Consider the following 57,671-nt stretch of genomic DNA (forward strand, 5'->3'; position numbering starts at 1 on the left):
GTAAGACCCCTTGAAGACGACGAGGTAGATAGGCTGGGGGTGGAAGTGCAGCAATGCATGGAGCTGACCAGTACTAATCGGTCGAGGGCTTATCCAAAAGATACCCAAGAAAGTGAAGCGAATGCTTCCGGAGTGAATTCCGAATACTTTCTCGGGGCCCGGAACAAAACCGGGTAAACAAAGATTCTAACATCGCACATTGTTTCGTATCTAGTTTTCAGGGAGTAAATTCCTTGAAGGTAATTACACATCTTTTGGAGAGATACCCAAGTGGCTATAAGGGGACCCTCTGCTAAGGGGTTAGACTGCGTAAGCGGTGCGAGGGTTCGAATCCCTCTCTCTCCGCCACTAATTATCTAGTTGATTTTTATAATCGGCTATGATAACATAGGACAAGTTGTGTGATGAAAATATGGCGGTGTAGCTCAGCTGGCTAGAGCGTACGGTTCATACCCGTGAGGTCGGGGGTTCGATCCCCTCCGCCGCTACCATATTATCCTGGAGACTTAGCTCAGCTGGGAGAGCATCTGCCTTACAAGCAGAGGGTCGGGGGTTCGATCCCCTCAGTCTCCACCATATACGCCGGTGTAGCTCAACTGGTAGAGCAACTGACTTGTAATCAGTAGGTTGGGGGTTCAAGTCCTCTCGCCGGCACCATTTTTCAAAAAGTTAGGAACTGTGGTGTAGAGGCCTAACATGCCTGCCTGTCACGCAGGAGATCGCGGGTTCGAATCCCGTCAGTTCCGCCATTTAACTTTTGAGAAAAGTCAATAAAGTACACGTTCCACGTATAAAGTGGGAAGGGGTTTGCCCGACACTTTATTTTTTTTGCCACAATACCTTGGCTCGGTAGCTCAGTCGGTAGAGCAGAGGACTGAAAATCCTCGTGTCGGCGGTTCGATTCCGTCCCGAGCCACTTTTTTATTCCTGGAGGATTAGCGAAGTGGCCAAACGCATCAGACTGTAAATCTGCTCCCTTACGGGTTCGGTGGTTCGAATCCATCATCCTCCACCAGTTTTTATGAGCCATTAGCTCAGTTGGTAGAGCACCTGACTTTTAATCAGGGTGTCGAAGGTTCGAGTCCTTCATGGCTCATCACTAAAGTCATCAGTTTCATACTGATGGCTTTTTTTGTTGTATAATATAGCTGTGCTTATAATTATTGAACCATTCGATGATATTAAATCACTCATGATATAATATGTAATCGTCATACTTATAATCTGACTACGCTGAGATTGTTAGATGTCTAACAGTCTCATGAATACTGGCTTACCTGCTTATTTATTGGTTTAAACATCAAGTCGCAAAGTGGTGAGAGATGGTAATGGATTATAAACTGTTAATACAGAAGCTGCAGCAAATTATGGACACCTCATTTGAGATTAATGAGCTCCAAAGTATAGATGATACTAAATCTATTGCCGAACAAAGGCTAGGAGAGGCATCGTTTGTCGTCCATGATCAGCTATACTTTCATTTGAATAATGAAAATGAGGAACTTCCGCTTGTCCTATCTGTCCCTGCTCATCGAGTCAGTGCGTCAGAAAGGGCTCTAATAGAATGGATCATTACTTCGATGCAGTCTGTCTCTCCCTTGCAAGCGGATCAAACAACAGAGCAGTCGAATATGAAGTTGCTAGGTGCCTGGATTCTTGAGCAGATGAATAGCTCCGAGCCGCTCGCTATACCTGAAGGTCTGGGAAAGCTTACGCCCGTTTTTAGCGAAGGGATCGTTCCCTTTTACATAACGTATGAGGGCGGCCATGATTCGGGTATTGCTCCAAAATCAATGTACAAGCTGCTTCAATCTTACTTTGGCGGAGAGATCATGCTTGTGCTACTGCAACAGGATAAATGGCTTGTGCTTGCAGAAGAAGCCATCGTACTCGATCGAACAGAGCTCAAAGATATGGACCAGAGCACTGATAGAACAGAATTTGCACTTGAGAGCGAGCTGATGGCATTTGCCGAAGGTCTATATGAAGTGGTAGCTAATGAATGGGTAGGGGTATTTAATCTATCGGTTCATTCTCCGCTGTATACTTTGGAAAGCCTGCCAAGTGTAACCTCATTGCTCATGGAGACAATTCAGCTGGGGAAAATTTTTAGAATGAGTGAACATGTGTACTTTCCTTGGCAGTTTACACTTGAGCGCTTGGTATCCAGAATACCTGAAGAGCAGAGATCGGGCTATTTGGATGAGGTGAAGGAGTCCTCCATACTTTTTGATGAAGAAACAATATCAACATTAGAGATCTTCTTCCAGCTCGATTGTAATGTCAGTGAAACCGCGAAACGTCTCTACATTCACAGAAATACGCTGATCTACCGGCTGGACAAGATAAAGCAGGAGACCGGTCTAGATGTTCGAAGCTTTAAAGACGCCGTTTTGGTGAAGCTGACACTGCTCTTGTACAAAGTGACGAAAAGGCTCTGATATTTTTGTATGAATTGTGCATAGTCATAAGAGACCTAACTAGGTTAATATAAGAGCAGGAAATGAATTCGATTACATTATTGATACTGCTGTGTGTATTCGTTTACATTAATTAATGAAATTATGCTGAGGAGGCAATAATCATGGCTGGTGTACGCTTAGAACATATCTACAAACAATATCCAGGTTCAGATAAGGCGACGGTAGTTGATATCAACTTAGACATTAAGGATAAAGAGTTTCTGGTACTTGTAGGTCCTTCCGGTTGCGGTAAATCCACAACACTTCGAATGATTGCCGGCCTTGAGGAAATCTCCGACGGTAAACTATATATTGGTGATCGTGTCGTTAACGACGTGGCTCCAAAAGACCGCGATATCGCGATGGTATTCCAATCCTATGCCCTGTATCCGCATATGAACGTGTATCAGAACATGGCATTCGGTTTGAAGCTTCGTAAAGTGAAAAAAGAAGAAATCGATAAGAGCGTTCGCGAAGCAGCGAGAATTCTCGATATCGAGCATTTGCTGGATCGTAAACCAAAAGCTCTGTCCGGTGGTCAGCGTCAGCGTGTTGCTTTGGGACGTGCGATCGTTCGTAATCCACAAGTGTTCTTGATGGATGAGCCGCTCTCCAACTTGGATGCTAAACTTCGTGGACAGATGCGTGCAGAGATTACTAAACTGGCTAAGCGTTTGGAAACAACCGTTATCTACGTAACGCATGACCAAATCGAAGCGATGACGATGGGTGATCGTATCGTAGTAATGAAAGACGGATATATTCAACAAGCAGCTTCTCCGGAAGAGCTGTACAATAATCCGACGAACTTGTTCGTTGCCGGCTTTATCGGATCTCCAACAATGAACTTCATCAACGGTAAGCTGTCTCAACAAGGAGACACACTTCGTTTTACAGCTACCGGTCTTGATGTAGAAATTCCACAAGGGAAAGCTCAAATTCTGAAGAGCAAAGGTTATGCTGGTAAAGATGTGATTCTGGGTGTTCGTCCAGAAGATATTCATGAAGAGCCAGTATTCCTGGAAGCTTCCCCACACACCGTGTTTACTGCAAAAGTAGACGTAAGTGAGAACCTTGGTCACGAATTGCTCTTGTACCTGAGCGGTGTAGGCAGCGATGTTACCATTGCCCGTGTTGATGGACGTTCCAATACTCGTGATGGCAGCACTGTAAAAATGGCAATCGACATGAACAAAGTTCATATCTTCGATAAAGAAACAGAAGCTAATGTACTTGTTCAAGACTAAGATCTTTGGACAGTATAAAGAGGGTTGTCTTGGCTTAGCGCCAGGGCAGCCCTTTTCATTTTTTATCGGTGCTAGATTGTCCTGCCATGGCATGAACATTGCATTCAGCACTAATTTCCTATACGATAATGACATTGAAGCTAGGTAAAGAGATGTACATAACATACGTTAACCGAATCTATCTCATAAACTAAGGTATTATGAAATGGATTCAACAGTAATATAATTCGCAGGAGTCATCCTGATTGTAATGGAAGGAAGAATCCAACATGGCTAAAAAAGTAAAGGTAACAGAGCTGGCTAACGAATTTCAGCTTGAGGTTGTATCGGGTGAAAAAGGACTTAAGCGGCCGATTACAGTAGATGATTTGAACAGACCAGGCCTTGAAATGGCAGGTTATTTTGAATACTATCCGACGGAACGGGTACAGCTGCTTGGCAAAACAGAGCTTGCTTTCTTGCGGATGCTGCCTGAAGAAGAGCGTCGTGATCGAATGAGCCGTCTATGTCATGAGGAAACACCATGTATTGTGGTGACACGTGGTCTTGATGTGCCACAGGAGCTGGTCGATATCAGTAATGAGCGTGACCTGCCTGTTCTGCGCAGCCCAATGTCTACAACGATCTTATCAAGCCGCATTACGGGGTTCTTGGAAGGTAAGCTTGCACCGACGACAACCATTCATGGGGTTTTGTGTGACGTATATGGCATCGGTCTTCTCATCACGGGAAGCAGTGGGATTGGTAAGAGTGAGGCAGCTCTTGAACTCGTAAAAAGAGGCCATCGTCTCGTCGCAGATGATGCAGTCGAAATCAGCCAAACGGCAGATAATCAATTACACGGTACTGCACCTGAGCTCATCAGACACTTGCTTGAGATTCGTGGCGTGGGGATTATCAATGTCATGACCCTTTTTGGTGTAGGTGCTATTCGGAATCACAAGAGAATTACGCTGGTTGTGCGTCTGGAGGCATGGCAGCAGGATAAGCAGTATGACCGTCTTGGGCTTGACGAGGAGACGACTCGAATCATTGATACAGATGTACCGCTCGTGACGATTCCGGTCCGTCCTGGTCGTAACCTGGGGGTTATTATTGAAGTGGCCGCAATGAACTTCCGCTTGAAACGGATGGGTGTTAATGCTGCGCTTCAGTTTACGAACAAGCTGACGGCAACGATCGCGGAAGATAATGATGATATGGACTGATATAATTAACAAAAGTGATGATAAATTTAAGGAGTGGACAAATGGGCACCTTATTACTTGATCCTATTGCTTTTTCCATTGGCTCTCTTAATGTTCATTGGTATGGGCTTATATTAGGGACCGCAGCCATTGTAGGCTTACTGCTGGCTATGCAGGAAGGCAAACGTTTCGGTATACCTTCTGATTTTTTTATGGATTTATTACTGCTGGGTGTCCCTTCGGCCATTATCGGGGCAAGAATTTATTATGTTGCCTTCCAATGGGATGACTACAAGGACAACTTCTGGGATGTATTTAAGATATGGCAGGGCGGTATTGCTATATATGGTGCGCTGATCGGGGCCATCATTTGTGCATTTTTCTATTTCAGACATAAGGGATATAACTTCTGGAGAATTGTAGACATTTGCGCGCCGGGATTACTTATTGGTCAGGCGATCGGCCGCTGGGGGAACTTCGTGAATCAAGAAGCATACGGCGGACCTGTCGAAGAATCCTTCCTGAGAGATACCCTTCATCTGCCTGACTTTATAGTTAATCAGATGAACGTACAGGGTACATATCATCATCCGGCATTTTTGTACGAATCGGTTTGGAATATCGTAGGTTTGCTGATCCTGTTCATTTTGCGTCGTCAGAAGTTCATGCGCGCTGGTGAGCTGTTCATGTCCTACTTCATCTGGTACTCTATTGGACGCTTCTTTATTGAAGGACTCCGTACGGACAGTCTGGCATTCCAAGGTCCTGAATGGCTTGCATCAATGATCCACGGTATGTGGTCACCGATGACTGCTATGGGCTTCGAAATGGGTTATTTGGACCCTGCATACGGGAATATAAGAATTTCGCAGCTACTGGCGATCGTTATTATATTGATTGCAATCGCACTGATTGTTGTCCGCCGAGTGACAGGTGCCTCTAAGGAACGTTATTCAGATCCGATTGTGTCCACGAAGACACCGGCAGTGAAGGCAGATGACGAGCTGACAAGTATGGATAAGGAAAAGGACAACAAAGACGCTTCTCACAGCAGCAAGGGGAGCTCTGATCAGAAAAAGGAGTAGTCCAGCATGATTAACACCGTTTTATTTGATTTAGATGGAACAATAATAGATACGAACGAGCTGATTATCAGCTCGTTTCTGCATGTCCTGGAGCAGCTTGGCCCAGGAGCACTCCCGCGTGAAGAGATCATTCCGCATATGGGTGGAACACTAGAGCAGCAAATGCAGGCTTTTACAGGGAAGACGGATGTAGCTGAATATGTTACAGGCTATCGTGCGTACAATGCGATCCATCATGATGCCATGGTGAATCCATTCCCAAATGTTACAGAGGTCTGTGAGGAGCTTCGTAAGCAAGGAATTCGAATGGGTGTAGTTACGACAAAGATTCGGCCAAGTACACTGAAGGTGCTGGAAATGTATGATCTTAAGAAGTATATGGAGGTCATCGTTACCGTTACAGATGTGACGCATCCTAAACCGCATCCGGAGCCGGTTCAGAAGGCAGTCGAGGAGCTTGGAGCCGATCCAGCCAGTACTTTAATGGTTGGTGACAGTCCTGTCGATATCCAGTCTGCGAAAGCAGCGGGAGTCTTAGCAGCAGGTGTTGCCTGGTCACTGAAGGGTGAGGCGAAGCTGCGGGAGTACGGACCAGATTATATTTTGCATGACATGAACGATATATTGACTATAATCCAGAAGGAGCAGTAATCGTGAGAAAGGTGGAGCGTTATCCTGTCGAGGGGCACAATGCATTGTGGCATATTTACCGTACGGTGAGTCCTCTCAAGGGGGTTCGCAATTTCATCTGGATTCAGCTTGCAAGATACTGCCCTATTCTGCCATTGAAGAATTGGATCTACCGAAGCCGGCTGCGAATGCAGGTAGGAGATTACACGGCGTTTGGACTTATGGTGATGGTGGATGTGTTTTTTCCGGAAAGGATCAAGATTGGCACCAACTCCGTTATAGGGTACAACACGACAATTCTTGCGCATGAGTATCTCATTAAGGAATATCGGCTTGGGGATGTTGTGATCGGTGATCATGTGCTGATTGGAGCAAACTCAACGATTCTGCCTGGAGTGACCATTGGAGATGGCGCGGTTGTTGCTGCCGGGTCTGTTGTTCATAAAGATGTTGCACCGGGGGCTTTTGTTGGCGGTAATCCGCTTCGAGAGCTGAAGTCCAAAGCGGATAACATCACTGATAATGAGTCGATAAGTAGTCAAAGTGAGTCGATAGAAACGTAAATAGGTTATGACTAGGATAGAAAAGAAAAAGGGCCCCAATGAGGTCCTTTTTTCTTATAAAAAGCTCCAATAATATGAGTACAGGATGCTCCCTAAAGCTCGTGATGAATTGACGTGTTATGGAAGACGTGATATTATATCGAATAATTCTTTAATTTGTTAGATTGGTAGCACTTTAACGCGATAAAGATGATGATCGGGATTACAATTCCAATATAGATAATGAGGAGAAATTCAAATGTCTAAACCAAAGGGTTTTGAAAAACCAGCTGGTGTACGCGACTATCTGCCTCATGTGGTTGATAAACTGCGCCGCATCGAGCATCGGGTATTGGAGTGCATGGGCAGCTGGGGATATCGCCAGATTATAACGCCTTCCATGGAATACTATGACACGGTGGGTGTCGCCAGCTCTACTTCGGATAAGAAACTATTCAAACTGCTCAACAATCGCGGTACTACGCTTGTCCTTCGTTCTGATATGACAGCACCGATCGCACGGGTTGTATCATCACTTCTCAAGGAGGAGAAGCTGCCACTGCGTCTGTCTTATCATGCGAATGTGTTCCGAGCCATTGAAGAGGAAGCCGGAAGGGAAGCGGAATTTTTTCAGACAGGTGTGGAGCTGGTTGGAGACGACTCGCCTGAAGCCGATGCGGAGGTGGTTGCTCTGGCGATTGCTTCATTGAAAGCGGCTGGAGTTCAGTCCTTCAAGATCGCGATGGGACATGTGGGGTTCTTGAACGGGCTCTTTGAAGAAATTGTTCCAGGCCAGAAGGAATTGCAGGAGGAGCTTAAGGAAGTTCTGTTGAAGCGCGATTATGTCGGTTATCGGGAGAAGATTGATGCGCTGCCTCTTGAGGATGATAAGAAGGAACGGATGAGCGCGATTCTGCGTCTGCGGGGAGGGAAGGAGATCTGCAGCAAGGCAGAGCAGCTGAGTGCAAGCCGTGAAGCTCGGAGCTCGATGAACCATCTCTGCAGTGTATGGGAAGTGCTTGAAGCGTACGGGGTGTCACAGCATGTGTTGATTGATCTGACGATGATCGGCGACTTCTCCTATTACACAGGTATGACCTTCGAGGGATATGCAGCCGAGCTTGGATCGCCCGTATGCAGTGGAGGCAGATATGACAAATTGCTGAAGCAGTTTGGTAAAGACGTGCCTGCTACCGGCTTTGCTCTCAAGACAAACCGAATTGTCGACGGAGTAAGAGGAATCCGTGTGGAGCAGCCGCTGCCTGTACTTATTGAATATACCAAGGAGCACCGGGCAGAGGCCTTGTCACGGGCAGGCGAGCTGAGAAGCGAAGGAAGGATTGTTGTAACCAGACTGATGGCAAGAGATGACGATCGTTATAATCAGGCCATAGAAATGGGTGAACAGGGCTCTAACTATGCGGTGTCTATGCTCCAGGGAAAGTATGAGAAGGTGTATACTTACAGTAATTCTATCTAAGTCAGCAGGAGGCTAGAAGGAGGGAGTGTCAAACATGAGCGAAATTTTGAAGGTAGCTATGCCAAAAGGAAGAATATATAAGAAAGCTTCTGAGCTGTTTCGTGCGGCAGGCATTGCGATTCCAGCCGATATCGATGAATCCCGCAAGCTGGTCATTCCACTGCCGGAGGCACAGCTCGAATTCATCATGGCCAAGCCGGTGGATGTTCCAACTTATGTAGAGTACGGAGCAGCCGATATCGGTATTGTCGGCAAGGATGTTTTGTTAGAGGAAAACAAAGACGTGTATGAGCTGCTTGATTTAGGGATCGCTCGCTGCCGGATGTCTGTCATCGGACTGCCGGACTGGGAGCCGGGCATCAGACAACGGGTGGCCACGAAATATCCGAATGTGGCTTCACAGTATTTTAGAGAGCAGGGTCAGCAAGTAGAGGTCATTAAGCTGAACGGGTCCATTGAGCTTGCTCCATTAATCGGTTTGGCTGACCGGATCGTTGATATGGTGGAGACGGGTCAGACGCTTCGCGAGAACGGGCTTATTGAATTCGAGAGCATGTTCGAGATCACCAGCCGACTGATTGCGAACCGGGTAAGCTACCGGATGAAGAATGCCCAGATTCAGAGTTTATGTGATGCCTTGCAGAAGGTAACTGCAGCACCTGCAGAATAGAGGATAAATGGTTCATGACATGAAATGCTGGAGCAGCTATATAAGTGCGACCCCTGACAATATAAGGTTTAACCTGAAAGTGCTTCATGGAATGAATAATTAAGCAGTTGAATACTTAACGAAATCAATAAAGAAGAATGCTAGCCCTGAAAGTGTGTCAATAAGGAGGATTCGAAAGATGAGAATCGTACCGGCTAAGGAGTTTCGTCTGCAGCGTGATGTGGATTATGGAACGAAGGAACAGAATGAAGCGGTTCGTCAAATCATTCAGGATGTCCGGAGCGATGGAGACGCAGCTGTGCTGAAGTATACTGCTCTCCATGACCGGACGGAATTAGTCGCAGCCGAGCTGAAGGTGACGGAGGAGGAGATGAAGGCCGCTTATGCTGTAGTGGACCCTTCATTTATTACCGCAATTCGGGCAGCTGCACACAACATACGTAAATTTCATGAAAAACAGAAACGAAGCTCCTGGATGGACTTTGATTCGGATGGTAGTCTGCTTGGACAGATTATCCGGCCGCTGGACCGTGTGGGTGTCTATGTGCCGGGTGGTAAGGCGGCATATCCATCCTCTGTGCTGATGAATGTCATTCCAGCACAGGTGGCCGGTGTGCGCGAGATTGTGATGGTGACGCCGCCGGCAACGAGCGGCGGTGAGGGCATTGACCCGTACATTCTCGTGGCTGCTGCGGAAGCAGGCGTTAACGAGATGTACCGGGTGGGCGGCGCGCAGGCAATTGCCGCCCTGGCTTACGGCACGGAGAGTATACAGAAGGTCGACAAGATCTGTGGACCGGGTAATATTTATGTGGCGCTAGCGAAGCGGGAGGTGTTCGGGGCCGTCGATATCGACAGCATTGCAGGCCCGAGTGAAATTGTGGTCCTGGCGGATGAAACCGCGAAAGCGGACTATGTTGCCGCCGACCTGTTATCTCAGGCGGAGCATGACGAAATGGCCTCCGCCATTCTTGTGACGACGTCCCAGCAGCTGGCTGAAGAGGTACAGCAGGAGATAGAGGAGCAGCTCCGGAAGCTGCCGAGAGAAGCTATCGCTAGAGCTTCGGTAGAGGCGCATGGAGCGATTATCGTTGTTGATTCCATATTGGAAGGCATTGAAGTTGTGAATACGCTGGCACCGGAACACTTGGAAGTGATGGTGCAAGAGCCAATGGCTTATGTGTCCTATATCCGTCATTCAGGGGCGATCTTTCTTGGACCGTACAGCTCGGAGCCGGTCGGGGACTATTTTGCAGGACCCAATCACATTATTCCGACCAATGGGACGGCAAGATATGCATCGCCGGTCGATGTGGACGATTTCACGAAGAAGTCGAGTCTTATCTACTACAGTAAGGAAGCGCTCCTCAAGAACGGAGAGGCCATTATGGAGCTGGCTCGTCATGAGGGATTAGAGGGGCATGCCCGAGCGATTGAAATTAGATTACAGCAGGAACGCAATTAATTGGATGGCGAATACTTCAAAATACCTATGTTTGCATTAGCAAGCGTATAAATATCAATTAACTATAACGAAATAAGAGTGAGATGTTTGGAGAGCGGAGGGGTAAAAATGGGAAATCAGGACAACAGCTTTATTGAAGAAGGCCGCGGAGCCAGTGTCAGCCGAAAAACGAATGAGACCGACATTCAGCTAGCCTTTGGTGTAGATGGAACAGGAAGATCTGAGATTGAGACGGATGTGCCTTTTCTGAATCATATGCTTGACTTGTTCACCAAGCACGGTCAATTTGATCTCCAAGTCGTCGCCAAAGGAGATATCGAAATTGACGATCATCACACTGTGGAGGATATCGGCATCTGTCTTGGCCAAACGCTGCATACTGCATTAGGTGATAAAAAAGGGATCAAGCGCTATGCAAGTGTATTTGTACCGATGGATGAGGCGCTGGCACAGGTCGTGATCGATATCAGCAATCGTCCGCACTTCGAATATCGGGCGCAGTATCCTTCCCAGCAGGTAGGAAGCTTCTCTACAGAGCTGGTTCAGGAATTCTTATGGAAGTTCGCGCTCGAAGCGCGAATTACGCTTCACGTTATTGTTCATTACGGACAAAACACCCATCATATGATCGAGGCTGTGTTCAAGGCGCTCGGCAGAGCGCTGGACGAAGCAACAGCAGTCGATCCGCGTGTTACCGGTGTCCCATCAACGAAGGGAGTGCTGTAGCCTTATGACCATAGCCATTGTTGATTATGGAATGGGGAACCTGCACAGCGTAAGCAAGGCCGTCGAAAGACTGGGTTATACAGCACTCGTAACAGGAAATGAACAGGAGATTCTAGGGGCTTCCGGCGTCATCCTGCCGGGTGTAGGGGCATTCGGAGATGCGATGCAGCATCTTCGAGAAACGAAGCTCGATACCGTCGTGAAGCAGGTAAGCGAGAACGGAACGCCGCTGCTCGGTATTTGTCTGGGGATGCAGCTGCTCTTCAGCCGAAGTGAAGAGTATGGGAGTCATGAAGGTCTCGGTATTTTGCCAGGGGATGTTGTGAGATTTGAAGAGAGAGCGGAGTATAAGGTTCCACATATGGGATGGAATGAGCTTGAATTCAAGCAGCAGGATAGCCCTCTGTTTGATGGACTGGAGGAAGGGCATGTGTACTTTGTCCATTCCTATCATGTGAAGCCGGAAGTTGAATCAAATCTGCTGGCGGTTACGGATTATGGGTATCCAGTGACAGCGATTGTCGGCCAAGGCTCTGTATATGGCATGCAGTTTCATCCCGAGAAGAGCGGAGAGCTTGGAATGCAGCTCTTAAACAATTTCCTGCGTTTAGCGGAAGCCTCTAAATGAGAGGCTGAATAAGTCTTATGGCTCTATTGAAGCGAGGAGCTTATAGCTATAGCTCTCTTGAATGATGGAGTCAAGATTGGTGTGAGAATCCAGAGAGATGATGGGGGAGGCCTGAATTAGTATGTCTTTGTTCACTATATATCCGGCGATTGATATTCGAGGCGGCAAATGTGTAAGGCTGGTGCAAGGAGACTATAACCAAGAGACGGTGTACAACGACAGCCCGGTAGAAGCTGCCAAGGAGTGGGAAGCACAAGGAGGCTCCTTCATCCATTTGGTCGATCTTGATGGGGCGAAGGAAGGCAAGCCGGTGAATGCAGATGTCATCGGAAAAATTGCTTCCGCTGTAAATGTTCCTGTGCAAGTCGGAGGCGGGCTGCGCCGGATTGAGGATGTAGAGCAGCTTCTATCTCTTGGCGTCAGCCGGGTTATTCTCGGTACTGCGGCAATCGAGGATCGACAGTTTACAGAGAAGGTGCTTGCTTCCTATGGTGATAAGGTAGCTATTGGCATTGATGCAAGAGATGGCTATGTGGCGACAAGAGGCTGGCTTGAAACTTCTCAGGTTAAAGCAGAGGTGCTTGCCAAGGAGCTTGCTGCATACGGAGCGAAGACTTTTATTTTCACGGATATTTCAAGAGACGGAATGATGCAGGGGCCAAATATAGAAGCCATCGTCTCCTTGGCTGGGGTCAGCGGACAGCAGGTGATTGCATCCGGTGGAGTCAGCACAATGGAGGACCTGGTGCGTCTGCACAGATACAGAGATCAGGGTGTCAGCGGCGCGATCGTTGGAAAGGCCTTGTACACAGGTGCGATTGATCTGAGACAGGCGATCGAAACGATGAATAACAGTGGTTTGACGTAATTGACGTAAACGAGTATAGACGAAAGAGCGAGGGAAGAGGTGAACCTATGCTGGCCAAGCGAATCATCCCATGCCTGGATGTAAAGGACGGCAGAGTAGTTAAGGGAGTCAATTTCGTCAATCTGAGAGACGCCGGTGATCCTGTAGAGCTGGCCGCCTTATATGATAAGGAGGGTGCAGACGAGATTGTCTTCTTGGATATTTCAGCTTCAGCAGAAGGACGGGAGACGATGATTGAAGTCGTCCGTCAAACGGCTGGAGAAATTGCGATTCCTTTCACAGTCGGCGGGGGAATAAAACATGTCGATGACATGAAGAGAATTTTGCGTGCGGGTGCGGACAAGATCGGGATTAATACAGCCGCTGTACTGAACCCGAATTTAATTACTCAAGGTGCACAGCGGTTCGGTTCTCAATGTATTGTGGTTGCCGTCGATGCCAAGTGGAACGAGTCCATTGGCGATTGGGAGGTATACACACACGGCGGGAGAAAGGCTGCGGGGATTCGAGCACTGGATTGGGTCAAACGAGCTGAGCAGCTTGGAGCTGGAGAATTACTCTTAACGAGCATGGATACAGACGGAACGAAGGACGGATTTGATATCGCACTGACAAAGGCTGTCAGTGAAGCCGTCGGCATTCCCGTTATTGCTTCGGGCGGTGCAGGGCAAGAAGCGCATTTCGAAGAAGTGTTCACAGAAGGCAAAGCAGATGCGGGGCTAGCTGCAACGATCTTCCACTATAAAGAGATCGCGATACCGCATCTCAAACAGCAGCTGAAATCCAAAGGGGTTGAAATTCGATGAGTACAGAACTAGCAATAGAAGCCGTCCGTTTTGATGAAAAGGGTCTTGTCCCTGCCATCGTTCAGGATGCGGATACCAAAGAAGTACTGATGATGGCGTATATGAATGAAGAGTCGCTGCTGAAGTCCATCTCAACGGGAGAGACCTGGTTCTGGTCCCGTTCGAGGAATGAGCTGTGGAATAAGGGCGCGACGTCCGGTAACGTTCAGTCGATCGTAATCATGAAATATGATTGTGATGGAGACACGCTGCTTGTGCTCGTAGAGCCAAAAGGACCGGCTTGCCATACGGGTGAGAACAGCTGTTTTTATCGTGAGATTAGTGGACTGGCTCGAACGAGTGCTTCTGTGCCTGTACCCGGTACTAGTAAGGCTGGTCCTGCCTCAGAAGGCCGGTTTGAAGTACTGGCTGAGCTGGAGCGTGTCATCTCAGAGCGTGAGAAGGAGCGTCCTGAAGGCGCATATACGACATATCTATTCGATAAAGGCGTAGATAAGATCCTCAAGAAGATCGGTGAAGAAGCGTCAGAAACGATCATTGCTGCCAAGAACAAGGATAATCAGGAGCTCAGACTTGAGGTCAGTGATCTGATCTATCATTTGCTCGTTCTTCTTGAAGAGCGGAAGCTGCCGCTGGATGAAATCATGCAGGAGCTCAGTCTTCGTCATGAACGTCCACGCCGGGATTAAGGCAGGTGAGAACACTATGCCTATGCTAATCGACTTTCACACTCATCATGCCCGCTGTGGACATGCTGTTGGAGAGCTGGAGGCCTATGTGCAGCAAGCTGTTCGGCTTGGTTACAGCCAAATTGGACTGTCCGATCATATGCCGCTGATCCACGTCGATCCGGCATCGTATTATCCTGAAATGGCCATGCCAATGGAGGAGCTTCCCCGCTACGTGGAGGAGTGCTTATCGCTGAAGGAGAAGTACAAGGGACAGATCGAGGTCCGTGTTGGTCTTGAAGGTGACTACATCGAGGGATGGGAAGAGAAGATTGAGCAGATCATTCATGCCTATCCTTTTGATTATGTCATCGGCTCCGTTCATTTCCTGAAGGAATGGGACATTTCGGATTATCGGCAGGTGCACAACTGGGAGAACAAGGATGTTCTTGAAGTGTACAAGACGTATTACGATGCGGTGAAGAAGGCGGCACGCTCAGGGCTATATGATTTTCTCGGGCATATCGATGTGATCAAGCGTTTTGGCTATACACCCAAGCCAGCGGAAGCAGAGGAATGGTTGCAGCTGGAGGCTTCCGTCCTTAAGACGATTGCAGCAAGCAGGATGGCAATAGAGCTGAACGCCTCTGGTCTATCCAAGCCTTGTGCGGAGATGTTCCCTAGCCGGCGAATACTTGAGAAAGCCTGTGAACTGAACATTCCGATCACGGTTGGATCTGATGCGCATGATCCGGCAAAAGTAGGCGAGCATGTCGATCAGGCAAGAGAACTTCTAAGGGAAATTGGCTATACAGAGCTTGCCGTATTCGAGCAGCGAAAACGCTCGTCTGTTCCATTGTAATCCGCTCGTCTAGGAGTATAATGGAAATATAAGGTTTATTACGGATCAGTCAAAAATTTAGCTCCGGGAGGCATGTATGCAGCATTCTCTCCGTATATTTTCGGGATCGTCCAACCCTCAGCTTGTACAAAATATTTGCCGCAAGCTTGGAGTCGAATCGGGTAAGATCAAGATATCCCGCTTCAAGAGTGGTGAGATTTATGTGCACTATGAGGAAACGATCCGAAATTGTGATGTGTTTCTAGTACAATCACTGTCGAGACCGATCAATGAACTGCTCGTGGAGCTTCTCGTGATGATTGATGCCGCCAAGCGGGCTTCTGCACGAACGATTAATGTCATCTTGCCCTATTATGGCTATGCAAGGCAGGAACGCAAATCTGCACCACGAGAGCCGATCTCTGCCAAGCTGCTGGCGGATGTACTGACGACAGCGGGTGCGAGCAGAGTCGTAACGATTGACCTGCATGCTGCCGCAATCCAGGGCTTCTTCAATATTCCCGTTGATCACTTGACGGCTCTTGATTTGATATGTGACTACTTGAAGAGTAAAAATATTGTGAATCCGGTTATTGTGTCACCGGATGCAGGCCGGGCCTCCATGGCGGAGAAGCTGGCCAGCAGACTAGATTCACCATTCGCCATCATGATCAAGAAGCGTCCCAATCATAATGAATCGGTTATTACTCATGTCATCGGGGATGTAGATGGCAGGACACCGATTATAATAGAAGATTTAATTGACACTGGTACGACTATTGTAAATGTGGTGGAAGGGCTTAAGGAGAGAGGGGCAGGCCCTGCTATTGTATGCGCGACACATGGTCTTTTTTCAGGGCCTGCTTTGGAAAGGCTTACGCACCCTCACATCGCTGAAATTGTAGTTACCGACTCCATAGCATTGCCCGAATCAGGTAATCCGTCCTGCTTCACGGTCTTGTCGGTTGCACCGATGCTGGCGAGAGCAATTCGTATTATTCTTGATGGCGGCTCAATTGCCACGTTGTTTAAGGATGCTGGTGTATAAAGTTCTCCCGTCTATAGGGAGAGCTTTTTTTATTACCACTCCCATGAAGATGGATAGTATAAATTTTCATTGAGTGCATAGTTTTGCATTACCGGCGAAGACTTGCTCAGATTATGTTATACTGGAGAGTATGAAATTGTATGTTATAGGGAGGTGCCTTGGCACATATGAAAAGCAAGCCACAGCGGACTGACAGCTCTTCTAATAATGTTATACAGGTTCATCTCGATGCTTCTTTCTTCTTTGAAAGAGCCGTCCGCGAGCTGGATCGCAATCATTATGACAAGGCGCTTAAATATTTTCGCAAAGCTGTTGAATATGAACCGGACAATCCGGTGAATCATTGTAATATGGCGGGTATATTATCAGAGATGGGTGATTATGCCGGCTCGAATGAAGTATTGGAGCATATCATGAAGCACGTTGATTCTGGGATGACAGAATGCTACTTCTATATGGCCAATAACTATGCCAACATGGAGCAGTTTGAATCTGCTGAGGAAGCACTGGTGACCTATTTGGAGGAGGATGAGCAAGGGCACTTTCTCGAAGAAGCAGAAGAAATGATGGAGCTTCTATCTCACGAGCTCAAACGCAAGCTTCATGTCAAAAGAATTAAAGCAAGAGAAGGCGTTGCAGAGCATGATTATGCACGCAGTTTGCTGGAGGAAGGCAAGTTTGCACAGGCAGCAGAAATGCTGGAGAGCATCGCTTCCGAGCATCCTGATTTTGTATCGGCACGCAACAATCTAGCTCTGGCTTACTACTATATGGGACGATTCCCGAAGGCCAAGCAAACGATATACGATCTGCTAGAGCAGGAGCCCGGCAATTTGCATGCACTGTGCAATCTGGCGATTTTTTATCAGAATGAAGGAGACAGAGAGCAAGTGGAAGTTCTCCTGAAGCAGCTGTTGACCTTGGTTCCTTTTGAACAAGAGCATGTATTTAAGCTGGGCACTACGATGGGGATATTAGGTCAGCACGAAGCTGCCTATATGCATTTCCGCCGGCTGATGAAGAGCGGAGAGGCTGCGAGCGATCCTTCGCTCGTGCATTATACGGCTGTCGCCGCATGCAATACCGAAAGGTATGATACGGCGAAACGACTGTGGCAAATGGTGAGTAAGCTGGATCCGGAGTCAGAGGTACCGAAGTTTTATTTGGACCAGCTCCATTCGAGAAAAGAGGATCAAAGCGTAGGTCCTGTAAGCTATCACTATCATCTACCGTTCGAAGAGCAATTTCGTCTGTGGGAGAAGTATGGAAGCCATGTGCCGGATGATATCAAAAAAGATCCGTTGATCCGTTCTTCCTTCTTCTGGGCTCTTCATCACGGCGATGACGCAACGAAGGCTAATGTAATTAGGGCGCTTCGGATTATTGGGGACTATGAGGTTCGGCAGGCCCTTACTTCTTTTTTGGAGGAGGAAGGGGAGAGTCTGGAGCTGAAGCAAATGGCGCTGTCTGTACTTCGTGAGATTGGAGATTTGAACGAACCCGATATGGATCATGGTGCTTCGGAATCTCTGGCGAATCCTTACGGTCAAGGCACACCGGTACTGACGCAATATCGTTATGGCCGGAGCGAACAGGGCCAGGAGCCATCTCCTGTACTGGATGATCGGCAGCAGGCGGTCATTGACATGGCTCTCGAGAAAATGCACAAACGATCTGAGCATTTGCGTGAAGGTGTTCAGCATTTATGGGCAGACTATCTGATGAGAGTGTCTCCTGACATGCCAGCCATTCAGCATGTAGAAGGATGGTCAGCTGCTCTGGAATATTTGACAATGAAGTATGTGTCTAAGGGAATAACGTATTCAGAACTGGCCCAAAGATACGGGATTTCTGCATCAACCGTAAGCAGATACGTGAAACAAATTGATCGCGTATGCGATATTCAGCATCGAATCGAACACATCTTTCAGGCTCTGAAGGAGAAGAAATCGTAGCATTCCACAATAAACGCTAGGGAGGTATCCATATGTCTCACTATAGATCGGTTATTATTGGAACAGGACCCGCAGGTCTGACTTCAGCCATATACTTGGCTCGAGCGAATATGAATCCACTTGTGATCGAGGGACTTGAGCCGGGTGGACAATTGACGACCACAACTGAGGTGGAGAACTTCCCGGGCTTTCCTGAAGGTATTCTAGGTCCTGAGCTGATGGACAACATGCGCAAGCAGGCTGAACGCTTTGGGGCGGAATTCAAGAGCGGTTGGGTGGATGACATCGACTTGTCTGTGAAGCCGTTCCGCATTAAAGTGGAGGGTCGGGAGGTAATAACCGCTGATGCCGTTATCATCTCGACTGGAGCTTCTGCCAAATATCTGGGTATTCCAGGGGAAAAGGAAAACGTAGGCCGCGGTGTCAGCACCTGTGCGACTTGTGACGGTTTCTTCTTCCGGGGCAAGAAAATTGTCGTCATTGGCGGAGGAGATTCAGCGATGGAGGAAGCCAACTTCCTGACTCGCTTTGCCTCCAGCGTGACCGTCGTTCACCGCCGGGAGGAGCTGCGTGCTTCTAAGATTATGCAGGACCGTGCACGTGGGAATGAAAAAGTGGAGTGGGCTCTTAACCGCACACCGCTTGAGGTCGTAGTGGAGGAGTCAGGGGTCAAAGGTCTCAAGGTTAAGAACAACGAAACGGGCGAAGAAGAGCTGATTGAAGCTTCCGGTGTGTTTGTCGCGATTGGACACCGTCCGAATACAGAGTTCCTGAAAGAACAGATTACGCTGGATGCCGGCGGTTACATTGCGGTTCATCCAGGAACAACGGAAACAAACATTCCAGGTGTGTTTGCTTGCGGTGATGTACAGGATACGAAGTATCGCCAAGCGATTACAGCGGCAGGGTCCGGCTGTATGGCGGCTATGGACTGTGAGAAGTATTTGGAAGGCAGCATGACACATGACTGGAGCGAGACACTCAATCCTTAAATGAATATAAGATTCACCTGACCAGCCGGGCACGATTGTATTGTGCCCGGCTGATTTTATGGGCGGCTGTATTCGCTGAAATTCTGCGGAGAGCATTCAAGAATTTTTTGTTACAGGTCGCTTTTTACAAGGTGTTTTAGCACTTTCTTCGTCTTGACCGACTTTGTTCCTTCAATTATAGTGATAACGTAAGAATAAATATTACAGATGATAAAGGTGGCTTGCTAGCAATGTCTGAAAATATCTACGTTGGAGTGGATTTGGGCGGAACCGCAATCAAAGTCGGAATCTGCGATGAGCAAGGAAAACTTCTACATACCTATGAAGGACCTACAGAAGTGGATAAAGGTGTAGATACTGTTATTGACAACATCGAGAAGTACGTCCGTCATATCGTAGAGGCGTCACCATACAGTTGGGATCAGCTTGCAGGAGTTGGTGCAGGAGTTGCCGGATTCACTAATGTGCGCGAAGGAATTATTATTCTGGCACCTAACGTAGGATTTCGAGATGTTCCGATTCGTTCCATTCTCGAAGAAAGACTTGGCAAGCCTGTCAAAATAGATAATGATGCGAATGTAGCAGCACTTGGTGAGGCATGGGCTGGTGCAGGAGCTGGTGTTGACAATTGTGTGTGCTATACGCTTGGAACAGGCGTTGGCGGCGGAATTATTATTAATGGCAAGATCTATCAAGGCTTCTCGGGTATGGCTGGAGAGCTCGGTCATGTCAGCGTTGTCCCGGATCTTGAGGCGATTAAGTGCGGCTGTGGCAAGATGGGCTGTCTGGAAACCGTCTCATCCGCAACCGGTATTATTCGTATGGCGAAGGACGCTGTAGAACGTGGAGATCACACGAGCCTCAGCACTGTGCCATCGATTATGGCGAAGGATGTGTTCGATGCAGCCAAAGCAGGAGATGAGGTAGCCCTTCGTATTGTGCGTCGTGCAGCCTTCTATCTCGGTAAATCACTGGCTGCAGTAGCAGCTGTGCTGAACCCTCAGGCTTATATCATCGGCGGGGGCGTATCGAAGGCAGGAGAATTTCTGTTCGATGAAGTGCGCAGCGTGTTCGCGAGCTACACCCCTGAACCACTGCAAGAAGGGGTATCTATTGTACCCGCTACGCTTGGCAATGATGCAGGAATCGTCGGAGCCGCTGGACTGTTAATTCGATCTTAAATTATACAAGAAATTATACGGGACGAACTGAAATTGATAGGGGGGATATTCATGTCAGAAGGTGAAAAATCACCAGCAGGAGGAGCAACCCTTATTATCATTACAGGGATGTCAGGAGCAGGGAAGACGATTGCAGTGCAAAGTCTTGAAGATCTGGGCTTCTTCTGTGTCGATAACCTGCCACCGGTTCTCATTCCTAAGTTTGCGGAGCTCATTGTACAGTCTAACGGGAAGATCTCGAAAGTGGCGCTCGTCATCGATTTGCGGGGACGTGAATTTTTTACGGCATTGTCGGAATCTTTAAACTACATCAAGGATCACTTCACCATCCATTGTGAAATCATGTTCCTGGATGCCCAGGATGGCGTATTGGTACAGCGTTATAAGGAGAGCAGACGCCGTCATCCACTTGCACCGGATGGTATGCCGCTCGATGGGATAAGACTGGAGCGCAAGATGCTGGAGGAGCTCAAAAATTCAGCCACACAGGTCATCGATACGAGTAATATGAAGCCTGCACAGCTGAAGGAGCGCATCATCTCCCGCTTCTCACATCTCGAGGCGAATATGCTGTCGGTCAATGTAACGTCGTTCGGATTCAAATACGGTATTCCCATTGATGCTGATCTTGTATTTGATGTACGGTTTTTGCCAAACCCTCACTACGTGGAGCATCTGCGTCCAAACACGGGACAGAACAGTGATGTCTATGAATATGTAATGAAATGGCCGGAGACACAGTCCTTCTTGACGAAGCTCCTGGATATGCTGCATTTTCTTATTCCGCAGTACCGGAAGGAAGGGAAGAGCCAAGTCATCATTGGGATTGGCTGCACTGGCGGCAAGCACCGCTCGGTTGCCATATCAGAATATCTGGGCAAGATGCTTGGAGCCAGTGAGACGGAATCTGTATCTGTAACGCATCGGGATGCGGATCGAGACCGTCATTAATGGTCAGAATCAAGAGATTTAGTATAGAAAAGTTGCAGTTAGGCATCATTTATCGTAAAGGCAGAGCATGACCAATCTAGAGGATGACTGTATAAAATTTGTGGTGAGCATACCGCATGAAAGTTCATCCTAATAATAGCCATTGCGGAGGTTATAGCATATGCTGTATAATCCGCTCTTGTCAGAATCAGTTTCATAAAGCTGTTAGGTATGGAATGAATTCGCCTAGGCGAATCCATTCAAAAAGCTGATAGGTATGAAATGAATTCGCCTAGGTGATAAATAGCTTAACTTGAGCAACTTCTTATAGAAGGTGAAGTGATGAAAGTGGCTGTTGAACAAATGAAACGTCCGCATATCGTCGTAATGGGCGGGGGTACGGGGCTGTCTGTTATGCTGCGGGGGTTAAAGAATAAGCCGCTTGATATCACGGCAATCGTTACGGTAGCTGATGACGGGGGGAGCTCAGGCATATTGCGCGATGAGCTGCAGATGCCTCCTCCCGGCGATATCCGTAATGTACTCACAGCACTTGCTGATGTGGAACCGCTGATGTCAGAATTGCTTAATTATCGTTTTAGTGGAAGTAATGGTTTGGCAGGACATAGTCTTGGCAATCTTATCTTGGCGGGTATGACCGATATAACGGGCGACTTTGTAACGGCAGTCCGGGAGATCAGCCGCGTCTTTGCAGTACGTGGACAGGTGCTTCCCGCTGCGGGTGAGGCCGTCGTCTTACACGCGGAAATGGAAGATGGCACAATCGTAACCGGTGAGTCGCAGATCCCTGAGCATGGCGGCCGGATTAAACGAGTGTTTCTTGAGCCGGACCACGTGGAGCCGTTGCCAGAGGCTGTGGCTGCTATTGAACAAGCCGATGCCATTATTATAGGTCCGGGCAGTCTGTACACCAGTATTTTGCCGAATCTGCTCGTTCCCAAACTGGCAGAAGCTGTGGTTGCATCCCCGGCAGCAAAGATTTTTATTTGTAACGTGATGACCCAGCCTGGGGAAACCGACGGATATACGGTAAGTGACCATCTCAAAGCTATTGATGCGCACATTGGGACGAGATTGTTTGACTACGTTATTGTAAATAATGGAGATATACCAGAACCGGTGCAGGAGATGTATGCGGAGCAAGGCGCTAAGCCTGTACAGATGGATCTGGAAGAAATTTTGAAGCTGTCTAACGAGTGTATTGCAGATCGGCTTGTCCTGTATAGGACCTATCTAAGACATGATGCGAATAAGCTCAGTCATCATATCTACACACTCGTTCAAAATTGGATGATTCGAAAGAGGTGAGACCCTTGTCGTTTGCGGCACAGACCAAAAAAGAACTAACCATGATCGAAAGCGAGCCTTGCTGTGAAAAAGCGGAGCTGTCAGCACTCATCCGTATGCTTGGAGCGGTTCAGCTCTCGAACAAAAAGGTTATTTTGGATGTTTCTACGGAGAATGCCGCGATAGCAAGGCGAATTTATTCTTTGCTCAAAAAACACTTTCAAGTGCACACCGAGTTGTTAGTTCGTAAGAAAATGCGGCTCAAAAAGAATAATGTATATATCGTCCGAATTCCGGCAAGAGTTCAGGAAATTTTGAAGGAGCTTCATATCGTTTCGGAAGGATTTCTGTTCACACCAGGTATAGAAAAAGCGGTTATCCGCAAAAATTGCTGTAAGCGGGCTTACCTGCGGGGGGCGTTCATGGCTGGTGGATCGGTGAACAATCCAGAAGGATCTTCCTATCATCTTGAGATTGCATCCATGTATGAAGAGCATTGCCAGGCCTTAGTTGATCTTGCAAATGAGTTTAATCTGAATGCACGCTGTATCGAAAGAAAAAAGGGCTTTATTTTTTACATCAAAGAAGGCGAGAAAATCATTGAAATGCTGAGCATTATCGGTGCACATCAGGCATTGTTCAAATTTGAGGACGTTCGAATTATGCGGGACATGCGAAATTCGGTGAACCGGATCGTGAACTGTGAGACGGCCAATTTGAATAAGACGATTGGTGCAGCTGTCCGCCAGATTGAGAACATCAAATTCCTGGATAAGGAAGTGGGACTGGATACCCTGCCTGATAAGCTTCGTGAAGTCGCTGAAGTAAGACTTGCCCATCCCGATATTAATTTGAAGGAAGTTGGGGAATTACTAAAAGGGACAGTAAGCAAATCGGGTGTGAATCATCGTCTGCGCAAAATTGATGAAATGGCTGAAAAAATTAGAACAGAGAAGGGTTTATTTACGAACTCAAACTTGTAGACAATAACTCTTTTTTTTTCTAGTTTCATTCATGCTATAATGGTATAATGTTTATAATTATGAAGTATTGATTGTTGTATAGATTTTGAAGAGGGGGTAAGTTTCCATGACAAAGCACCCGGTAGTAGTCCGTTTGAAGACGGGTCTTCATGCCAGACCAGCCGCACTATTCGTACAAGAAGCGAATAAGTATTCGTCTGAGATTTTTGTGGAAAAAGATGATAAAAAAGTAAATGCAAAGAGTATCATGGGAATTATGAGCCTTGCAATCAGCACAGGAACTGAAGTCGTCATTAGTGCAGAAGGTGCGGATTCAGAACAGGCTGTAAACGCTTTAGTAAGTCTCGTAAGCAAAGAAGAACTGGAGAACCAATAATTCCACCATCTTTTTTGTAACGCCTAAATACAGAGAGAGCCTCGAGAAATTGCAGGTGTCATTAAGCTGGATTTGATCTTAATGACACCTGCGAGAAATCGGGGCTTTTTCGTTTTTTTGGACATGCTTGTAGATATTGAAACCTTTTTCAAGAATGCTGCGTCCAATGGTATAGATTGCAAATTCAAGGAGGTTAGATGAAGTGATGAACAAGAAATGGATGAAACCTTTTGCTGCCGCAGCCCTTGCTGGCGCACTACTGGTTGGAGGATGGAGCTGGTCTGCAGGCGGAACAGCGCTGGCACAGGAGGCAGCAGCAACACAGAACTTCGTATCGGTTACAGGAAAAGGTGAAATCGCGGTTAAACCGGATATCGCTTATCTGTCTATTGGTGCATCATCGGAAGCGGATACTGCCGCTGCGGCACAAAAAGCGAATGCAGCCAAAATTCAAAAGATCACTACACTCTTGAAGAATACCTGGAAAGTGGACAGCAAGGATATTCAGACGAATCAATTCTACGTACAGCCCAATTATACTTACAGCGAGAAAGACGGACAGAAAATTAAAGGCTACACCGCTTATCACACACTTAAAGTGTCTTATCGTAACCTAGAGAAAGTCGGTGAGCTGCTGGATGCTGCGACCAATGCAGGGGCTAACCAGATCGATAATGTTGTGTTCTCCATCGAAGATACAGAAGCGTTTGAAACACAAGTGATAGACAAGGCGATGGCGAATGCGAAGCTTAAAGCGGGAGCGATCGCAAATGCCGCACAGCGTCAGCTGGGTATCGTTCTTAGTGTCAGCCAGGGAAGTATTGATGAACCGGTAGCTTATTACAAGGAATCCATGGAACTGCAGTCTGCTGCTTCGAGTCAAGACAGCGCCAATACAGCAATTGAGAGCGGAGAGATCAAGCTGTCTACACAGCTGACGGTTCGATATGAGCTGAAGTGAGATTTTTTACTCCATGGGATCTAGAAAAATAAAAAATCCTCGGTCCTGAAGTTCAGGATCGAGGATTTTTGTTGTGTTTTACAGGCCTTGAGCAGCTGTGGAAGACTCCAGAACTTGGTCAACCAAACCGTATGCCTTCGCTTCTTCAGCGGACATGAAGTTATCGCGGTCTGTGTCACGCTCAATGCGCTCCAGCGGCTGTCCTGTACGTTCAGCCAGAATGTGGTTCAGCTTATCACGCATTTTGAGAATACGGCGTGCGCGAATTTCTATATCAGAGGCTTGACCTTGTGCTCCACCAAGCGGCTGATGGATCATGACTTCACTGTTAGGGAGAGCAAAGCGCTTGCCCTTCGCACCTGCGTTAAGCAGGAAGGCACCCATTGAAGCAGCCATACCCATACAGATTGTGGAGACATCGGGCTTAATAAATTGCATCGTATCATATATCGCCATACCCGCAGTGATGGAACCGCCTGGGCTGTTAATGTATAAATGAATGTCTTTCTCTGGATCTTCCGCAGCTAGGAACAGCATTTGAGCAATGATGGAATTAGCGACGACATCGTTGACATCACTGCCAAGGAAAATAATGCGATCTTTCAGCAGTCTGGAATAAATGTCATAAGCGCGTTCACCGCGATTGCTTTGTTCTACGACCATAGGAATATAACTCATGCGAAAAACCTCCTCAAAAAAATTTAGAGTTTAAGTTCACGAGACACGAGAACAGGAACTACATCTACATATACTCACTGTTTCCGTATTAACCACATCATAAACAATTTCAAACAAAAAGTCAAAGAAAGTCAAACTATTTTGATAAAAAAAGAAACCTGCTCGGTTTCATCGGTTAATTGTATATGGAACCATTAATAATAATGGCGCGCCCGCGAGGAATCGAACCTCGATCTCAGGCTCCGGAGGCCTACGTCATATCCGTTGGACCACGGGCGCATATTGTAACTGTCCGTGACAGCAATATTGATTATATCCGAATGTAAAAAAATTTGCAAGAGAGTCTCTTGATCGAGTTTGATGTGAGCCATATATGTACAACCTATGGATGAAGGGAATAAATGAAGGCTGAGAGAATGAATGTATGGCTTTTGAATTGTGATATTTTACACAAGCGAATAAAGGGAAAAGGCTTTGTAAAATATACTTTTGGACCCCTTGCATCACACGTCAGATTTAGTTAAAATATACGTGGGACTTAAAAAGTTAACCCGGGACATTTTTAGTCCACCTCAGAGACCGGAATGAAGGAGCTTGCGGAAGTGGATAGCATGCGAACGATATTAGAAGTGCAGAAGCAGCTTCTACCTGATCTCATGGACGTAATGAAGAAGAGGTATACCATTCTACGCCAGATCATGATTTCGGAAGTGATTGGAAGGAGAACTCTTGCGAACGCTATGGATATGACAGAGCGTGTACTTAGAGCAGAGACGGATCTGCTGAAGTCGCAAGGACTCATCGAGATCGAGACGGTGGGAATGAGAATCAGCCAGGCTGGAGAAGAGCTGCTTGAAATGCTTGAACCGGTAGCCAAGGAACTGTTTGGACTATCGGAGATGGAAGAGCAGATTAGAAGAACTTATGGACTTCGTAAGGTCATTGTCGTTCCAGGCGATTCGGAGAACTCGGAGTATGCCAAGCGTGAGCTTGGACGTGCCGGTGCCAAGGCGCTTCTCAGCGTCATGAACGATGAAGACGTTGTAGCTGTAACGGGCGGTTCCACGACAGCAGCGATAGCAGAGCATCTGACCCCGTCATCTTCTAAGAGAGATGTATGGTTTGTGCCTGCACGTGGCGGACTTGGAGAAAGTCTGGAGCTTCAGGCAAATACGATTGCTTCCATGATGGCCAAGAAGCTAGGAGCGCAATATCGGCTGCTGCACGTACCTGATCTACTAAGCAATCATGCCTATGATTCACTTATACAAGACTCCAACATACAGGAAATTCTGGATATGATCCGTAAGGCACGCATCGTGATTCATGGAATAGGCGGTGCGATGGAAATGGCCAAACGGCGCAAGCTGGCGCCTCAGACGGTTACTGAAATTCGTGATGAAGGTGCGGTGGCAGAATCCTTCGGCTATTATTTCAATAATGAAGGAGAGGTCGTCCATACGATGCTGACACTAGGTATGCGTTTGGAGGACATTAGACACACTGAGCTTGTTATCGCCATTGCAGGCGGTAAGAGTAAGGCAGCTTCGATACAGGCAGTGCTGCGCTTCGGGCAGGAAGATATTCTTGTCATTGATGAAGCGGCGGCAGCTGAAATTGTTAAAGATTTATAGAATTTGATTCACTGATTCGTTGTCTTGACGGGCCCTAACAGGCTTGTCTTGAATATATAAAATAAAAGCAAAACTTGGGAGGAACTTACTCATGGTAAAAGTAGGTATTAACGGTTTTGGACGTATTGGACGTAACGTATTCCGCGCAGCGCTGAACAACAGCGATGTAGAAATCGTAGCAATCAATGATTTGACAGACGTAAGCACTTTGGCTCACTTGCTCAAATACGACACAACTCATGGTCGTCTGAATGCAACTGTAGAAGCTAAAGAAGGCGCGCTGATCGTTAACGGCAAAGAAGTTAAAGTATTTGCTGAGCGCAACCCTGAGAACCTGCCTTGGGCAGCTAACGGTGTTGAAATCGTTGTTGAGTCCACTGGTATCTTCACAGCGAAAGAAAAAGCAGAAGCTCACCTTAAAGGCGGAGCTAAAAAAGTTATCATCTCTGCTCCAGCTACTAACGAAGATATTACAATCGTTATGGGCGTAAACGAAGAGAAATACGACCCAGCTAACCATACAGTAATTTCTAACGCTTCTTGTACGACAAACTGCTTGGCACCATTTGCTAAAGTTCTTGACGAGTCCTTCGGTATCGTTAAAGGTATGATGACAACTGTTCACTCTTACACTAACGACCAGCAAGTACTTGACCTGCCGCACAAAGACCTTCGTCGTGCTCGTGCAGCAGCTGAGAACATCATTCCTTCTACAACAGGTGCAGCTAAAGCTGTTAGCCTTGTGTTGCCGCAACTGAAAGGTAAACTGAACGGTATGGCAATGCGCGTTCCTACTAAGAACGTATCCGTAACTGACCTGGTTGTAGAGCTTGGCAAAAACGTAACTGTAGACGAAGTAAACGCAGCGCTTAAAGAAGCAGCTAACGGACCGCTGAAAGGCATCCTTAACTACTCCGACGAGCCGCTTGTATCCAGCGACTACAACAGCGACCCAGCTTCTTCCACAATTGACGCTCTCTCCACAATGGTAGTAGGCGACAACATGGTTAAAGTGGTTTCTTGGTACGACAACGAGTGGGGTTACTCCAACCGTGTCGTAGACCTCGCTGCTTACATTGCAAGCAAAGGTCTGTAAGACCAACGATCGGAATTTAAAATAAGGTGAAGAGGAGAACAAGGCTTTTGGTCTCCTCTTCACCATGATTTTATCTTTAATGCCAGAGAACCGGGGATACCGGATATAGAAGATTACATTATATAGAGATTATTACTTATATCATGCTGCTGTTTAATAAAAATGGGCTGTCCACCTTAAGGCCGGACGGTAACTGCACATAAGATGCCGGTGATTGGCTTTGGTAGATAGCGCTTAGGAGGAACGTGGAGATGAACAAGAAAAGTGTACGTGATGTAGAAGTAACAGGAAAACGCGTTTTTGTTCGCGTCGATTTTAATGTACCGCTCGAAGATGGAAAGATTACGGATGATACTCGTATTCGTGAAACACTGCCAACGATCAAATATTTGATTGAGAACGGTGCAAAAGTCATTCTTGCGAGCCATATGGGTCGTCCAAAAGGTGAATTCGTTGATTCTCTTCGTCTGACACCTGCTGCAAACCGTCTGTCCGAGCTGCTTGGCAAACCGGTTGCAAAAGCGGATGAAGCTGTCGGTGAAGCAGTAAAAGCAGAAATCGAGAAATTGAACAACGGCGACGTGCTTGTGCTTGAAAACGTCCGTTTCTATCCTGGAGAAGAGAAGAACGATCCAGAACTCGCAAAACAATTTGCGGAACTGGCTGACCTTTTCGTGAATGATGCATTTGGCGCAGCACACCGTGCTCATGCTTCCACAGAAGGTATCGCACATCATCTTCCAGCTGTATCTGGCCTACTGATGGAGAAAGAATTGTCTGTACTTGGCAAAGCATTGTCCAACCCAGAGCGTCCTTTCACAGCCATTATCGGCGGATCTAAAGTAAAAGACAAAATTGATGTGATCGACAACCTGTTGAACCTTGCAGACAACGTATTGATCGGCGGAGGTCTCACTTACACATTCTTCAAAGCTCAAGGTCATGAAATTGGACTTTCCCTTCTGGATGAATCCAAAATGGACGTTGCTCTTAGCTTCATCGACAAAGCGAAAAAGCTGGGCAAAAACTTCCTTCTGCCTGAAGATATCGTAATTACGAAAGAATTCAGCGCAGATGCAGAAACGAAGATCGTCAACATCGATGAAATCCCTGCAGACTGGGAAGGCATTGACATCGGACCGAAGACACGTGCGAAATATGCTGAAGTGATCAAGAACTCTAAGCTGGTAGTCTGGAACGGACCAATGGGCGTATTTGAGATTGAGCCATTCTCTCACGGTACTCGTGAAGTTGCAGAAGCTTGTGCAGCAACGGAAGGTTACACTGTAATCGGCGGCGGCGATTCTGCAGCAGCAGCAGAGAAATTCAATCTTGCGGATAAAATGGACCACATCTCTACAGGTGGTGGTGCTTCCCTGGAGTTCATGGAAGGTAAAGCACTCCCAGGTGTTGTGGCATTGAACGATAAATAATGGATTAGATTTGAGGAGGCGATAAACGGTGAGCAGAACAAAAGTCATCGCAGGTAACTGGAAAATGTTCAAAACCGTACCGGAAGCCACTTCGTTTATCGAAGCGGTAAAAGGCAAAGTCGAAGCAGAAGGCGTGGAGAGCGTAATTTGTGCTCCTTTTACGAACCTGCCGGCTTTGGTAGAAGCGGTTAAAGGCACGAACATCAAGATTGGTGCTCAAAACCTTCATTTTGAAGACAACGGCGCATTCACAGGAGAAATCAGCGGTTCGATGCTGAAGGATCTGGGTGTGGATTACGTGGTAATCGGACATTCCGAGCGTCGTCAGTACTTCAACGAAACAGACGAGACCGTGAACAAGAAAGTTCACGCTGCATTCCGTCATGGTCTTACACCGATCGTATGTGTAGGCGAGAAATTGGAAGAGCGTGAAGCAGATCAAACGAAGGACGTTTGCAAAGTGCAAACAGAAGCGGCTTTTGCAGGACTTGCTGCTGACCAAGCAGCTCAAGTGATTGTAGCTTACGAGCCAATCTGGGCGATCGGAACAGGCAAATCTTCGACTGCACAAGATGCAAACGAAGTGATTGCTTACATCCGCAGCATCATCAAAGGTCTGTACAACGAAGATGTAGCGAATGCCGTTGTTATTCAATACGGCGGAAGCGTGAAACCAGCGAATGTAGCTGAATATCTTGGACAAAGCGATATTGACGGTGCATTGGTAGGCGGAGCAAGCCTGGAGCCTGAATCCTACATCGCGCTCGTTCAGGGGGCGAAGTAAGATGACGGCACCAAAACCTGTAGCTCTGATTATTATGGACGGCTTCGGACTGCGCAACACAGAAGTGGGTAACGCAGTAGCTCAAGCGAAGAAGCCGAATTATGATCGTTACATGGCAAAATATCCGAATACAACCCTTACTGCTTGCGGTGAAGCGGTTGGACTGCCGGAAGGGCAAATGGGGAACTCGGAAGTAGGTCACCTCAATATCGGTGCAGGTCGTATCGTATATCAGGACCTTACTCGGATCTCCAAGTCCATCCGTGAAGGCGAGTTCTTCGATAACGAAACACTCGTAGGCGCAGTTCGTGCTGCGAAGACAACGGGTAAAAAGCTTCACCTGTACGGACTATTGTCCGACGGCGGCGTTCATAGCCATATTAATCACCTGTTCGCTATGCTGGATCTTGCCAAAAAAGAAGATATGCACGATGTTTACATCCATGCATTCCTCGATGGACGCGACGTATCCCCGGACAGCGGTATCAAGTTCCTGGAGCAATTGAATGCAAAAATTGCGGAAGTGGGCATTGGTAAAATCGCAACCGTTCAAGGACGTTATTATGCGATGGACCGCGACAAACGCTGGGAACGTGTAGAGAAGTCCTATCGTGCGATCGTGTATGGAGACGGACCGGTATATACGGATCCGATGGTGGCTGTCAAGGAATCCTACGAGAAATCCGTATTCGACGAGTTCGTTGAACCAACGGTCATCGTGAAGGAAGATGGACAACCTGTGGGACTCGTGGAAAGCGGCGATTCTGTCATATTCCTGAACTTCCGTCCTGACCGTGCAATTCAGCTGTCTCAAGTGTTTACCAACCAGGATTTCCGTGGTTTCGATCGTGGAGACAAATTCCCTGAAGGACTTCACTTTGTATGTCTTACACTCTTTAGCGAAACCGTTGAAGGATATGTAGCATACTCTCCGAAGAACCTGGATAATACGCTTGGTGAAGTGCTTGTTCAGAACAACAAGAAACAACTTCGTATTGCGGAAACAGAGAAGTACCCGCATGTTACTTTCTTCTTCAGCGGCGGCCGCGATGTTGAGCTTCCTGGCGAGACTCGCATTCTTATCAATTCGCCGAAGGTGGCAACTTATGACCTGAAGCCTGAGATGAGCGCTTATGAAGTAGCGGATGCTTGTGTGAAGGAGATCGAGGCAGACAAACATGACGCGATCATTCTGAACTTTGCAAATCCGGACATGGTGGGTCACTCCGGTATGCTGGAGCCAACGATCAAAGCAGTAGAAGCAACCGATGAGTGCATGGGCCGTGTGGTAGAGGCTGTTCTTGCAAAAGGCGGCGTCGCACTGATTACAGCGGACCATGGTAATGCGGATATGGTATTTGATGAGAACGGCAGACCGTTCACAGCACATACAACCAATCCGGTTCCATTCATCGTGACATCTGAGAACGTAGAGCTCCGTGATGGCGGAATTCTGGCAGATATCGCTCCAACGATCCTTGATTTGATGGAACTTCCGCAGCCTGCGGAAATGACCGGACATTCTATTATTTCAGGACGCAAGTAAGCTGTTAAACGAACCGATTTGCAATCCTATGCGCGTATAGGGTTTAATGATAGAAGATGCTATATAGCAAAAATGAATCGAAGAAAAAAGGAGAGTAATTACTCATGACAATTATTTCTGACGTATACGCACGCGAAGTCCTTGACTCCCGCGGTAATCCTACAGTAGAAGTTGAAGTATATACAGAGTCCGGTGCAATCGGACGCGCAATCGTTCCATCCGGTGCTTCCACCGGTGCACACGAAGCGGTTGAGCTTCGTGATGGCGACAAAGACCGTTACCTTGGCAAAGGTGTTCTGAACGCAGTTAAGAACGTAAACGAAAAAATCGCTCCAGAAATTATCGGTATGGACGCTCTTGATCAATTGGGTATCGACAAACTGATGATCTCTTTGGATGGTACGCCAAACAAAGGTAAATTCGGTGCGAACGCAATCCTTGCTGTATCCATGGCAGTCGCTCGCGCAGCTGCAGACGCTCTTGATCTTCCACTGTATGTATACCTTGGCGGATTCAACGCGAAACAGCTTCCAGTTCCAATGATGAACATCGTTAACGGCGGTGAGCATGCGGACAACAACGTGGACGTACAAGAGTTCATGATCCTGCCTGTAGGCGCTCCTTCCTTCAAGGAAGCTCTTCGTACAGGTGCTGAAATCTTCCACAGCCTCAAATCCGTTCTGAAAGCAAAAGGACTGAACACAGCTGTAGGTGACGAGGGTGGTTTCGCTCCTAACTTCACTTCCAACGAAGACGCTCTTGGCGCGATCATGGAAGCTATTGAAAAAGCAGGCTACAAACCAGGTGAAGACGTTCTTCTTGGTATGGACGTTGCTTCCACTGAGTTCTACAAAGATGGTAAGTACACACTCGCGGGTGAAGGCAAATCCTTTACTTCTGCTGAGTTCGTAGACCTTCTTGCTTCTTGGGTTGATAAATACCCAATCGTTACCATTGAAGATGGCTGCTCCGAGGACGACTGGGAAGGTTGGAAGCTCCTTACTGAGAAACTGGGAGACAAAATCCAACTCGTTGGTGACGACTTGTTCGTTACAAACACAGAGCGTCTGTCCAAAGGTATCGACGAGAAGATCGGTAACTCGATCCTTATCAAAGTTAACCAAATTGGTACACTGACTGAAACATTTGATGCAATCGAAATGGCGAAACGCGCTGGTTACACAGCAGTTATCTCCCACCGTTCCGGTGAATCCGAAGACAGCACAATTGCTGACATCGCGGTTGCAACAAACGCAGGCCAAATCAAAACGGGTGCACCTTCCCGTACAGACCGTATCGCGAAATACAACCAACTTCTTCGCATCGAAGATCAATTGGGTGAACTCGCTCAATACAACGGCCTGAGCTCTTTCTACAACCTGAAAAAATAATAAGCTTTTCAGCTTATTACAGAGAGTCGCCCATCGGGGCGGCTCTTTTTTGCTTACACCCCAGTGTATGCTGCACGATTGCAGATTAATGTTCGTTCTGCCGATATAGAGGAGAGAAAGGAGGTGCGTAATGGATATCGCAGCAATGTCTACAGTTATGTCTATGACAGCCGTGAAGCAGGCAGCATCCATTCAGGTGCTGAATATGGCGAAGAGTCAAGCGGAAGTGATGGGCAATCAGATGGCGCAGATGCTCTCTCAGAGTGCGCCGCATCCGACCTCAGGTCATTCGATTGATCTGAAAGCTTAAGGACTTTCGGATTGTATATGTGCAGAGCGTATGGTACAATAAAAATATTGTTTACTGCGTGGAGTTACGCACATTTCGTATAGGAGGTGGAAGTTATGGATATCGTTTTGAAATTGCTTCTCGTTATTTTCGCCATCGGTGTAATCGTCGTCGTTCTTCTTCAACAAGGTAAAAGTGCGGGTCTTTCCGGTGCCATCTCCGGCGGTGCGGAACATCTATTTGGCAAAACCAAAGCACGCGGATTGGAACTTGTATTGCAACGGGTTACAGTTGGTCTCGCAGCAGGGTTTATGATCCTTGCGATTCTCGTAGCTGTATTTGAATAATTCAACACTTGGACGTTTAGAGCCTTCGTTCCTCAGAGGAACGAAGGTTTTTTGTAATTAGGGCTATTCGCCTGATCTAAGAGCTTTCTCGACCAAAGTGCACATTTGAGTATATGAGAAATCCATACTTGGATTAAATTCGTGTATACTAGGGTAAGATTTTACTAATGATATCAAGACTGACAAAGTACATAAAGGCCTACTCTTATGTTTCCTAGAGGTGAACTAAATGATAACTGAACAACAATTACTTGATTTTATGCTGGAGACGGCCTATAAACCGATGACGTATCAAGAACTGGAGCAGCACTTCGGCATCGAAGATGCGGCTGAGTTCAAAGCGTTCTTGAAGCTGCTGAATCAGCTGGAGGACGAGGGAAGAATTGTCTTGACCCGTACGAACCGTTACGGTGTGCCAGGACGCATGCAGATGGTGAAGGGAAGATTGCAGGCTCACGCGAAGGGCTTTGCTTTTCTCATACCCGAGGATCGTGAGCACCCGGATGTCTATATTCATGCAAATGACCTGAAGAGTGCGATGAATGGAGATACCGTGCTTGTTCGTGTAACCTCCAAGGGACCTGAAGGCGGACGGCTTGAAGGTGAAGTCGTTCGTATCGTCAAGCGCGCTGTAGTACAAGTCGTGGGTGTGTTTCAGAGCCAGGAGGTATATGGGTTTGTTATTCCAGATGACAAACGTATCAATCGTGATATTTTTATCCCGAGGACGGGCTTTAATAATGCGGTAGATGGCCAGAAGGTCGTCGTCAATATTGTAAGCTATCCAGAGGGACGTGCTGCTGCAGAAGGAGAAATCATCGAAATTCTAGGTCATAAAGATGACCCGGGCATCGATATTTTGTCCGTCATTCGCAAGCACCAGCTGCCTGAGGCATTCCCGGACGAAGTCTTAGAAGAGGCAGAACAGGCCCCAGACTCCATTACGGAAGATGAGATTATTAAGCAGGGCCGCAGAGATTTGCGTGGACTGAATATTGTGACCATTGACGGAGAAGATGCGAAGGACTTGGATGATGCGGTCAACGTAGAGCGCCTGCCAAACGGTCATTATCGTCTGGGTGTTCATATTGCGGATGTCGGCTACTACGTACGCGAGAATTCCAAGCTGGATCAGGAAGCGTATAACCGGGGCTGCAGCGTGTACTTGGTGGACCGGGTTATTCCGATGCTGCCGCACCGTTTATCCAATGGAATATGCAGCTTGAATCCCCAAGTGGATCGGCTCACCATGTCCTGTGTGATGGAATTCAATGAGCAGATGAAGGTCGTAAACCATGAGGTCTTCACCAGTGTGATCAAAACCAAAGAACGTATGACCTATAAGAATGTGTACAAAATCTTGGAGGAAGAAGATCCTGAGCTGATCGAGCGGTACAGCGAGCTGGTCGACGACTTCAAGCTGATGAAGGAAATCGCGATGAAGCTGCGTGACATGCGTATGCGCCGGGGCGCGGTAGACTTTGATTTTGAAGAAAGCAAGATTCTCGTGGATGAGGAAGGCAAGCCGGTTGATATCGTCAAGAGAGAGCGTACGGTGGCCGAGCAGATCATTGAGGAATTCATGCTGGCGGCTAACGAAACTGTAGCAGAGCATTTCCACTGGCTGAAGGTGCCGTTCATCTACCGTGTCCATGAGGACCCGGATCAAGAGAAGCTTCAGAACTTCCTGGGCTTCGCTGCGAACTTTGGATTCCACGTTAAGGGTCGTGGCAACTCCATTCATCCAAGAGCGCTTCAGTCTTTGCTTGAAGATATTCAAGGTACGAAGGAACAGACGGTTATCAGCACGATGATGCTTCGTTCCATGAAGCAGGCGAAATACGATTCGGAAATGTCCGGACACTTTGGTCTGGCTGCGGAATTCTACAGCCACTTTACGTCACCGATCCGTCGTTATCCGGATCTTGTAATTCACCGTGTCATGCGAGAAGTGTTCGAGAATGGCGGCGCGCTTCCAGAGAACCGACAGGAGTACCTGGCGAGCCGCATGCCTGACATTGCTCAGCAGTCCTCAGAGCGGGAACGTGTAGCCGTTGAGGCCGAACGTGACACCGAGAAGATGAAGAAAGCACAGTACATGCTGGATAAAGTCGGAGAAGAGTTTGACGGCATGATCAGCAGTGTGACCAGCTTCGGCATGTTCATTGAGCTTGAGAATACGGTAGAAGGCCTTATTCGACTCAGCATGCTGACCGATGACTATTATCATTTTGATGATCAGCACATGATTCTGATCGGCGAGCGGACCTCGAAGATATTCCGTATCGGGGATGAAGTGAAGATCCGTGTAGCACGGGTCAATATGGATGAGTACACCATTGATTTTGAAATGGTAGATATGAAGCCTCGGCAGGAACGCGGTCCAGGTTCGGGATTTGGCGGAGGCTCCCGTCGTGAAGGCCGTGAGGGCCGCGGAGGCAGAGACAGCCGGGGCGGTCATCAAGGCGGACGAGACAGCCGCGGCGGTAAGAGCGGCGGTGGAAACCGCGGCAAAAATGGCGGCAGAGGCGGACAGCAGGGAGCTTCCGGTACGGAATCGCGCGGAGGACAGAGCTTTGGCTTTGGCTCCGGTAAAGGCGGCTACAGCTCACCAGGCGGATCCTCTACCGGCTTCGGAGAAGGCGGACGTGGTGGACATTCAGGCCAGGGTAAAGGCCGCAAGAAAAAAACGTCGAAGAGCGGCGTGTTCATTGGTGAACAAGCTGCACAGGCGCCAAGCGGCAATCCGGCTAATGGTGGAGAAGGCTCCGGCAAGCGCAAGCGTAAGCCTAAAGGGAAAAGCGGCGGAAACGGCATGGCAGCATTTGTCCGTAAGAAAAAGAAATAGGGCATCCGATAAGCCGTATGATTAGGTCAACCAGAGATATCTGGTTGGCCTTTTTTTATAGGTTCCTGCAGGCAGGGATTATGCTAGAGCCTTCCCCTTGCGGTTATAAACTGCGGTGATGCTTCATATAATCGGCGGGGGCAATACCATAATGCCGTTTGAACGTCTTGCTGAAGTGGGGATAATCCGTATACCCCGTTCGTTCGCACGCTTCGGATGCGCTGCAGGCTTGCTGTTCAAGCAGTATTCTAGCTTCCTCCATTCGGAGCTTGATGAGATATTGTACATAGCTCAACCCCGTTTCCTCCTTAAACAGCCTGCTGAAATAGGTCACAGACATCCCCGCTATATCTGCAGCCTGCTGTACGGAGAGGTCACTTGCATGAAGGTGCTTCCGTGTATGAGCAATTGCTTTTAGAATCTGGTTACGTGAGCCGAAATTGCGATCCTGCTTAATCAGGTCTAAGAGGAGTGTGACGTATTGGAGAAAGGCGGCTTCGGGTTCGGCAGAATCTGACTGAATCGCTCCGCCTTTGTTTGAAAGAAGATAAGTTACATCAATTCCCCGTGTCTTAAGCATATCGTTCAGGTCTGATTTGATCTGATCGATGATCATGTTCGGAGGTACAGCAGGTGCATCCTGCAGCAGTCCTTGATCCAGAAGGTGGACAGCTGCTTGATGAGCGGCTGTCTCATCCAGTTTCCATATGCTGTTCTCAAGCTTCTTCAGCAGCTCCAGCTGATGAACAACCCATTGCTTCTGGTGTAGGAGCTGCTGTTTGCGGGACTCGATTTTGTGAAGGATCGATTCAAGTGCTGCTTTGAATTTGTCAGGGCTTACCGGCTTCACCAGGTAATCTTCCACACCGAGCTGCAGTGCAGTCCGGGCATACTCGAAATCACTGTAGCCGGAAATAATGAGGAACACCACATGAGGGTTCGCTGCTCTGGCCTGCTCGATGAACGTGAGTCCATCCATCGCTGGCATGCAGATGTCTGTTACAATCAGATCAGGCTGCTCGGATAACAGCAGGAGTGCTTCCTGTCCATCCTCAGCCTCACCAACAACTTGATACGGGAGTCCAGAGGACTCCACCTGCTTCGCAAGACTGGCATGAATCATGTACTCATCATCCGCAATAATGACTTTATACATTCAAGATCCCTCCTTATTTGTTATGGACGGGCCGTCTGTAGATGGAGTGGCAGTTTAATCTCAATGACGGTACCGGCAGGACCGGAGGAATGAATGGTTAACCCGTAATCACATTCAAAGGACAGCCTAAGCCGCTCATGAACACTGGTGAGCCCGATTCCGCTGGATTGCAGTGGTTCCCATTCCACCCTGGATTCCTCACCATTAAGGAAGTACTGATTCAGCATTTCCATTCGATTCTCTTCCATTCCTTTACCATGATCCGTAATTCGCAGTATATAATTCCCGTCCGTATCCACTGTTCCGGTCAGACCGATATAGGAAGGCGGCAGACGGTGGTGCTGATAGCCATGAATAAATGCATTCTCAACGAGCGGCTGCAGTGTCAGCCGAACCAGCGGAATTTGATCCATTACTGACTCTTCAATGCAGATATCGACCGTTAATTTTCGATACCTCGCCTTTTGGATATCCAAATACGCCCTTAAGTGCCCGATCTCCTCCCGAAGTGTAACGATCTGATGAGCATTCTTCAGGTTATAGCGGAACAGATCGGCGAGGGAGGTTGTCATTCGGCTGATCACCATTTGGTTGTCGAGGATGGCATGGGCATTAATGACTTCAAGTGTATTGTACAGAAAATGAGGATTAATCTGGGATTGCATCGCGTGAAGCGCCGATTCCTTCTGCTTCAGACTCAGCTCACGCTCTTTGAGCTTGGCGGATTGAACCTCGCTCACGAGTCGTTTGAGCTCCCCCACCATATGGGAATAGCTGCGGAACAGCCCGCCGATCTCATCCTTGCGTCCAGTCATACGGGTGATAGGGGTAGAAAAATCACCGGATTGTATGCGTTTCATGAAATGCTGGAGCAGTGATAAGGCGCGGCTGATCTGTAAGGAGAATCCGCCCATAACGAGAAGTGTCACCAGCATAATAACGACAAACAAATATACGGTAGTTGATCTTAGATTAAGGAGCTCAAACACGATAGCATTCTTAGGCTGTTCCAGTGCCACCGCCCATTTGGAGAGAGTGGCCTCCTCATATAATAAAATATTTTCGCTGTTGCCTTCGTATTCATGTATTAGGCCGGCAGGCTCTGCTGAGAATTTCTCCGCAAGGGATGCCGGTAAGAGATCGTTAATCCGTTCCTTGTCCGGATGGTACAGGATGCGGTTATTCTGCGTATCGGCAATCCACAGGTGAAGGTCCTCTCTGGAGACGTTGCTGCAAATACCGGCAATCTGATCGAGATTCAGATCAACCACGAGCAGTCCCTCATAGAGGTAGCTTTTACTGCTCGGTATTTTTCGGATTAATGTCAGCACGGGCTCTGAACCAATATAGCGGATCCCCGTCATATGAAAATCATCCATCTGATCCATGTCCGCTAACAGCAGCCGATTACGCTGCCTGATGCTCCGCATATCGAGCATTTCTTCTGAGCGGCTGTAATCACTGACCTGCATGCCGTTCTTGGCAAGAACGGAGAGCCCGACCAGATCATCACGTCCATATAGCATTTGGGCGAACAGTCCTTTTTCGATGGCATCAGATAGCTTCAAGTACTCATAAGGGGTCATGCTGGAACGATTGATTAGGGTTTGGATATGCGGATTCGATAGAAAGGGGTAGGTTGAAGTTTCCAGATTAGATATATATAGATTCAGATATTCGCTGGTTTGAGTCACGATTCGTTCGTTGGATGCGATGGCAGACTCTTCAATGGTGCGGGTTGATGCATTGTACCAATAGGAGCCGAGGATGATTACAGGCAGACAGACAAAGATCAGGCTGATTGCAATCAGTCTCTTATTAATAGACAGGCTGGATAAGATATGAACCACCTCTCTTTGCGATGTGAATCAGGTGAGTGCAGGAAAAGACAACTAGAGTAGGATTAACCATTCCTCCCTCACTTACAATATTTACAATATAAGATGTGGATGGAATTACTATAGCGGGGGGCGGTTAAATGGTCAAGCGTAAGAAGGTGTCCGTACTCGTATGTATGCTGCTTGTGTTCTCTGTATTCGCGGCAGCTTGCAGTGGAGGAGGCACGAATGGAGGCAGTGAAGGAGCCGGCACAGATCCAGAGACCAATGGGGAAACGGTTCAGGAAGAGGTAGCCATCACGCTGGGATATTACTCTGATGGCAAGAGCGACGCCAAGATGAAGGAACTGATCGAGAAGTTCACTGCCAAGTTTCCGAATATTAAAGTAGATACGCAGAGTGCGCCGTATGGACAGTTCTATCAGAAGCTCGACACACAGATTGCCGCAGGCAAAGCACCGGATGTCTGGCTGTCGGACGGAGCGCTCGTCATGAAGTATGCCGAGAGAGGCACGCTGAAGGACGTAACCGAGTGGATTGACCGTGATCTGAACAAGGATGACTATTACGGACTGGAGTTCAACAAGGATGCAGATGGACGATACTGGGGCATTCCGCAAGGCATTCAAATCGGGGTCCTGTATTATAACAAGGATCTGTTTGATAAAGCCGGAGTCGAATATCCGACAGAGGAGTGGAGCTGGGAAGATCTGAAGACAGCTGCGACTCAGCTGACGGTAGATGGAAGCGGAAAGGCTGCTGCAGAGGAAGGGTTCGATGCGAATACCGTTAGTCAGTTCGGACTTACATTTTTCAGCATAACCGAGGGCTGGTTCACGGTACTTAAATCGTACGGCGGCGGCATTCTCGACGAGACCGGCACACAGTCAATTGTAGACTCCGATGGCAACAAAGAGGCGATGAACTGGATCGTCGATGGTATGCAAAAAGGCATCTTCACCGATCCCGTGGATCTGAAGAGCTTCCAAAGTGCGATGGCTGTGTTCCCGAGCGGGTCAGCCGCGATGCGAATCGGCATTTATGCCCGTGTTCAGGCAGCTAATGAAGCGGGACTGAATTATGATGTCACCGTGCTGCCGACAGGTCCGGACGGCAAACGCTTTGCTCCGGTTATCGCGAACTCATGGGTCATCAGTGCGAAAGCCGATGAGGCTAAGGCTGCTGCAGCATGGGAATGGATGAAGTTCTGGGCTACGGAGGATGAGGTGCAGAAGGAATGGGCAGCGCTTGGGGAGGCCGTTCCGGTCAAGAAGTCAGTAGCTAACTCCGACGTGTTCTTAACCGCTGGGGAGAAGCCTGAGAATCGTCAGGCGTTCCTCGACAGCTTTGAATTTGCAGGGACACTGGATACCAATGCGGTATGGGAAGAGTGGGTATCCAAATTCAATGAGAATGCAGAGCGTGCTTTCCTTGGTGATGCTACGGTGGATGAGTCACTGACGAAGGCTAATGGAGAAATTCAGGATGTGCTGGATGCATTTTATGAGAAATAACGAAGCCAAAGGAGCTGCCGCGGATGACACTGAGCAAATCGACGAGAGCCGTGCCCAAGAGAGGGCATAAGCTAAAGTCCGCGGGCCGCAGCCGCTACTTGCGATCGGAAGGAAGATGGGGACTCCTGATGGTGTCCCCGTATCTTATTCATTTCGTCGTGTTCGTCGCCGGCCCGCTACTTGTCTCCCTGTATTTCAGCTTTTCCGATTATGACATGCTGACGCCGCCGCAGTGGATTGGGACAGAGAACTATAACAAGCTGTTTAACGAGCCGCTGTTCTGGAAGTCGCTGTGGAATACGATCTATTTTGCCATTTTATTTGTGCCGCTGCAGACGATTCTCGCCCTGGTTCTGGCTGTGATGCTGAATCAGAAGCTAAAAGGACTCAAATGGTTCCGAATGGCACATTTTATCCCGGTTATCTCCTCGTGGACGGTCATCCTGTATGTTGCGGATGCGATTTTTAATCCTCGGTTCGGATTTGCCAACTCCCTGCTGGTGAAGTGGGGATTTGAGCCGCAGCAATGGCTGAACAGTGAAAACTGGGTTATTCCGCTGCTCGTCATTATTGCCGTTTGGAAAGGTATAGGGTACATTATGGTGCTGTTCCTGGCAGGTCTGCAAAATGTCCCGAATGAGCTGTACGAGGCTGCTGAGATGGATGGTGCAGGTGTGCTTCGCAAGTTCAGGAGCATCACCGTGCCGCTGATCTCGCCGACGACGTTTCTAGTCATTATACTCAGTACAATCTCCACGTTTCAGGCGTTTGAGCAGATCTATGTCATGACAGGCGGCGGGGACATTGCAGCAGCAGGAGGCCCGCGTGATTCCAGTCTTGTGCTAATGCTCTACCTATACCGTGAAGGCTTCTCATTCCTGCATATGGGCTATGCCTCGGCGATCGCCTGGGTGCTGTTCATTATCTTATTCAGCCTGACGCTCGTGCAGATGAAGCTGCAGAACCGCTGGGTGCATTACAACTAGGTGCTCATTCAAGCTCCTGATCTAATCAGATTAGCAGCTAATAAGGTCTTATTTAACTGAGAAGAAGCGTCTTCCTATAGGAAGGAGGTCAATCCATGAAATCCTCTCGTAAGAAATCAGGTAAAATCATCGCTTATATCGCAATCATGATCAGCTCGCTCATTATGCTGGTGCCTTTTGTTAAGGCGATTCTGAACTCATTAAAAACATATGCAGAATACACCGCCGTACCGCCGACCTGGTTCCCAAAAGACTTTCAGTGGTCCAACTATGCGGAGGTACTGAAGCTGGGCGATTTTGGCACACAGACGATGAACAGCTTCATTGTTGCCATTCTGTCTGTGGTCGGAACCTTACTGTCCTGCTCACTGGTGGGGTATGCCTTTGCCAGGCTCCGTTTCCCCTTTAAAAACGTTCTGTTCATGTTTGTACTCGGCACGATGATGATCCCTCCAGTAGTTATCATCATTCCACATTTTATCATCTTCAACTCGATGAACATGCTGGATACACTTACACCGCTGTGGGTAATTGAATGGCTTGCCCAGCCGTTCGGCATCTTTCTGATGCGGCAGGCTTTCCTCAGCATACCGGGAGAGTATGAGGAGTCGGCCAAGATGGAAGGAGCCAACCCGCTGAGGATCTACTGGCGCATTTATATGCCGCTGAGTCTGCCGTCGCTCGCGACACTCTCCATTTTTACATTCATGACCAAATGGAATGAGATCCTGGCACCGTCCATTTATTTGAGCTCCAGCGAGAAGTTTACCCTGCCAATCGGCATCTTGGGTCTCAAAGGGCAATGGGTCGGCAATGAGCAGCTGATGGTCGCTGCGGCGCTGATGAGTTTGCTGCCGATTCTGCTCGTATTCCTGTTTGCGGAGAAGTACTTCGTGCAGAACCATACGGCTTCAGGCATTAAATAATGCGGGATTGAATGTTGCCCCGTAAGGAGGAAGAGAAAGGTTGGATCATAACGAGATTAGCCGAGACGGTCAGGACAAGACAAAATCATCTCATCATAGTCCACCACCGCGTGCTCACACGCAGCTGCGTACTGACACGCAGGAGGATGGCATTGTGTCTCACGACCGTTTATTTCCCGTCGCGGCTTTCAGTGGGACCCTGATCGAGTACAGCCTTCCGGAAGCAATGAGAATTACGGCTGAACTTGGTTTTGATGGTATTGAGATTGCCTGCAGATCACCTCATCTTCCGCTGGATATGCCGCTTCAGGAAGTCAGGAAAGTGAGAGAGCGGGCAGAGGAGCTGGGACTTGCCATTCCAGCCTTAGCAGGATATGTCGGATACTTCTCTAACTTGACGGAGGAGGAGTGTAAGTCTGCTTTAGAAGATGTTCGGCAGCTTATTCAGATCGCAAGTGTAATGGGTGTCCCTTATGTTCGTGTGTTTCCGGGTGCCCCCAATGCATTTAAGGCAGAGGAGCATCATTATGAGCAGGCAGCCCGGTATTTGCGAGCCTGCGTAGAAGAGGCGGCGGAATCTGGGGTTCAAATCCTCATTGAAATTCATAACCAAACGCTGATAGAGGACGCCGTTAGCGCCATGAAGCTGCAGGGATTAACAGGGGATGACAGGCTGGGATTCATCCATGATGCAGGCAATATGTACATCTCCGATGTTGATTATGGGGCTGAATCGGTTCAGCAGCTCGGTGCTTCTCTCTGCCATGTCCATGTAAAGGATGAGCGGAGAATGGCGGCTGCGGGTGAGGAAGGGACGTTTGTCAATCTGACTCGCCATGGGAATGAGGCATTCATGCAGTGCCGGCTGGGAGAAGGCGAGGTAGATCACGCTCCGCTGCTGGGGGCTCTGCATCAGAGCGGATATAGCGGGTGGATTACGCTGGAATGTGCAGCGCCTTATCCTGCGGTGGAGCGCCTCGCTTATGATCTGAAGGAGATTCAAAGATTGATGGCACAAGCGAAGGCACAGAATCAGGGCTGAAGAAGAAGTGCGAATATTGAGGAGAAATTACTAAAGCCGCTAGATTCAGGAGTCACTTGGGAAGTAGCACAGGTGAGATGAGGGATTCAGCAGTAGCAGCAGCATAGGGAAGTTAAAAGAGCTAAAGTGAAGCTGCAGTTTATATTGGTGAAGGCAAGTGCAACTGAGGGTAGAGGGCGAGGACGGGGAGCATTCAGTAGAGTTACGCGTATTGGAGCATGACATTTTGTAAAGATCTCTTAGCGGAAAGGAGAGGTATGATGTCATCTGTAAGAGGCTTGCCTGGATCAGGAAAGGCAGAGAAGTTTGCGGTGATCGGCTGTCAGCATCCGCATATCTCGATTTTTATCGAGGAGATGCTGGAGCTGGGTTATGCGTGTGCGGGTATATTTGAACCAGGTGATCTGGCACTGGCCACTCAGCTGGCGGCCAAGTATCAGCTGCAGCTTGTAGACAGCAGTAAGGAGCTGCTTGAGCAAGAGCAGGTTCAAATCATAGGGAGCTCTGCCGTGAATAACCTCAAATTGGAGATCGCACTCCAATGTGAGAAATACGGCAAGCATCTGATGCTGGATAAGCCAGCGGTTGTTCACTGGAAGGGGTATAACGAGCTTGAGGAGCTAATTAGTAGAGGAAATATTCAGCTAGGAATGCTGTTAACAGAGCGTTATCGCCCTTCATTATATACGCTGCGCGAAATGGTGCTGAATGGTGAGCTGGGAGAGATCATGAGTATCACCATGCGGAAGCCGCATCGGCTGCGGCCGGAGACCCGTCCTTCCTGGCACTTCAACAAGCAGGAGTCAGGAGGCATTATTGTTGACTTGCTGGTGCATGACTTTGATCTGCTGCGCTGGCTGACCGGTCAAGAGATTCACAGCATCCAGGCAGCAATGGGAAAAAGAATCCTGCCACAGTATCCAGATTTTTATGATACGGCCGCTGTTCAAATCGTACTGGATGGCGGAGTCAGCGCTCAGCTGTATGCGGATTGGCATGCCCCGGAAAAATGCTGGACTTGGGGAGATGGACGCATCTTCGTGACGGGCACCTTGGGGAGCGCCGAAATTAGGCTCGCAGGTGATCCGGCAGCGAAGCTGGATGGTGAAGAGGAGCTGCTGCTCATGATGACCCATGAGGAGCCCTTGCAGCAAGTGCCGCTGCGTATGCCTCCTGTTCGTATCGTGGAGGATTTTATAAACCGGATTGAGGGGAAGCCGCATGAATTTACGCATGAGGATCTCTTGGCAGCTACAAGAGCCACATTAATGGCAGATGAGCAGGCAGAGCGGGTCCTTGTTTACTCTAAAAAGGAACATATAAGGAAAGGGTGAGCGGTTATGTCAGCAGGAATAATACCTGTGAGATATGGGATTGTGGGCTGCGGAATTATTGCGGAGGTTCATGCCAGTGAGATCGCAAAACTACCGGAGGCAGAGCTTGTGGCCGTATGTGATGTGAACCCGGATCAAGCCGCTCGATTCGCTGCACAATATGGCGCAGCAGCATACTCGAATCTGGATGAGTTATTAGCAAGGCCCGACATCGAAGTGGTATCCATCTGCACACCCAGCGGACTGCACGAGGAGCAGGTCATTCGAGCGGCAAGAGCGGGCAAACACATCCTTGTCGAGAAGCCGATGGCGATCCAGATGGAAGGCGTAGAGCGCATGATTGAAGCCTGTGAACAGGAGGAAGTTCTGCTTGCTACCGTATTTCCCCGCCGCATGTCACCGCAAGCACAGTACGCGAAACAGCTTATTGCCTCTGGCGCGCTTGGCAAGCTGAGTCTTTGTTCCGCCTACGTGAAGATCTATCGGAGTCAGGCTTATTATGACAGTGCGGGATGGCGTGGAACATGGGCGATGGACGGAGGCGGAGCCATGATGAATCAGGGCATACATACCGTGGATATGCTCCAGTGGCTGGCAGGCCCAGTTGCTTCGCTTGAGGGAAGAGCCCGAAATGTACTGCGAGATATTGAGGTGGAGGACACGGTAACCTCACTGCTCCAATATGAAAATGGTGCGATGGGTGTACTGGAGATTACGACAACCGCTTATAAAGGGAAGGGTCAGCGTTTAGAGCTATATGGAGAAACGGGCACACTGATCATTGAAGAGGATGATATCGTGATGCTTGAACTGGATGGAGCAGAGGTTACACTGCCGGAGTTTGCCCCTTTTGCCGTCATTCCAGACGGGCATCGGGAGCAGCTTCGCGATTTGGCTTATGCAGTGCGTGAAGGACGTGCACCGGTGGTACCGGGGACAGAGGGAAGGCATTCGCTGGAGATCATTTTGGGGACGTATGCATCCTCACGTCTGAAGCAGGAGATTAAGCTCAAAGAGCATTTTTCAATGGTGTAGGGGAGCAGCAGGAATGCAAAATTGAGATGGAATCCGAAATAGGCTGTTAGGAAGAAAGGCGGGTGAGAGGGTGAGTGAGCTCATGATTACACCAGTATTTCAAACACAGGCAGATCAGCTGAAGGTCAGCGTATATGCAACACGCGAAGAGATGGGGAAGGCGGCTGCCGCAGAGGCCGTTCGTTCTTTACAGCAGCGGCTACGCACACAGGAGCGGGTGAGAGTTATTTTTGCTGCAGCTCCATCGCAAAATGAATTTTTGCAAGCGCTTATGGAAGCAGCCGATGTGGAGTGGGGCAGGGTGGAGGCTTTTCATATGGATGAGTATATCGGGTTGTCCCGGACGGCAGAACAAAGCTTTGCCAGATTTGTAGAGGAGCGGGTCATACAGGCGGCAGAACCGGGGCTAAACGCATGGCACCCACTAAATGGGAAGGCAGAACCGGCAGTGGAGTGCCGCAGGTATGAGGAGCTCTTGAGGGAGAGACCGATTGACTTTGTATTTATGGGGATTGGTGAGAACGGTCATATTGCCTTCAACGATCCTCCGGTGGCTGATTTTGCAGATCAGGCTTGGGTGAAGCCGGTGGAGCTGGATGAGGCGTGCAGGCAGCAGCAGGTGAATGATGGCTGCTTTCCGAGCTTCGACGAAGTACCCACCCATGCGCTTACATTGACGGTGCCCGCACTCATGTCCGGAACAGAGCTGTTCTGTATGGTGCCAGGACCGACAAAGAAGCAGGCGGTATATAACACGGTGAACGGTAAGATTAGCGAAGCTTGTCCGGCCAGCATTTTAAGAACCCACCCGAGGTGTACTTTGTATGTAGATTTGGCAGCTTGGGGTGAAGGAGAGGGATAGACAACAAGGTTAGAACCATTGTGTATTTAAGCATGTTATTACTTGCTATCGAGCGTCGTTAAGACGCTTTTTCTATGAGAAGGGGGCCTGTTCAGATGATTAACGTACGATATAGGGAAGCTGTGCATTATGCCACAGGGGATCCAATCAGGGTGGAGATGACAGATGATAGCTTGGCTGCTCTAGCAGGTATGAACAATGAAAAGGTCTATTTTGCGCCAGGTCTAGTTGATTTGCAGGTTAATGGATACATGGGTATTGATTTTAATAGCCCAGATCTTACGGTGGAGCAGGTTCACCAAGTAACTAGACTGTTACAAGCCGTTGGTGTCGTGAAATACTGCCCGACTGTAATTACAAACCGTGAAGAAGCAATGAGTCAGTCTTTGCGAATAATTGCGGCAGCCTGTTCAGTAAATGAGATCACAAGGAGGAGCATAGCGGGGGTGCATTTGGAAGGTCCTTTTATCTCACGGGAGGACGGCCCCAGGGGAGCACACCCAGCGGAATTTGTGATTGCACCGGATATAGATCTGTTTCAGCGCCTGCAGAGTGCTGCCACAGGGATGATCCGGATTGTGACGATGTCACCCGAGTGGGCTGGGAGCCAGCTGTTTATAGAACAGTGTGTGCAGGAAGGAATCATTGTATCCGTAGGGCATACAGCGGCGAGCAGTGAGCAGATTGTTGAGGCCGTAAGAGCCGGGGCATTCATGTCTACTCATCTTGGCAATGGCGCACATCTGATACTTCCAAGACATCCCAACTACATATGGGAGCAGCTAGCCGCTGATGAGCTATACACCTGCTTTATTGCGGATGGATTTCATTTGCCGGATGCGGTCCAGAAGGTCATTATGCGCGTAAAAAAGGAAAAGGCCATACTTGTCAGCGATGCGGCCCATTTGGCGGGTTTACCGGCAGGGGATTATAAGACGCATATTGGTGGAAGAGTAACACTGACGGAATTAGGAAAGCTTCATTTGACCGCTCAGCCGGAGCTGCTTGCCGGATCGGCTCAAATGCTGATTCAAGGAATCAGCCGATTGGTTCGCGAGGGGTTGTGCTCATTGGAGGACGCATGGAATATGGGATCTATTCATCCTTGGGGACTGATAAATAAGTATAGTGAATTTCAGCCTGAGCTTGAGCCAAGTGTTCTTTTTACAATGCGAGATGGGGAAGTGCAAGTGCTTCAAACCGCTGGCAGAGGGGTACAACGCATATAGGGGTTTGTTACCTTGATTTCTCATCATAGAATTTGATACAATGAAGTCCGGAAATGATTGTTATTTCCCGCAGTCTTATAGACGAAATGACCGTCAGTGCTTGCTACAATACGATACGAAGAGGTGAAGAGAACATGGCGAAGAAGAATGACGGCAAGGTATTAGCGCAGAATAAGAAGGCTTCCCATGACTATTTCATCGAGGATACGTATGAAGCAGGAATGGTGCTGACTGGGACAGAGATCAAGTCTCTGCGGAATGGGCGTGCGAATATTGGAGATGCGTTTGCGACCATTCGGAACGGCGAGATCCATATTCATAACATGCATATCAGCCCGTTCGAGCAAGGGAACCGCAATAACCCGGAAGATCCTACGCGTACGCGTAAGCTGCTCTTGCACAAGGCACAGATTAACAAGCTGCTGGGTCTGTCGAAGCAGGAAGGATACTCCATCGTGCCGCTCAAGATTTACGTTCGCAATGGATATGCGAAGCTGCTGCTTGGACTAGGTAAAGGTAAGAAGCAATATGATAAACGTGACACCGCCGCGAAGCGGGATGCACAGCGTGATATCCAGCGTGCACTGCGCGAGAAGCAGAAGGTTGCTCGGTAAGTTGATTTAGCGGTGCTTTTGAACGAATGAAGTGACATTTAATGTCTGAGTTAGCTCTGTTGCAGCTGGTCAGAATAGGTTAGGTATGACGCGCTTTTCCAACTCTCTCCTTGTTTACCTGCAAGTTATAGATTGGAGTAAGTCGCATTATATATATTATTGTGATATACTAAGGAAGTACGAGAGAGAACAAGTGCTCTGGTATAACCAATTGCTTCTAGTCATCCTTTCACCATGGAGGGGAAGGATGCGGAATAGATCTACTGGTGCTCTTATTGATCCGATCTATCCAGGAGGCCCTTTATAACAAGGGGGCGTTTTTGGATTCGACGGGGATAGTTCGAGCATGAGTAGCGGGTAGTGGGGACGCGTCCGCTTCATCAACGCTAAAGCCTATTAAACGGCAAACAACAAAACAACTACGCTTTCGCAGCTTAATAACCTGCGTGCGTGCTCTCGCTCTGTATCGCCCATGTACCGGGATGAGGGCCCAACTTTAGTGGGATACGCTGTCTAGTCTCCGCCTGCGGCTAGCTGAAGAAGACAAACAGGCTGACCCAACGTAGAGCCGGTTACGGGGCGCTACTCGGGTGACATCAAAACTGTGACTACACCCGTAGAAGCTTATGTGGCGTTATCTTCGGACAGGGGTTCGACTCCCCTCGCCTCCATTTCTAAGTACTCAAAGGCCATCAGCCAGATCATCTGGTTGGTGGTTTTTTAGTTTGTGATATAATCGTTGAAACTCAATCGGAACGGAGGGACTTCAGATGGTTGTTAATCGAGAACAGCTCCAAGAAGTTCTAAAAAAAGCAAACCAACATGCACGTAAGCAAGCGAAAGATTTAGGTGCTTCTATCTACTATATAAAAAATAACAAACGTATACGAGAAGACGCGCAAGGAAACAAGTTTGAAATTGTGTTTGATGAATCCGGACAACGTCAGGAATTTGAATACCATGAATGACATTAAACCGATTATGATAGTTTCGCTGGAACTAATGGTGCTAGAAGTAGCACGCTAAGAAGCTTACCTTCGGACAGGGGTTCGACTCCCCCTCGACTTCATTTAAAGTGCTTAAAGAACCACCAACCAGAAGTTCTGATTGGTGGTTTTTGGTTTTGTTGATGGAGTTTTTAATGGTAACGTTAGAAGAAAAAGAAATAGACGGTGAACATCTTCTGAATGATGTTTCATTGACAGCTCTGAAGGAAAAGAGGATATGCTGAAAAAATAATATAGTAGGAAATATCTTCTATGTTATAGAGCATATAGAAGATGAAAGTGGTATGCATAATGCTAATCAGTAAATCAAAGAAGGTGCAGTTCCAATGGATCCTTATCTATATTTGTTTTTTCATGTCTTATCACATGCACTTTTGGGGGCAATTATTGCATACTGCTTTTTGCCAAAGAACAATTGGAAAGACCGTGTTGTATGCCTCTGTTCAGGTGCCCTTTGTGGGATAATTCCTGATTTTTTGGGGGATAGAAGTACAGCTCCATGGTCCCATTCGGTACTAATTGCCCCTTTTCAAGCGTTAGGTGTGGCTTATTTAACAAAACAGTTCTATAAAAAGGCATCATTTAAATTAATTTGGGGATCTTCGATTTTGTCTGTCTTATTTGGACATTTGTTTTTAGACTACATGGGGCATGATATACCAGCATTTTATCCGGTTAGCGATAAGTCCTTTATTATGGGAGCTATTACTTTAGGTGATCCGTGGATATGGTTTCCATTGGTTATCGGCCTTGTATGGAGTTTGCTTTTAAGCAATAAATCTAAATCACCTGTAATAACTTCAATACTATTCGTACTAATATACCTAGTATTTCGAGTAACGGCAAAAGAGATCATCGAAGAAAAAGTGCGGGTTCAGTATCCTGTTTGGGAAAAGTCATATATCACAGTGGAACCTGATCATCATTATGAATTCCCGTTAAACCCCTTACATTGGTTGGATTTCAGGTTTGAAATTAGCAGCTCCCATTTTTCAAGAGGTGGGGATGCAGGTATTCTTGGGCAGAAAACAGATGAGCTGTTCTGGTACGATTTTTATCCAGTTGCACGTGACATTACATTAGTACATGGAAAGTATAGTTTTATGTATTCAGCTAAATCAAATGGTAGTCTATCCGTTATTGATGATTGGACAGAAACGGGATTCAACTTTATTATGGGAGAGCATGAGGGTAATCTTCATATCTTCAAAGAAACTTTAAATGGCGAGTGGGAAGAAATTCTGTTGAGGCAGTCTGATGACTAGTGTGAATTTGTTATTACCGATTAAGATATGCAGTGTCATTCATACGCTCTTTTCAGCACGGCTCCTATTTCTATTGTTAGGATATCATAACAGGATTAACAGGAATTAATGACGATACGAAGGAATGATTCTTTTGCATACTTTGATCGAACTTCTAAGAATATTAGGGATTATACTTCTACTGTTATCTATACTATTTCTAGTGCTGAGCAGCCTCAAGGAAACGTACAGGCATTTAGACAAGTTGTATTCAGCCTTTTTCTACACCGGTATAGTAGTAGTATTGACATGGGCTATATTAAGTTGAATTGTTGTTGTATTTACATATATAGCAGACGTACAGTGAGAGAGGAGAACGATCATTGGATTATTTTCATCGTATTCAAAAAGTTGTTGATTATATCGAGACACATATTGAAGATGATACCGATGTCGATGAGGCAATTCGCAGTTCTCACGTTTCTAAGTTTCATTTCTATCGTCTTTTCAAAGCAATTGTGGGTATGACAGTTCATGAGTATATGAAGGAGAGGAAGTTGAGCAAGGCCGCAGAGCACCTCTGTACCACAAATGATGATATATTAACCATAGCGACAAGATATGGATTTAACTCACAGGAAGTATTCACGCGTAATTTCAAAAAGTTGTTCCACTGTACCCCAGCTGCATTTCGAAAAACCAATAATGTGGATTGGGCGCTGCGCGCAACAGGCAAGATGAATGTGGATTCTCTCAGACTTGATATTAAGAGTATGAACGGAAAAATTGTTGTAAACGAGAAGGTTGAGATCATACAGGACCTCAAGCTGATAGGAATAGAACGGGAAATGACAGATGAGCAGGCGTACAGTGTCGTTGACGCAATGGAGCTTTTTTTAAAGGAAGCAGAGCGAATACCTAACATCGTAAACGAAACCATATTTCGCATCTGTTATGGAATAGATTATTCCGGAGATATTCCCAAATATAAAGAGTTAATCGCATTGGAGGTTTATGACACGGCTTATGTGCCGAATGGAATGACAGCAAAGTGTATTGAGTATGCAAAAGTAGTGACTTATACACATAAGGGCAGATTGTTCATGGGGGAAGAAGAGAAAATTATAAATACATATCATTTTTTGTATCGTTATCGCATCCCTTATCAATCATATGAATTAACAAAAGACTTTCTTCTTGAAAGGTACGGTGCAGATTTTAAAGGACCATTCCATGAAAATTCACATATGGAAATATCTTTCTCCATTCGATAACAATGTAGCAATCAGAATCAAAAACCGATAACGGCTTTCTGGTAAATTTCAAGTTAACAACCTGTTAATTTGATGATCAGGAAGCTTTTTTATTGGAGGGAATCGAGAGATGTGTACCACATTTGCGATGAAAAATGAAGAAGTGATGTTACTGGGGCACAATTACGATTTTTACTATGGACATGGCTTAATTGTTGTAAGTACGAGGGACCTCATGAAAGAGTCTTTCAAGGCTGACGGGACGAAAGGGGTTCGCTGGAAAACAAAGTATGGAAACATTACCTTTACGCAGTTTGGCCGTGAGCTGCCGATGAACGGGATGAATGAGAAGGGACTCACGATTGCGATGATGTATCATGAAGACGGGCTATATCCGCAAACGGACAGCAGACCTGCCCTGAATGAACTGCAATGGATACAATATCAGCTAGATCAATATGCTTCCGTAGAAGAAGTAATTTATCATCTAGATCACATCAGGTTAGAAAAAACCTTGTATGAACTCCACTATATGATTGCAGATGCAACGGGTCAGACAGCAATTATCGAATTTATTGAGGGAAGAGCACATGTAACTCAGGATGCACCCTATTTTTCACTTACCAATACGAGCTTCGAGAAATCATTGGCGTACGCCAATCAATTTCAAGATATTCCAATTCCGCAATTATCCCGAAAGGTCACATCTCTTGACCGTTTTACCTTAGGTTATCGCCTTGTGGAGGATAAGTGCCGATTAGATAACACGTCGCCTCTTTCGGTAGAAGAAGCATTTTGTGTGTTAGAAGATATTGCGGTGAAGCCATCCGTAGATTGGAGCTGGATCGGTGACGGAATTCCGTCCACACTCACCTATTGGAGTATTGTGTTTGACATCAAGAACTTAATAATCCACTATAACGATTATGGCAATAAGGAAATTCGCTCGATTGATTTAAAAAAAATCGATTTTTCCCATGCCGCCTCGATTCGCTGCTTATCGCTGGATAATACACTTAAAGGATCTATCGAATGTCATTTCAAACCGTATACAACATTGGATAATGAAAGGATCATTCAATTAAGTTATAAACCGATAAGCGATGTGTTTCCGATCAAAGATCAGTTAGCGTTAGCCCAATACCCGGATACATTTAAGTGAGATCTTCAGGAAAGGGCAGAGGTTAACAAAAAAGGACCCAGCGAGTATGGAGGCCCTCGCTTCCATTTCTAAGTACTCAAAGGCCATCAACCAGATTATCTGGTTGGTGGTTTTTTAGTTTGTTAACACTAATTGTTGAAACTCAATCAGAACGGCGGAACTTTAGATGGTTATTAATCGAGAACAACTCCGAGAAGTTTTAAAAAAATAGCAAACCAACATGTACGTTAAGCTAAAGATTTAGGTGCGTCTATTTACTATATAAAAAATAACAAACGTATACGAGAAGACGTGCAAGGAAACAAGTTTGATGACATTAAACCGATTATGACCGTTTTCGCTGGAACTAATGGTGCTGGAAAGAGAACACTAAGTATGCAAATGCGGGACTAGTTGGGGGAATCTTGTTGATCCAGATCAGATTGCTCGGGGACATTTGTATTGAAGCATTAGAATGAGATTCTCTTCTGTTGTTTATAATAGACTGGATCATCAGTACATGGTTACAGAGGGAGTTATTATAATGAAACGCACCCATATATTCTTCGCATTTCTGTTGTCAGCTGCTGTTGTATTAAAAGCACCTGGAACCGCTTTAGCTCAGACCAGTGACATATCATTGCAAGCTGTAGAGGAAATACAGCAAGTAGACGTTCCATTTGATATAAATACATATGATGCGACCACAGCATCTGAAGTGATAACTCTCCATGACAAGGATCGATTAAAGTTTCTCGGAATGAAGCTAAGTCCCCCTTTATTTGCTCCAAAAGTAAGCGTAGAAGAAGCGATCAACATTGCTTCAGCTAAAAGTCCCAAGTTTGCTAAGGAAGCTAGCTCAATAGAAGCGGAATATCAGCTTTTTAGTTATCCATTTATGAATGCCTTTACCGAAGAAGCGTTAATTCGTAACAGCCAATTAAAGAAGGATGGTTTTTTGTTAAATACACCTGTATACATTGTTACATTTTTCGATATAAAAGGTACAGGACACGCAATGAAAGGGAAGGAAGCCCCGACATATAGCCAGTTTAATGTAGTCATCGATGCTAATTCTGGCAAATCACTATTATCATTCACCTATAGGTAATGAAGAATCCCACCAGATATCCTGATGGGATTTGTGTTCTATGATTCTAGTAGATTAATAGAATGAGCTTCGATAATCTTAACTACTTGTTGACGGTCGATATGATGGTTTACCATGTCAACCGTAAAATCTTCGGCTTGCTTGGGATCCATTTTGAATTGCAGGTGATTATAACGCAGAAATATGACCAGTGCTGTAAAAGCGGTCCGTTTATTAGCGTTGTGAAAAGGGTGATTCTGACCCAAAGATTCAAATAAAGCCGAAGCCTTCTCCATTATAGTAGGATATGCATCTTTGCCCAAAATGGAATGCTGAGGTCGATGCACTGCTGATTCAAGCAACCCAGGTTCTTTAACTCCTATCTGTTCACCTGGGCTGTAGCGTTGAATCATAGCTACGTTAATAGCTATTACTTCTTGAACGGATAAATAACGAGTGGACGTCATCTGTCTTTCAGTCCTCGTAATGTCTGATCGTATTCTTCAATGACATCTGTCAAAGTATCCATGAAGTCTACACTAATCCCTTCAGGTAGAGAAACCTTTGTTGACTTTTTAATGAGGATTTCGCCTGTTGCAGGATTAACATCAATACTCACTGTATCGCCTTGCTCCAATCCAATTTGCTTCAAAGCATCCGTCATGGTGATACCTAAGCTGTTACCGAACTTCGTTACTTTTCGCTCCATCTCTATCATCCTATTCATTAGAATTCCTCCTTATCATCTTATTCAACTGTTATAACAATTATACAATTATAATTAAAGGGTTCAATCACTTTTAAGGTTCATTCACACGGTCTGCTTCTGTAGCTGCTTGTATGTAAAATGTTTGCTTCTAAAGCGTATTGTGTTTGACATCAAAAACCTAAAAATCCGCTAATCCATTGATTTCAAAAACTTCGATTTTTCAATGCCGCCTCGATTCGCTGCTTATCGCTGAATAATACACTTAAAGGATCTATCGAGGGTCATTTCAAACCGTACACAACATTGGATAATGAAAGGATCATTCAATTAAGTTATAAACCGATAAGCGATGTGTTTCCGATCGAAGATCAGTTAGCGTTAGCCCAATACCCGGATACATTTAAGTGAGATCTTCAGGAAAGGGCAGAGGTTAACAAAAAAAGACCCAGCGAATAATGGGTCCTTTTTTGTATCTGGAAGAAATACAGGCAGTCCTAGTCCGTTCAACAAATCAAAAAGTAATCGTTGCTCTCCAAGATCCGCCGCCTTGCGTACAGGTATAGGTTCCTGTAACGGTTCTGCCGTCTGCAGCAAGGGTGCCGGTGTAGGTACAGTTATTGCCATCGCTGCTGTTTCTTCGTAACACCTGCACGTTGTTGCCGGATATATTGATCGTCAGTACAGCTGTAATATCCTGCGCACCTTGCATCGTCCACCTTGCATCAAAAATATTGCTGTTTCCTCGGCGCGTCCATACCCCGCTCCAGCCGTCTTCTTGTTCGTACCAAACTCGTCCTAGACGGGGCCTTTCACGTCGTACAATCGTGGCAGTCCAAGTACCTCCGCCTTGATTGCATCTAAACGTTCCAGCAACCCTGCGTCCATCTGAGGAGAGAGTGCCGGTGTAGTCACAGTTATTGCCATCACTGCTGTTCCGACGCTGAACATACACAAAATTACCGAAGATATAAATTGTCAAAACTGCTGTGATTGGTGTTGCATTCGTACCAGGCATCGTCCATCTTGCATCAAAAATATTGCTGTTTCCCCGCCGGCGCCACAAGCCGCTCCAAGATCCCTCTTGCTCATGCCACTCGACTCCCAAGTCCTGCTGTCCAAATGGAAAATTTAAGGTTTGGGATGGAAGTAACTGACGATACTCATTCGGGATATAGCTAGAAGGTACACAATGATAAGGATACATTAAGGATCTTCTCCTTTGTTTGATCTGATTATGTAATATGCTATGTTGGGGGTTTGCCCATTGTACCTGAGGGCACCTATTTTGGGCTTTTTGCAGATTGACAATTACTTATGAAATTGCTTTGCTATCAATCTTAGGGCCAAGAAGTGAGATTGGACTTTGTTAAAGAGTATACACAATATGAAAATCCGAACGAAATAGAAGATCGTTTTTATTTTATTGAATTTAAAGATAATGGATCTAGTAATTAATATTGAATTTAATGAAAAATATTGTAAAATAAAGTTAGATCATATCATCTACGAATTAAATGAGTACCAATGATCAAAAAATCTTAGGAGCTGATTTTATTGATTAAAAAGTGGCAACGAAAAAGAGTCAAAGGATTTCTCTCAAGTTTAT

At 47.1% G+C, this 57,671-nt stretch carries 54 protein-coding genes, 9 tRNA genes, 1 rRNA gene and 1 other RNA gene (1 of these 65 running past the window's edge); 58 read left to right on the forward strand and 7 right to left on the reverse strand.

Annotated features, from left to right (window positions below; all coding sequences use genetic code 11):
• The 33 genes from BLW49_RS26485 to BLW49_RS26645 all read left to right on the forward strand — a co-directional run.
• Nucleotides 1-97 (forward strand): 23S ribosomal RNA (locus BLW49_RS26485); the annotation flags it as partial.
• 159 nt (nt 98-256) lie between these two features.
• Nucleotides 257-348, forward strand: a tRNA-Ser gene (locus tag BLW49_RS26490).
• Between the two features lie 66 nt (nt 349-414).
• Nucleotides 415-491, forward strand: a tRNA-Met gene (locus BLW49_RS26495).
• A gap of 9 nt (nt 492-500) precedes the next feature.
• Nucleotides 501-576: transfer RNA gene (locus BLW49_RS26500), tRNA-Val, on the forward strand.
• Nucleotides 577-581: 5 nt separating this feature from the next.
• A tRNA-Thr gene (locus BLW49_RS26505) sits at nt 582-657 on the forward strand.
• A 15-nt stretch (nt 658-672) separates the two neighbouring features.
• Nucleotides 673-749, forward strand: a tRNA-Asp gene (locus BLW49_RS26510).
• Nucleotides 750-843: 94 nt separating this feature from the next.
• A tRNA-Phe gene (locus tag BLW49_RS26515) sits at nt 844-916 on the forward strand.
• Nucleotides 917-929: 13 nt separating this feature from the next.
• Nucleotides 930-1,015, forward strand: a tRNA-Tyr gene (locus tag BLW49_RS26520).
• A gap of 8 nt (nt 1,016-1,023) precedes the next feature.
• Nucleotides 1,024-1,096, forward strand: a tRNA-Lys gene (locus tag BLW49_RS26525).
• A gap of 232 nt (nt 1,097-1,328) precedes the next feature.
• Nucleotides 1,329-2,441, forward strand: coding sequence for a PucR family transcriptional regulator (locus BLW49_RS26530; RefSeq protein ID WP_177178846.1), 1,113 nt, complete (start codon nt 1,329-1,331; stop codon nt 2,439-2,441).
• A gap of 143 nt (nt 2,442-2,584) precedes the next feature.
• Entirely contained in the window at nt 2,585-3,709 is a 1,125-nt protein-coding gene (locus BLW49_RS26535) for an ABC transporter ATP-binding protein (protein WP_076315537.1), read from the forward strand.
• Between the two features lie 269 nt (nt 3,710-3,978).
• On the forward strand, nt 3,979-4,917 hold the full coding sequence (hprK, locus tag BLW49_RS26540; protein ID WP_047913880.1) for an HPr(Ser) kinase/phosphatase: 939 nt from the start codon (nt 3,979-3,981) through the stop codon (nt 4,915-4,917).
• A 41-nt stretch (nt 4,918-4,958) separates the two neighbouring features.
• Nucleotides 4,959-5,981, forward strand: coding sequence for a prolipoprotein diacylglyceryl transferase (gene lgt, locus BLW49_RS26545; protein WP_090727895.1), 1,023 nt, complete (start codon nt 4,959-4,961; stop codon nt 5,979-5,981).
• A 6-nt stretch (nt 5,982-5,987) separates the two neighbouring features.
• Nucleotides 5,988-6,632, forward strand: coding sequence for a pyrophosphatase PpaX (gene ppaX / locus BLW49_RS26550; RefSeq protein WP_076315539.1), 645 nt, complete (start codon nt 5,988-5,990; stop codon nt 6,630-6,632).
• Between the two features lie 2 nt (nt 6,633-6,634).
• A complete protein-coding gene (locus BLW49_RS26555; RefSeq protein ID WP_177178847.1) occupies nt 6,635-7,174 on the forward strand; it encodes an acyltransferase in 540 nt (179 codons plus the stop codon).
• A 238-nt stretch (nt 7,175-7,412) separates the two neighbouring features.
• On the forward strand, nt 7,413-8,633 hold the full coding sequence (locus BLW49_RS26560; RefSeq protein ID WP_090727896.1) for an ATP phosphoribosyltransferase regulatory subunit: 1,221 nt from the start codon (nt 7,413-7,415) through the stop codon (nt 8,631-8,633).
• Between the two features lie 34 nt (nt 8,634-8,667).
• Nucleotides 8,668-9,303: an ATP phosphoribosyltransferase gene (hisG, locus tag BLW49_RS26565; protein ID WP_047913885.1), complete on the forward strand. Its 636-nt coding sequence runs from the start codon at nt 8,668-8,670 to the stop codon at nt 9,301-9,303.
• Nucleotides 9,304-9,481: 178 nt separating this feature from the next.
• The gene (hisD, locus tag BLW49_RS26570) at nt 9,482-10,768 is read left to right on the forward strand and encodes a histidinol dehydrogenase (RefSeq protein WP_090727899.1); all 1,287 of its coding nucleotides are present in this window, start codon (nt 9,482-9,484) and stop codon (nt 10,766-10,768) included.
• A gap of 108 nt (nt 10,769-10,876) precedes the next feature.
• Entirely contained in the window at nt 10,877-11,494 is a 618-nt protein-coding gene (gene hisB, locus BLW49_RS26575) for an imidazoleglycerol-phosphate dehydratase HisB (protein WP_047913887.1), read from the forward strand.
• Nucleotides 11,495-11,498: 4 nt separating this feature from the next.
• The gene (gene hisH, locus BLW49_RS26580; RefSeq protein WP_090727900.1) at nt 11,499-12,122 is read left to right on the forward strand and encodes an imidazole glycerol phosphate synthase subunit HisH; all 624 of its coding nucleotides are present in this window, start codon (nt 11,499-11,501) and stop codon (nt 12,120-12,122) included.
• A gap of 121 nt (nt 12,123-12,243) precedes the next feature.
• The gene (gene hisA / locus BLW49_RS26585; RefSeq protein WP_177178848.1) at nt 12,244-12,990 is read left to right on the forward strand and encodes a 1-(5-phosphoribosyl)-5-[(5-phosphoribosylamino)methylideneamino]imidazole-4-carboxamide isomerase; all 747 of its coding nucleotides are present in this window, start codon (nt 12,244-12,246) and stop codon (nt 12,988-12,990) included.
• Nucleotides 12,991-13,037: 47 nt separating this feature from the next.
• Nucleotides 13,038-13,796 (forward strand): imidazole glycerol phosphate synthase subunit HisF, encoded by a 759-nt coding sequence (gene hisF / locus BLW49_RS26590; protein WP_076315545.1) that lies wholly within the window; start codon nt 13,038-13,040, stop codon nt 13,794-13,796.
• Nucleotides 13,793-14,485 carry a bifunctional phosphoribosyl-AMP cyclohydrolase/phosphoribosyl-ATP diphosphatase HisIE gene (hisIE, locus tag BLW49_RS26595; RefSeq protein WP_090727903.1) on the forward strand — a complete coding sequence of 231 codons (693 nt, stop codon included), beginning with the start codon at nt 13,793-13,795 and terminating at the stop codon, nt 14,483-14,485. Before hisF ends, hisIE begins: the two co-directional genes overlap by 4 nt.
• Nucleotides 14,486-14,507: 22 nt before the next feature.
• Complete coding sequence (gene hisJ / locus BLW49_RS26600) at nt 14,508-15,326, forward strand: histidinol-phosphatase HisJ (RefSeq protein ID WP_090727936.1); 819 nt, start codon at nt 14,508-14,510, stop codon at nt 15,324-15,326.
• Nucleotides 15,327-15,402: 76 nt separating this feature from the next.
• Nucleotides 15,403-16,353 carry a ribose-phosphate diphosphokinase gene (locus tag BLW49_RS26605; protein WP_076315547.1) on the forward strand — a complete coding sequence of 317 codons (951 nt, stop codon included), beginning with the start codon at nt 15,403-15,405 and terminating at the stop codon, nt 16,351-16,353.
• 167 nt (nt 16,354-16,520) lie between these two features.
• Nucleotides 16,521-18,308, forward strand: coding sequence for a tetratricopeptide repeat protein (locus BLW49_RS26610; protein WP_090727905.1), 1,788 nt, complete (start codon nt 16,521-16,523; stop codon nt 18,306-18,308).
• Between the two features lie 32 nt (nt 18,309-18,340).
• Nucleotides 18,341-19,300, forward strand: coding sequence for a thioredoxin-disulfide reductase (gene trxB, locus BLW49_RS26615; RefSeq protein WP_076315549.1), 960 nt, complete (start codon nt 18,341-18,343; stop codon nt 19,298-19,300).
• Nucleotides 19,301-19,530: 230 nt separating this feature from the next.
• Nucleotides 19,531-20,481 carry an ROK family glucokinase gene (locus tag BLW49_RS26620; RefSeq protein WP_076315550.1) on the forward strand — a complete coding sequence of 317 codons (951 nt, stop codon included), beginning with the start codon at nt 19,531-19,533 and terminating at the stop codon, nt 20,479-20,481.
• A 51-nt stretch (nt 20,482-20,532) separates the two neighbouring features.
• Nucleotides 20,533-21,432: an RNase adapter RapZ gene (rapZ, locus tag BLW49_RS26625; protein ID WP_047913895.1), complete on the forward strand. Its 900-nt coding sequence runs from the start codon at nt 20,533-20,535 to the stop codon at nt 21,430-21,432.
• Nucleotides 21,433-21,753: 321 nt separating this feature from the next.
• Nucleotides 21,754-22,740 (forward strand): gluconeogenesis factor YvcK family protein, encoded by a 987-nt coding sequence (gene yvcK / locus BLW49_RS26630; protein WP_076315551.1) that lies wholly within the window; start codon nt 21,754-21,756, stop codon nt 22,738-22,740.
• Between the two features lie 5 nt (nt 22,741-22,745).
• Nucleotides 22,746-23,702 carry a DNA-binding protein WhiA gene (gene whiA, locus BLW49_RS26635; RefSeq protein WP_076315552.1) on the forward strand — a complete coding sequence of 319 codons (957 nt, stop codon included), beginning with the start codon at nt 22,746-22,748 and terminating at the stop codon, nt 23,700-23,702.
• A 106-nt stretch (nt 23,703-23,808) separates the two neighbouring features.
• Complete coding sequence (locus tag BLW49_RS26640) at nt 23,809-24,078, forward strand: HPr family phosphocarrier protein (RefSeq protein ID WP_047913898.1); 270 nt, start codon at nt 23,809-23,811, stop codon at nt 24,076-24,078.
• Between the two features lie 205 nt (nt 24,079-24,283).
• Complete coding sequence (locus BLW49_RS26645) at nt 24,284-25,039, forward strand: SIMPL domain-containing protein (protein ID WP_076315553.1); 756 nt, start codon at nt 24,284-24,286, stop codon at nt 25,037-25,039.
• Between the two features lie 78 nt (nt 25,040-25,117).
• Here the strand turns inward: BLW49_RS26645 and clpP are convergent, their stop codons facing one another.
• Nucleotides 25,118-25,717 (reverse strand): ATP-dependent Clp endopeptidase proteolytic subunit ClpP, encoded by a 600-nt coding sequence (gene clpP / locus BLW49_RS26650; RefSeq protein WP_090727906.1) that lies wholly within the window; start codon nt 25,715-25,717, stop codon nt 25,118-25,120.
• Between the two features lie 204 nt (nt 25,718-25,921).
• Nucleotides 25,922-25,996, reverse strand: a tRNA-Arg gene (locus BLW49_RS26655).
• A gap of 332 nt (nt 25,997-26,328) precedes the next feature.
• Between BLW49_RS26655 and BLW49_RS26660 the strand changes: the two genes are divergently transcribed.
• The 9 genes from BLW49_RS26660 (at nt 26,329) to rnr (ending at nt 37,085) form a co-directional block, all read left to right on the forward strand.
• Nucleotides 26,329-27,351, forward strand: a complete 1,023-nt coding sequence (locus tag BLW49_RS26660; protein WP_047913959.1) for a sugar-binding transcriptional regulator — start codon at nt 26,329-26,331, stop codon at nt 27,349-27,351.
• 91 nt (nt 27,352-27,442) lie between these two features.
• A complete protein-coding gene (gene gap, locus BLW49_RS26665; RefSeq protein WP_047913901.1) occupies nt 27,443-28,447 on the forward strand; it encodes a type I glyceraldehyde-3-phosphate dehydrogenase in 1,005 nt (334 codons plus the stop codon).
• A 251-nt stretch (nt 28,448-28,698) separates the two neighbouring features.
• A complete protein-coding gene (pgk, locus tag BLW49_RS26670; RefSeq protein WP_076315555.1) occupies nt 28,699-29,880 on the forward strand; it encodes a phosphoglycerate kinase in 1,182 nt (393 codons plus the stop codon).
• A gap of 28 nt (nt 29,881-29,908) precedes the next feature.
• Entirely contained in the window at nt 29,909-30,664 is a 756-nt protein-coding gene (gene tpiA / locus BLW49_RS26675) for a triose-phosphate isomerase (protein ID WP_076315556.1), read from the forward strand.
• Between the two features lies 1 nt (nt 30,665).
• A complete protein-coding gene (gene gpmI, locus BLW49_RS26680; RefSeq protein WP_090727908.1) occupies nt 30,666-32,210 on the forward strand; it encodes a 2,3-bisphosphoglycerate-independent phosphoglycerate mutase in 1,545 nt (514 codons plus the stop codon).
• Nucleotides 32,211-32,314: 104 nt separating this feature from the next.
• On the forward strand, nt 32,315-33,601 hold the full coding sequence (gene eno, locus BLW49_RS26685) for a phosphopyruvate hydratase (protein WP_076315558.1): 1,287 nt from the start codon (nt 32,315-32,317) through the stop codon (nt 33,599-33,601).
• 130 nt (nt 33,602-33,731) lie between these two features.
• Nucleotides 33,732-33,911 (forward strand): YjfB family protein, encoded by a 180-nt coding sequence (locus tag BLW49_RS26690; protein WP_047913905.1) that lies wholly within the window; start codon nt 33,732-33,734, stop codon nt 33,909-33,911.
• A gap of 95 nt (nt 33,912-34,006) precedes the next feature.
• On the forward strand, nt 34,007-34,237 hold the full coding sequence (gene secG, locus BLW49_RS26695) for a preprotein translocase subunit SecG (RefSeq protein ID WP_047913906.1): 231 nt from the start codon (nt 34,007-34,009) through the stop codon (nt 34,235-34,237).
• Nucleotides 34,238-34,466: 229 nt separating this feature from the next.
• Entirely contained in the window at nt 34,467-37,085 is a 2,619-nt protein-coding gene (gene rnr / locus BLW49_RS26700) for a ribonuclease R (protein ID WP_090727909.1), read from the forward strand.
• 103 nt (nt 37,086-37,188) lie between these two features.
• On the opposite strand, the gene BLW49_RS26705 is transcribed toward rnr, so the two are convergent.
• A complete protein-coding gene (locus tag BLW49_RS26705) occupies nt 37,189-38,241 on the reverse strand; it encodes a response regulator transcription factor (RefSeq protein WP_090727911.1) in 1,053 nt (350 codons plus the stop codon).
• Between the two features lie 20 nt (nt 38,242-38,261).
• Complete coding sequence (locus BLW49_RS26710; RefSeq protein WP_090727912.1) at nt 38,262-40,091, reverse strand: cache domain-containing sensor histidine kinase; 1,830 nt, start codon at nt 40,089-40,091, stop codon at nt 38,262-38,264.
• A gap of 128 nt (nt 40,092-40,219) precedes the next feature.
• On the opposite strand from BLW49_RS26710, the gene BLW49_RS26715 reads away from it, so the two are divergent.
• From BLW49_RS26715 to BLW49_RS26785, 15 genes are all read left to right on the forward strand, one after another.
• The gene (locus BLW49_RS26715) at nt 40,220-41,593 is read left to right on the forward strand and encodes an ABC transporter substrate-binding protein (RefSeq protein WP_256209944.1); all 1,374 of its coding nucleotides are present in this window, start codon (nt 40,220-40,222) and stop codon (nt 41,591-41,593) included.
• A 23-nt stretch (nt 41,594-41,616) separates the two neighbouring features.
• Complete coding sequence (locus tag BLW49_RS26720) at nt 41,617-42,579, forward strand: carbohydrate ABC transporter permease (RefSeq protein ID WP_090727914.1); 963 nt, start codon at nt 41,617-41,619, stop codon at nt 42,577-42,579.
• Nucleotides 42,580-42,674: 95 nt separating this feature from the next.
• On the forward strand, nt 42,675-43,505 hold the full coding sequence (locus BLW49_RS26725) for a carbohydrate ABC transporter permease (protein WP_090727915.1): 831 nt from the start codon (nt 42,675-42,677) through the stop codon (nt 43,503-43,505).
• Nucleotides 43,506-43,545: 40 nt separating this feature from the next.
• Nucleotides 43,546-44,547: a sugar phosphate isomerase/epimerase family protein gene (locus tag BLW49_RS26730; RefSeq protein WP_256209946.1), complete on the forward strand. Its 1,002-nt coding sequence runs from the start codon at nt 43,546-43,548 to the stop codon at nt 44,545-44,547.
• Nucleotides 44,548-44,804: 257 nt separating this feature from the next.
• Nucleotides 44,805-45,881, forward strand: coding sequence for a Gfo/Idh/MocA family protein (locus BLW49_RS26735; protein ID WP_256209947.1), 1,077 nt, complete (start codon nt 44,805-44,807; stop codon nt 45,879-45,881).
• Between the two features lie 6 nt (nt 45,882-45,887).
• Nucleotides 45,888-46,916 carry a Gfo/Idh/MocA family protein gene (locus BLW49_RS26740; protein WP_076315567.1) on the forward strand — a complete coding sequence of 343 codons (1,029 nt, stop codon included), beginning with the start codon at nt 45,888-45,890 and terminating at the stop codon, nt 46,914-46,916.
• Nucleotides 46,917-46,998: 82 nt separating this feature from the next.
• On the forward strand, nt 46,999-47,778 hold the full coding sequence (locus BLW49_RS26745) for a glucosamine-6-phosphate deaminase (RefSeq protein WP_090727941.1): 780 nt from the start codon (nt 46,999-47,001) through the stop codon (nt 47,776-47,778).
• A gap of 95 nt (nt 47,779-47,873) precedes the next feature.
• Nucleotides 47,874-49,007 carry an N-acetylglucosamine-6-phosphate deacetylase gene (locus tag BLW49_RS26750; protein ID WP_090727918.1) on the forward strand — a complete coding sequence of 378 codons (1,134 nt, stop codon included), beginning with the start codon at nt 47,874-47,876 and terminating at the stop codon, nt 49,005-49,007.
• A 134-nt stretch (nt 49,008-49,141) separates the two neighbouring features.
• Nucleotides 49,142-49,621 (forward strand): SsrA-binding protein SmpB, encoded by a 480-nt coding sequence (smpB, locus tag BLW49_RS26755; RefSeq protein WP_090727920.1) that lies wholly within the window; start codon nt 49,142-49,144, stop codon nt 49,619-49,621.
• 310 nt (nt 49,622-49,931) lie between these two features.
• Nucleotides 49,932-50,295: a transfer-messenger RNA gene (ssrA, locus tag BLW49_RS26760) on the forward strand.
• Between the two features lie 96 nt (nt 50,296-50,391).
• Entirely contained in the window at nt 50,392-50,589 is a 198-nt protein-coding gene (locus tag BLW49_RS26765; protein WP_090727921.1) for a hypothetical protein, read from the forward strand.
• A 365-nt stretch (nt 50,590-50,954) separates the two neighbouring features.
• The gene (locus BLW49_RS26770; RefSeq protein WP_090727923.1) at nt 50,955-51,893 is read left to right on the forward strand and encodes a metal-dependent hydrolase; all 939 of its coding nucleotides are present in this window, start codon (nt 50,955-50,957) and stop codon (nt 51,891-51,893) included.
• Nucleotides 51,894-52,255: 362 nt separating this feature from the next.
• The gene (locus BLW49_RS26775; RefSeq protein ID WP_090727924.1) at nt 52,256-53,146 is read left to right on the forward strand and encodes an AraC family transcriptional regulator; all 891 of its coding nucleotides are present in this window, start codon (nt 52,256-52,258) and stop codon (nt 53,144-53,146) included.
• A 109-nt stretch (nt 53,147-53,255) separates the two neighbouring features.
• Nucleotides 53,256-54,287, forward strand: coding sequence for a linear amide C-N hydrolase (locus BLW49_RS26780; RefSeq protein ID WP_090727926.1), 1,032 nt, complete (start codon nt 53,256-53,258; stop codon nt 54,285-54,287).
• 523 nt (nt 54,288-54,810) lie between these two features.
• On the forward strand, nt 54,811-55,377 hold the full coding sequence (locus tag BLW49_RS26785) for a PepSY domain-containing protein (RefSeq protein WP_090727928.1): 567 nt from the start codon (nt 54,811-54,813) through the stop codon (nt 55,375-55,377).
• Between the two features lie 38 nt (nt 55,378-55,415).
• On the opposite strand, the gene BLW49_RS26790 is transcribed toward BLW49_RS26785, so the two are convergent.
• The 3 genes from BLW49_RS26790 to BLW49_RS26800 form a co-directional block, all read right to left on the reverse strand.
• Nucleotides 55,416-55,823 (reverse strand): type II toxin-antitoxin system death-on-curing family toxin, encoded by a 408-nt coding sequence (locus BLW49_RS26790; RefSeq protein WP_090727929.1) that lies wholly within the window; start codon nt 55,821-55,823, stop codon nt 55,416-55,418.
• Nucleotides 55,820-56,083 (reverse strand): AbrB/MazE/SpoVT family DNA-binding domain-containing protein, encoded by a 264-nt coding sequence (locus BLW49_RS26795; protein WP_090727931.1) that lies wholly within the window; start codon nt 56,081-56,083, stop codon nt 55,820-55,822. The genes BLW49_RS26790 and BLW49_RS26795 overlap by 4 nt, the downstream gene beginning before the upstream one ends.
• 493 nt (nt 56,084-56,576) lie before the next feature.
• Nucleotides 56,577-57,269, reverse strand: a complete 693-nt coding sequence (locus BLW49_RS26800; protein WP_218145905.1) for a hypothetical protein — start codon at nt 57,267-57,269, stop codon at nt 56,577-56,579.
• 350 nt (nt 57,270-57,619) lie between these two features.
• On the opposite strand from BLW49_RS26800, the gene BLW49_RS26805 reads away from it, so the two are divergent.
• Nucleotides 57,620-57,671, forward strand: the beginning of a protein-coding gene (locus BLW49_RS26805; RefSeq protein ID WP_090727933.1) for a hypothetical protein. It continues 980 nt past the right edge of the window; 52 of the gene's 1,032 nt are visible here — the first part of the coding sequence; it begins with the start codon at nt 57,620-57,622; its stop codon lies beyond the right edge, outside the window.

It is taken from the genome of Paenibacillus sp. PDC88 (assembly GCF_900106725.1).
In the GTDB taxonomy this organism is placed as follows: Bacteria; Bacillota; Bacilli; order Paenibacillales; family Paenibacillaceae; genus Paenibacillus; species Paenibacillus shunpengii.

Bases quoted from the DNA above. Each gene is read 5' to 3' on its own strand.
- BLW49_RS26530 (WP_177178846.1), top strand. From the start codon at position 1,329: ATGGATTATAAACTGTTAATACAGAAGCTGCAGCAAATTATGGACACC.
- BLW49_RS26535 (WP_076315537.1), top strand. From the start codon at position 2,585: ATGGCTGGTGTACGCTTAGAACATATCTACAAACAATATCCAGGTTCA.
- hprK (WP_047913880.1), top strand. From the start codon at position 3,979: ATGGCTAAAAAAGTAAAGGTAACAGAGCTGGCTAACGAATTTCAGCTT.
- lgt (WP_090727895.1), top strand. From the start codon at position 4,959: ATGGGCACCTTATTACTTGATCCTATTGCTTTTTCCATTGGCTCTCTT.
- ppaX (WP_076315539.1), top strand. From the start codon at position 5,988: ATGATTAACACCGTTTTATTTGATTTAGATGGAACAATAATAGATACG.
- BLW49_RS26560 (WP_090727896.1), top strand. From the start codon at position 7,413: ATGTCTAAACCAAAGGGTTTTGAAAAACCAGCTGGTGTACGCGACTAT.
- hisG (WP_047913885.1), top strand. From the start codon at position 8,668: ATGAGCGAAATTTTGAAGGTAGCTATGCCAAAAGGAAGAATATATAAG.
- hisD (WP_090727899.1), top strand. From the start codon at position 9,482: ATGAGAATCGTACCGGCTAAGGAGTTTCGTCTGCAGCGTGATGTGGAT.
- hisB (WP_047913887.1), top strand. From the start codon at position 10,877: ATGGGAAATCAGGACAACAGCTTTATTGAAGAAGGCCGCGGAGCCAGT.
- hisH (WP_090727900.1), top strand. From the start codon at position 11,499: ATGACCATAGCCATTGTTGATTATGGAATGGGGAACCTGCACAGCGTA.
- hisA (WP_177178848.1), top strand. From the start codon at position 12,244: ATGTCTTTGTTCACTATATATCCGGCGATTGATATTCGAGGCGGCAAA.
- hisF (WP_076315545.1), top strand. From the start codon at position 13,038: ATGCTGGCCAAGCGAATCATCCCATGCCTGGATGTAAAGGACGGCAGA.
- hisIE (WP_090727903.1), top strand. From the start codon at position 13,793: ATGAGTACAGAACTAGCAATAGAAGCCGTCCGTTTTGATGAAAAGGGT.
- hisJ (WP_090727936.1), top strand. From the start codon at position 14,508: ATGCTAATCGACTTTCACACTCATCATGCCCGCTGTGGACATGCTGTT.
- BLW49_RS26605 (WP_076315547.1), top strand. From the start codon at position 15,403: ATGCAGCATTCTCTCCGTATATTTTCGGGATCGTCCAACCCTCAGCTT.
- BLW49_RS26610 (WP_090727905.1), top strand. From the start codon at position 16,521: ATGAAAAGCAAGCCACAGCGGACTGACAGCTCTTCTAATAATGTTATA.
- trxB (WP_076315549.1), top strand. From the start codon at position 18,341: ATGTCTCACTATAGATCGGTTATTATTGGAACAGGACCCGCAGGTCTG.
- BLW49_RS26620 (WP_076315550.1), top strand. From the start codon at position 19,531: ATGTCTGAAAATATCTACGTTGGAGTGGATTTGGGCGGAACCGCAATC.
- rapZ (WP_047913895.1), top strand. From the start codon at position 20,533: ATGTCAGAAGGTGAAAAATCACCAGCAGGAGGAGCAACCCTTATTATC.
- yvcK (WP_076315551.1), top strand. From the start codon at position 21,754: ATGAAAGTGGCTGTTGAACAAATGAAACGTCCGCATATCGTCGTAATG.
- BLW49_RS26640 (WP_047913898.1), top strand. From the start codon at position 23,809: ATGACAAAGCACCCGGTAGTAGTCCGTTTGAAGACGGGTCTTCATGCC.
- BLW49_RS26645 (WP_076315553.1), top strand. From the start codon at position 24,284: ATGAACAAGAAATGGATGAAACCTTTTGCTGCCGCAGCCCTTGCTGGC.
- clpP (WP_090727906.1), bottom strand. From the start codon at position 25,717: ATGAGTTATATTCCTATGGTCGTAGAACAAAGCAATCGCGGTGAACGC.
- BLW49_RS26660 (WP_047913959.1), top strand. From the start codon at position 26,329: ATGCGAACGATATTAGAAGTGCAGAAGCAGCTTCTACCTGATCTCATG.
- gap (WP_047913901.1), top strand. From the start codon at position 27,443: ATGGTAAAAGTAGGTATTAACGGTTTTGGACGTATTGGACGTAACGTA.
- pgk (WP_076315555.1), top strand. From the start codon at position 28,699: ATGAACAAGAAAAGTGTACGTGATGTAGAAGTAACAGGAAAACGCGTT.
- gpmI (WP_090727908.1), top strand. From the start codon at position 30,666: ATGACGGCACCAAAACCTGTAGCTCTGATTATTATGGACGGCTTCGGA.
- eno (WP_076315558.1), top strand. From the start codon at position 32,315: ATGACAATTATTTCTGACGTATACGCACGCGAAGTCCTTGACTCCCGC.
- BLW49_RS26690 (WP_047913905.1), top strand. From the start codon at position 33,732: ATGGATATCGCAGCAATGTCTACAGTTATGTCTATGACAGCCGTGAAG.
- secG (WP_047913906.1), top strand. From the start codon at position 34,007: ATGGATATCGTTTTGAAATTGCTTCTCGTTATTTTCGCCATCGGTGTA.
- rnr (WP_090727909.1), top strand. From the start codon at position 34,467: ATGATAACTGAACAACAATTACTTGATTTTATGCTGGAGACGGCCTAT.
- BLW49_RS26705 (WP_090727911.1), bottom strand. From the start codon at position 38,241: ATGTATAAAGTCATTATTGCGGATGATGAGTACATGATTCATGCCAGT.
- BLW49_RS26715 (WP_256209944.1), top strand. From the start codon at position 40,220: ATGGTCAAGCGTAAGAAGGTGTCCGTACTCGTATGTATGCTGCTTGTG.
- BLW49_RS26720 (WP_090727914.1), top strand. From the start codon at position 41,617: ATGACACTGAGCAAATCGACGAGAGCCGTGCCCAAGAGAGGGCATAAG.
- BLW49_RS26725 (WP_090727915.1), top strand. From the start codon at position 42,675: ATGAAATCCTCTCGTAAGAAATCAGGTAAAATCATCGCTTATATCGCA.
- BLW49_RS26735 (WP_256209947.1), top strand. From the start codon at position 44,805: ATGATGTCATCTGTAAGAGGCTTGCCTGGATCAGGAAAGGCAGAGAAG.
- BLW49_RS26740 (WP_076315567.1), top strand. From the start codon at position 45,888: ATGTCAGCAGGAATAATACCTGTGAGATATGGGATTGTGGGCTGCGGA.
- BLW49_RS26745 (WP_090727941.1), top strand. From the start codon at position 46,999: ATGATTACACCAGTATTTCAAACACAGGCAGATCAGCTGAAGGTCAGC.
- BLW49_RS26750 (WP_090727918.1), top strand. From the start codon at position 47,874: ATGATTAACGTACGATATAGGGAAGCTGTGCATTATGCCACAGGGGAT.
- smpB (WP_090727920.1), top strand. From the start codon at position 49,142: ATGGCGAAGAAGAATGACGGCAAGGTATTAGCGCAGAATAAGAAGGCT.
- BLW49_RS26765 (WP_090727921.1), top strand. From the start codon at position 50,392: ATGGTTGTTAATCGAGAACAGCTCCAAGAAGTTCTAAAAAAAGCAAAC.
- BLW49_RS26770 (WP_090727923.1), top strand. From the start codon at position 50,955: ATGGATCCTTATCTATATTTGTTTTTTCATGTCTTATCACATGCACTT.
- BLW49_RS26780 (WP_090727926.1), top strand. From the start codon at position 53,256: ATGTGTACCACATTTGCGATGAAAAATGAAGAAGTGATGTTACTGGGG.
- BLW49_RS26785 (WP_090727928.1), top strand. From the start codon at position 54,811: ATGAAACGCACCCATATATTCTTCGCATTTCTGTTGTCAGCTGCTGTT.
- BLW49_RS26790 (WP_090727929.1), bottom strand. From the start codon at position 55,823: ATGACGTCCACTCGTTATTTATCCGTTCAAGAAGTAATAGCTATTAAC.
- BLW49_RS26795 (WP_090727931.1), bottom strand. From the start codon at position 56,083: ATGAATAGGATGATAGAGATGGAGCGAAAAGTAACGAAGTTCGGTAAC.
- BLW49_RS26800 (WP_218145905.1), bottom strand. From the start codon at position 57,269: ATGTATCCTTATCATTGTGTACCTTCTAGCTATATCCCGAATGAGTAT.